At 41.6% G+C, this 57,671-nt stretch carries 48 protein-coding genes (1 of these 48 running past the window's edge); 20 read left to right on the top strand and 28 right to left on the bottom strand.

Going from position 1 to position 57,671, the window contains the following annotated elements; translation table 11 throughout:
• Positions 1 to 381: the start of a YegS/Rv2252/BmrU family lipid kinase gene (locus V7K76_RS14950; RefSeq protein WP_334780051.1), read on the bottom strand. 591 nt of this gene lie to the left of the window's left edge; 381 of the gene's 972 nt are visible here — the first part of the coding sequence; it begins with the start codon at positions 379 to 381; the stop codon falls past the left edge of the window.
• An 823-nt stretch (positions 382 to 1,204) separates the two neighbouring features.
• Here V7K76_RS14950 and V7K76_RS14945 point away from each other — a divergent pair.
• Positions 1,205 to 1,813, top strand: a complete 609-nt coding sequence (locus tag V7K76_RS14945; RefSeq protein ID WP_334780050.1) for a sterol desaturase family protein — start codon at positions 1,205 to 1,207, stop codon at positions 1,811 to 1,813.
• Positions 1,814 to 1,906: 93 nt separating this feature from the next.
• Here V7K76_RS14945 and crtR read toward each other — a convergent pair whose 3' ends face one another.
• Entirely contained in the window at positions 1,907 to 2,953 is a 1,047-nt protein-coding gene (crtR, locus tag V7K76_RS14940; RefSeq protein WP_334780049.1) for a beta-carotene hydroxylase, read from the bottom strand.
• Positions 2,954 to 3,673: 720 nt separating this feature from the next.
• Here crtR and V7K76_RS14935 point away from each other — a divergent pair.
• Positions 3,674 to 4,096, top strand: a complete 423-nt coding sequence (locus V7K76_RS14935; protein WP_334780048.1) for a lysozyme inhibitor LprI family protein — start codon at positions 3,674 to 3,676, stop codon at positions 4,094 to 4,096.
• A gap of 525 nt (positions 4,097 to 4,621) precedes the next feature.
• Here V7K76_RS14935 and V7K76_RS14930 read toward each other — a convergent pair.
• From V7K76_RS14930 to V7K76_RS14900, 7 genes are all read right to left on the bottom strand, one after another.
• The gene (locus tag V7K76_RS14930) at positions 4,622 to 5,224 is read right to left on the bottom strand and encodes a cytochrome c oxidase subunit 3 (RefSeq protein ID WP_334780047.1); all 603 of its coding nucleotides are present in this window, start codon (positions 5,222 to 5,224) and stop codon (positions 4,622 to 4,624) included.
• A 115-nt stretch (positions 5,225 to 5,339) separates the two neighbouring features.
• Positions 5,340 to 7,001 (bottom strand): cytochrome c oxidase subunit I, encoded by a 1,662-nt coding sequence (ctaD, locus tag V7K76_RS14925; RefSeq protein WP_334780046.1) that lies wholly within the window; start codon positions 6,999 to 7,001, stop codon positions 5,340 to 5,342.
• A 13-nt stretch (positions 7,002 to 7,014) separates the two neighbouring features.
• Positions 7,015 to 7,929, bottom strand: a complete 915-nt coding sequence (locus tag V7K76_RS14920) for a cytochrome c oxidase subunit II (RefSeq protein ID WP_334780209.1) — start codon at positions 7,927 to 7,929, stop codon at positions 7,015 to 7,017.
• A gap of 129 nt (positions 7,930 to 8,058) precedes the next feature.
• Complete coding sequence (locus tag V7K76_RS14915; protein WP_334780045.1) at positions 8,059 to 8,676, bottom strand: DUF2231 domain-containing protein; 618 nt, start codon at positions 8,674 to 8,676, stop codon at positions 8,059 to 8,061.
• Positions 8,673 to 9,173 (bottom strand): DUF2231 domain-containing protein, encoded by a 501-nt coding sequence (locus V7K76_RS14910; RefSeq protein ID WP_334780044.1) that lies wholly within the window; start codon positions 9,171 to 9,173, stop codon positions 8,673 to 8,675. The genes V7K76_RS14915 and V7K76_RS14910 overlap by 4 nt, the downstream gene beginning before the upstream one ends.
• Positions 9,174 to 9,688: 515 nt before the next feature.
• The gene (locus tag V7K76_RS14905) at positions 9,689 to 10,729 is read right to left on the bottom strand and encodes a glycerate kinase (protein ID WP_334780043.1); all 1,041 of its coding nucleotides are present in this window, start codon (positions 10,727 to 10,729) and stop codon (positions 9,689 to 9,691) included.
• 15 nt (positions 10,730 to 10,744) lie between these two features.
• Positions 10,745 to 11,077, bottom strand: coding sequence for a DUF565 domain-containing protein (locus V7K76_RS14900; RefSeq protein ID WP_334780042.1), 333 nt, complete (start codon positions 11,075 to 11,077; stop codon positions 10,745 to 10,747).
• A gap of 809 nt (positions 11,078 to 11,886) precedes the next feature.
• Here V7K76_RS14900 and V7K76_RS14895 point away from each other — a divergent pair.
• From V7K76_RS14895 to V7K76_RS14885, 3 genes are all read left to right on the top strand, one after another.
• Positions 11,887 to 12,513: a hypothetical protein gene (locus V7K76_RS14895; protein WP_334780041.1), complete on the top strand. Its 627-nt coding sequence runs from the start codon at positions 11,887 to 11,889 to the stop codon at positions 12,511 to 12,513.
• 124 nt (positions 12,514 to 12,637) lie between these two features.
• Positions 12,638 to 12,937, top strand: coding sequence for a hypothetical protein (locus tag V7K76_RS14890; RefSeq protein WP_334780040.1), 300 nt, complete (start codon positions 12,638 to 12,640; stop codon positions 12,935 to 12,937).
• Positions 12,938 to 13,507: 570 nt separating this feature from the next.
• Entirely contained in the window at positions 13,508 to 15,493 is a 1,986-nt protein-coding gene (locus tag V7K76_RS14885) for an ArnT family glycosyltransferase (protein ID WP_334780039.1), read from the top strand.
• A 129-nt stretch (positions 15,494 to 15,622) separates the two neighbouring features.
• Here the strand turns inward: V7K76_RS14885 and V7K76_RS14880 are convergent, their stop codons facing one another.
• On the bottom strand, positions 15,623 to 18,889 hold the full coding sequence (locus V7K76_RS14880) for an ATP-binding protein (RefSeq protein ID WP_334780038.1): 3,267 nt from the start codon (positions 18,887 to 18,889) through the stop codon (positions 15,623 to 15,625).
• A gap of 1,022 nt (positions 18,890 to 19,911) precedes the next feature.
• Between V7K76_RS14880 and V7K76_RS14875 the strand changes: the two genes are divergently transcribed.
• From V7K76_RS14875 to V7K76_RS14855, 5 genes are all read left to right on the top strand, one after another.
• On the top strand, positions 19,912 to 20,493 hold the full coding sequence (locus tag V7K76_RS14875; RefSeq protein ID WP_334780037.1) for a KaiA family protein: 582 nt from the start codon (positions 19,912 to 19,914) through the stop codon (positions 20,491 to 20,493).
• A gap of 79 nt (positions 20,494 to 20,572) precedes the next feature.
• Positions 20,573 to 20,887 (top strand): circadian clock protein KaiB, encoded by a 315-nt coding sequence (kaiB, locus tag V7K76_RS14870; RefSeq protein ID WP_179066879.1) that lies wholly within the window; start codon positions 20,573 to 20,575, stop codon positions 20,885 to 20,887.
• Positions 20,888 to 20,962: 75 nt separating this feature from the next.
• Complete coding sequence (kaiC, locus tag V7K76_RS14865) at positions 20,963 to 22,525, top strand: circadian clock protein KaiC (RefSeq protein WP_334780035.1); 1,563 nt, start codon at positions 20,963 to 20,965, stop codon at positions 22,523 to 22,525.
• A 105-nt stretch (positions 22,526 to 22,630) separates the two neighbouring features.
• A complete protein-coding gene (locus V7K76_RS14860; RefSeq protein ID WP_334780034.1) occupies positions 22,631 to 24,814 on the top strand; it encodes a TolC family protein in 2,184 nt (727 codons plus the stop codon).
• 162 nt (positions 24,815 to 24,976) lie between these two features.
• Positions 24,977 to 25,354 (top strand): hypothetical protein, encoded by a 378-nt coding sequence (locus V7K76_RS14855; RefSeq protein WP_179066882.1) that lies wholly within the window; start codon positions 24,977 to 24,979, stop codon positions 25,352 to 25,354.
• A 265-nt stretch (positions 25,355 to 25,619) separates the two neighbouring features.
• On the opposite strand, the gene V7K76_RS14850 is transcribed toward V7K76_RS14855, so the two are convergent.
• The gene (locus V7K76_RS14850) at positions 25,620 to 25,742 is read right to left on the bottom strand and encodes a hypothetical protein (RefSeq protein WP_334780033.1); all 123 of its coding nucleotides are present in this window, start codon (positions 25,740 to 25,742) and stop codon (positions 25,620 to 25,622) included.
• A 117-nt stretch (positions 25,743 to 25,859) separates the two neighbouring features.
• On the opposite strand from V7K76_RS14850, the gene V7K76_RS14845 reads away from it, so the two are divergent.
• Entirely contained in the window at positions 25,860 to 26,369 is a 510-nt protein-coding gene (locus V7K76_RS14845; protein WP_334780032.1) for a hypothetical protein, read from the top strand.
• Between the two features lie 160 nt (positions 26,370 to 26,529).
• On the opposite strand, the gene V7K76_RS14840 is transcribed toward V7K76_RS14845, so the two are convergent.
• Complete coding sequence (locus V7K76_RS14840; RefSeq protein ID WP_334780031.1) at positions 26,530 to 26,994, bottom strand: hypothetical protein; 465 nt, start codon at positions 26,992 to 26,994, stop codon at positions 26,530 to 26,532.
• Between the two features lie 239 nt (positions 26,995 to 27,233).
• On the opposite strand from V7K76_RS14840, the gene V7K76_RS14835 reads away from it, so the two are divergent.
• A complete protein-coding gene (locus V7K76_RS14835) occupies positions 27,234 to 28,013 on the top strand; it encodes a photosystem II S4 domain protein (RefSeq protein WP_334780030.1) in 780 nt (259 codons plus the stop codon).
• Positions 28,014 to 28,128: 115 nt separating this feature from the next.
• Here V7K76_RS14835 and V7K76_RS14830 read toward each other — a convergent pair whose 3' ends face one another.
• From V7K76_RS14830 to V7K76_RS14795, 8 genes are all read right to left on the bottom strand, one after another.
• Complete coding sequence (locus V7K76_RS14830; protein ID WP_334780029.1) at positions 28,129 to 28,905, bottom strand: SDR family NAD(P)-dependent oxidoreductase; 777 nt, start codon at positions 28,903 to 28,905, stop codon at positions 28,129 to 28,131.
• 336 nt (positions 28,906 to 29,241) lie between these two features.
• On the bottom strand, positions 29,242 to 30,171 hold the full coding sequence (locus V7K76_RS14825) for a hypothetical protein (protein WP_334780028.1): 930 nt from the start codon (positions 30,169 to 30,171) through the stop codon (positions 29,242 to 29,244).
• A gap of 369 nt (positions 30,172 to 30,540) precedes the next feature.
• On the bottom strand, positions 30,541 to 31,098 hold the full coding sequence (locus tag V7K76_RS14820) for a hypothetical protein (RefSeq protein ID WP_334780027.1): 558 nt from the start codon (positions 31,096 to 31,098) through the stop codon (positions 30,541 to 30,543).
• A gap of 633 nt (positions 31,099 to 31,731) precedes the next feature.
• The gene (locus tag V7K76_RS14815; RefSeq protein ID WP_334780025.1) at positions 31,732 to 32,337 is read right to left on the bottom strand and encodes an exopolysaccharide biosynthesis protein; all 606 of its coding nucleotides are present in this window, start codon (positions 32,335 to 32,337) and stop codon (positions 31,732 to 31,734) included.
• Positions 32,338 to 32,470: 133 nt separating this feature from the next.
• The gene (locus V7K76_RS14810; RefSeq protein WP_334780024.1) at positions 32,471 to 33,355 is read right to left on the bottom strand and encodes a lipid kinase; all 885 of its coding nucleotides are present in this window, start codon (positions 33,353 to 33,355) and stop codon (positions 32,471 to 32,473) included.
• A gap of 745 nt (positions 33,356 to 34,100) precedes the next feature.
• Positions 34,101 to 34,295, bottom strand: a complete 195-nt coding sequence (locus tag V7K76_RS14805; RefSeq protein WP_335029855.1) for a hypothetical protein — start codon at positions 34,293 to 34,295, stop codon at positions 34,101 to 34,103.
• A 23-nt stretch (positions 34,296 to 34,318) separates the two neighbouring features.
• Positions 34,319 to 34,735, bottom strand: coding sequence for an alternative ribosome rescue aminoacyl-tRNA hydrolase ArfB (gene arfB, locus V7K76_RS14800; protein ID WP_335029854.1), 417 nt, complete (start codon positions 34,733 to 34,735; stop codon positions 34,319 to 34,321).
• Between the two features lie 47 nt (positions 34,736 to 34,782).
• A complete protein-coding gene (locus V7K76_RS14795) occupies positions 34,783 to 35,037 on the bottom strand; it encodes an RNA-binding S4 domain-containing protein (RefSeq protein ID WP_334780020.1) in 255 nt (84 codons plus the stop codon).
• Positions 35,038 to 35,512: 475 nt separating this feature from the next.
• Between V7K76_RS14795 and dpdE the strand changes: the two genes are divergently transcribed.
• The gene (dpdE, locus tag V7K76_RS14790; protein WP_335029853.1) at positions 35,513 to 38,824 is read left to right on the top strand and encodes a protein DpdE; all 3,312 of its coding nucleotides are present in this window, start codon (positions 35,513 to 35,515) and stop codon (positions 38,822 to 38,824) included.
• A gap of 133 nt (positions 38,825 to 38,957) precedes the next feature.
• Here the strand turns inward: dpdE and V7K76_RS14785 are convergent, their stop codons facing one another.
• The 5 genes from V7K76_RS14785 to V7K76_RS14765 form a co-directional block, all read right to left on the bottom strand.
• The gene (locus tag V7K76_RS14785; protein ID WP_334780018.1) at positions 38,958 to 40,355 is read right to left on the bottom strand and encodes an ABC transporter ATP-binding protein; all 1,398 of its coding nucleotides are present in this window, start codon (positions 40,353 to 40,355) and stop codon (positions 38,958 to 38,960) included.
• Positions 40,356 to 40,380: 25 nt separating this feature from the next.
• A complete protein-coding gene (locus tag V7K76_RS14780; protein ID WP_334780017.1) occupies positions 40,381 to 42,114 on the bottom strand; it encodes an ABC transporter permease in 1,734 nt (577 codons plus the stop codon).
• A 374-nt stretch (positions 42,115 to 42,488) separates the two neighbouring features.
• Entirely contained in the window at positions 42,489 to 43,136 is a 648-nt protein-coding gene (locus tag V7K76_RS14775; RefSeq protein WP_334780016.1) for an HAD-IA family hydrolase, read from the bottom strand.
• A gap of 283 nt (positions 43,137 to 43,419) precedes the next feature.
• A complete protein-coding gene (locus V7K76_RS14770) occupies positions 43,420 to 44,613 on the bottom strand; it encodes an NAD(P)/FAD-dependent oxidoreductase (protein ID WP_334780015.1) in 1,194 nt (397 codons plus the stop codon).
• Positions 44,614 to 44,717: 104 nt separating this feature from the next.
• The gene (locus tag V7K76_RS14765) at positions 44,718 to 45,539 is read right to left on the bottom strand and encodes an SDR family oxidoreductase (RefSeq protein ID WP_334780013.1); all 822 of its coding nucleotides are present in this window, start codon (positions 45,537 to 45,539) and stop codon (positions 44,718 to 44,720) included.
• 738 nt (positions 45,540 to 46,277) lie between these two features.
• Between V7K76_RS14765 and V7K76_RS14760 the strand changes: the two genes are divergently transcribed.
• The 6 genes from V7K76_RS14760 to V7K76_RS14735 all read left to right on the top strand — a co-directional run bounded on the left by V7K76_RS14760 (position 46,278) and on the right by V7K76_RS14735 (position 53,979).
• A complete protein-coding gene (locus V7K76_RS14760; RefSeq protein WP_334697054.1) occupies positions 46,278 to 46,556 on the top strand; it encodes a GlsB/YeaQ/YmgE family stress response membrane protein in 279 nt (92 codons plus the stop codon).
• Positions 46,557 to 46,614: 58 nt separating this feature from the next.
• Entirely contained in the window at positions 46,615 to 47,529 is a 915-nt protein-coding gene (locus V7K76_RS14755; protein WP_334780012.1) for a general stress protein, read from the top strand.
• Between the two features lie 649 nt (positions 47,530 to 48,178).
• Complete coding sequence (locus tag V7K76_RS14750) at positions 48,179 to 51,808, top strand: response regulator (RefSeq protein WP_334780011.1); 3,630 nt, start codon at positions 48,179 to 48,181, stop codon at positions 51,806 to 51,808.
• A 281-nt stretch (positions 51,809 to 52,089) separates the two neighbouring features.
• Positions 52,090 to 52,695 carry a vWA domain-containing protein gene (locus V7K76_RS14745; RefSeq protein WP_334780010.1) on the top strand — a complete coding sequence of 202 codons (606 nt, stop codon included), beginning with the start codon at positions 52,090 to 52,092 and terminating at the stop codon, positions 52,693 to 52,695.
• Between the two features lie 55 nt (positions 52,696 to 52,750).
• On the top strand, positions 52,751 to 53,356 hold the full coding sequence (locus tag V7K76_RS14740; RefSeq protein WP_334780008.1) for a vWA domain-containing protein: 606 nt from the start codon (positions 52,751 to 52,753) through the stop codon (positions 53,354 to 53,356).
• 227 nt (positions 53,357 to 53,583) lie between these two features.
• Positions 53,584 to 53,979, top strand: a complete 396-nt coding sequence (locus V7K76_RS14735) for a salt stress protein, Slr1339 family (protein WP_334780007.1) — start codon at positions 53,584 to 53,586, stop codon at positions 53,977 to 53,979.
• A gap of 90 nt (positions 53,980 to 54,069) precedes the next feature.
• Here the strand turns inward: V7K76_RS14735 and V7K76_RS14730 are convergent, their stop codons facing one another.
• Positions 54,070 to 54,411: a winged helix-turn-helix transcriptional regulator gene (locus V7K76_RS14730; protein WP_334780006.1), complete on the bottom strand. Its 342-nt coding sequence runs from the start codon at positions 54,409 to 54,411 to the stop codon at positions 54,070 to 54,072.
• A 553-nt stretch (positions 54,412 to 54,964) separates the two neighbouring features.
• On the opposite strand from V7K76_RS14730, the gene V7K76_RS14725 reads away from it, so the two are divergent.
• Entirely contained in the window at positions 54,965 to 55,531 is a 567-nt protein-coding gene (locus V7K76_RS14725; protein WP_334780005.1) for a thermonuclease family protein, read from the top strand.
• A 7-nt stretch (positions 55,532 to 55,538) separates the two neighbouring features.
• On the opposite strand, the gene V7K76_RS14720 is transcribed toward V7K76_RS14725, so the two are convergent.
• Positions 55,539 to 56,420, bottom strand: a complete 882-nt coding sequence (locus V7K76_RS14720; protein ID WP_334780004.1) for a carbohydrate ABC transporter permease — start codon at positions 56,418 to 56,420, stop codon at positions 55,539 to 55,541.
• 211 nt (positions 56,421 to 56,631) lie between these two features.
• Positions 56,632 to 57,671 (bottom strand): formylglycine-generating enzyme family protein (locus V7K76_RS14715; RefSeq protein ID WP_335029852.1); only part of this gene is annotated, 1,040 nt, incomplete at its 5' end.

Raw genomic sequence — 57,671 nt, 5'->3', positions numbered from 1 at the left:
ATCGTTACAATAGGCTACATCTACATGGCGGGTTCCTCCCTCCAAAATTGTCTCACACGCACCTGCGATCGTGTCAGGGATACCTAAAGCTGTGGCAAAAGCGTTTGCTGTGCCGCGAGAAATGATCCCAAATGGAATATCAGTACCCACTACAGCCGCCGCCGCCGCCGAGAGAGTACCATCTCCCCCCGAAGCAATGATTGCATCTACCCCTCGCTCTACCGCTTGATATGCCAGTTGGTCAGCGTCGATTTCTTCAGTTGTGAAATAAATATCTAGGTCAATATCTGGCTCTAATATTGCACGGATTTCTGCCAGTTCTATATCTGGGTCGCCCTGACCCGCAACAGGATTGAAGATGAGACAGGCGGAACGATTCATAAGGTATTACAACTAAGCTTGGATCATTAATGAAGATACCAAATTATTCTTAGCATTCCTGTAAATTTTCAGCTTCCCTTTTGAGGCGGAGTTTTCTGGATATATTGGCTTTCAGGGTGATGTGCGATCGCATCATGCACCAAGAAAAATGAGAACCTTTAACTTGCCACTGCACGCCTTTGGCATTTCCCGCAATGCAACCGACACACCTTATGGTATCTTGCTCTGCTGGGGTTAACTGAACGATATTGTAATATAAACGGACTACTTAAATAATTCGTAATTCGTAATTCGTAATTCGTAATTCGTAATTCGTAATTAAGTTTTGTGACGGGGATTTAGACCCCGACCCAAAACTTGCCGGTTATTGAACCGGGGGATTTAAACCCACGGTACTCGGTTAAAATAAATTGTAACTTTGTTACAAAATAAGCTATTTACTAGAATCGGAGTTAACCAAGAATCTTAATATCTATGCAACAAAATCAGGTTGAATTTAATTAACAAACTTTAACATATATTAGCTGAACTACTTGATGTTGTAAAATAAGCAGTGGATTTTGTCGATTAACAAATTCAATCATAAATTGCCCATATTTGGTAGCGAAGACCAAAACAATTGGACACGATCAGCATTTTCATTGCCCTAAATTAATATTACGGATGGGTCTAATTGACAAACCACTCATTTTGGTATTATTGCTTTTTCTTCTTCGGTATCACTCTTGCACGATACTTTTTGATTGCTGGGGGAGCATACTTGCTCTTTTATTTAGTTCTAGGAAAGTCGCTTGCCAGCAGGAGTTTGCATTTGAAACCGTTGATGAGTTGTTCTATTAAAAAAGATATCGAATTATCAGTACTCTCCGCAGTAGTTTTTGCTATTTGTGGAGCGTTTATGATCTCAGAGTATAGTTTGGGAGCAACGCTGTTATATAGTGACTTATACAAGTACGGACTATGGTATTTAGTAGTTAGCTTTATTGCAGTACTCGTTCTTCAGGATACTTACTTTTATTTCATCCATCGGGTATTTCACCAGCCTCTAATTTTCAAATGGATGCATTCTGGACACCACCGTTCAGGAGAACCAACACCTTGGAGTTCTTCTGCATTTGACTTCCCAGAGGCGATTGTACAAGGACTTTTTTTTGTAGGTGTAAGTTTCATAGTTCCACTGCATTTCATCACCTTAGTTGCTGCACTGATAGCTATGACAGCATGGGCAGTCTTTACCCATCTTGGATTTGAGGTATTTCCCTCTTCATCTAAGAGTTACTGGATTGGAAAATGGCTGATTGGTTCTAGGCATCATTCAATACATCATCGTAAATATAAAGTGCATTACGGTTTGTATTTTACGTTCTGGGACAAACTGCTAGGTACTGAAGACCCTAATTATGAAAATGAAACCCACACAATGGAGTTTTAATTTCTTAATAAATCGAAGTTTTCGAGACGCGATAAATCGCCGTCTCTACAAGTGTTTTGGGCTAATTTGATTTGTAGCTGCAACTTTTAATCGCTATTCATCTTGATTTTTAGTTTTTTGATGAGTCAACCTGATTCCTACAAAAATATCGTAAATAAACTCTAAAAAGTCTTTTTTTTGTAGCAAACCTGAAGTTTGATAACAGCCTTTTTCATCTAACAGAGGTTTCATCAAATAGTATGTAGACTGATATTTGTACCAGGGAATACAAGTCCATAAATGATGGATCAAATGATAGTTTTGTCCTAAAATCAGGATATTAAGAATTGGGTTAGGGTAGACGCGGGCATTTTTCCAGCGATCGCGTTCAACAAAAGGACGATGGGGCAAATAATCAAAAAATAAACCTAGTATTAATCCCACTATCCCAGAAGGCACAACCCAAAAATTGAGAACGTACATTAAAAAATGATATTGAACTGAGATATAAACAATTGCAACAACAATTAAGCGGCTAATAAACCATTCCCATAGCTCATATTTGCGCCACAGTCGCCGTTGAAAGAAAAACACCTCATGGGACAAAAATCGAAATGCAATTAGCCACAGAGGTCCACCTGTAGAAACAAAATGATCTGGGTCATCTTTCGGATGGTTGACATGAGCGTGATGCTGCAAATGTACTCGCGTAAACACGGGGAAAACAAACCCAAGCATCAGGGCGCTACCATGCCCTAGAATGGCATTAATTACTCGATTGCGGTGAGCAGATTGGTGACAAGCATCATGAATTACTGTCCCAGAACAATGCAAGGCAATCGTGTTAAAACTAAAGCACAACCAGTCTGGCCATTGCCAAAGCCAGTAACCACAATTAGATAACACCAACACTGTCACAGATGCCAAAAACAGTAGTAGCGTCGGATTAAAATCACCAGGAGGTGCTAAAAATTCCTTCGGTGGAGCTTTCAGCAACTTATGTGCTTCTGAAGTTACCGTTCTGACTTCTGTATCTACTACGTCTTTAAAAATGACTTCCAAGTTATTGCCATTTAGCTTTTTATAGTCATCAACGGCTGGGTCGATGATGATTAGGCTTTTGTCCGGGATGTCAAAAAAATTAGGATCTAAAGAGGTCATAATTTTCCTGGTCGTGATTCTTTGATAAAATGGGCTTTAAATCCCAAACTCAGCCAGCACAGAATATATTTCTTGCCCCGATTAGAGAGATAAAAAGATTGAAAATTTAGCCAATACTCTTCTATATTTAGATTAGATGTGGCTTGTAGGGAATAGCAGATAGAGAAAATTTTAAATTCCTTTCTACTTACTTGTGATGCTAGCAACAACGGTATACATATTTTGCTTTGATCTCGACATTTATCGATTTGCCAAGGCAATGCTTTTCCGATGTGCTGAGATTATGCTGTATTATTGCTTTTGTGAAAAACAATTTTCAACAATATAAAGAATACAGTTATTTGAATGATAAACGCAAGAGTTTTGTCGTAATCTGAGGTATGTGAAAGTATTTTAAACATAGATATCATACTTCTAACAAAATGTATATTTTATTTGCTTAAAGAAACATTCATCCCTTTTTCTAGGAAATTTTATAAGTATATATACTAGCGATCGCTTTCCCCGCCTTGAGATTCCCTAAAACTCACAGGCTTTATACTCTTGGGGATATTTTTACCTCTAGCTGCGACTTCTAGTCATTCGAGATGTATATTTGCAAAATTTGGATGCTCCCAAATTAAGATTCTTGACTTATTAACTAATTCATGTATTTTGGTGGGATAAAGTCAAGTGAAGACTTACGCGGTATACAAATCAACATTAAGTACGAAATAATCTATGCGTTATCTATCACTCTTGCTAGTAAATATACTAGCTTTTAGCAGCTTACATACTCCTAGTGTTACAACAGCAAACACAACATCGAATCTACCAAAAATGCAGTTAGCTCAAAAGCTAAACTGCAATAATGCTCAAACTCAAGCAGTAATTAATGAATGCGCGAAGTTATCTTCTCAGAATGCAGATAAAAAACTGAATCAAGTTTATCAGCAATTGGTATCTACATTAGAAAGGTCTAGAAAACAAAAATTGATTACTGCACAGCAAGCATGGATTAAGTTTCGAGATAATAATTGTGAGTTTGAGACAAGTAAATATGAGGGCGGAAGTATTTCCCCCACAATTTATTTTGGTTGTCTAGAAAATATCACAAAACTGCGTACCCAACAATTACGAGAATATCTCAAACCCGACGCTTAAGCGTGAAGTTAGGGTGCATAGCTATGCATCACTAGTACAAGAAGGCAAAAGTAAAAAGGCAAAAGTAAAAAGAAAGAATGCTTATTTTGTAAGCTTTCTGGCTATTTTAAATGGGTGGTTTATTTACGCCGTGTTGTACTAGGGACTGATAAGCTAAAACACATCTAATTTGCATATTAAAATTTTCTCAATATCTTGTGGGGTGGGCATCTTGCCCGCCCTGATTATGCAACTTGAATGCTGATTAGTAGTTTTGTAGGTTGGGTGCAGCGATAGCGTAACCCAACATAAAATTTGGTGGTAATGTTGAGTTGCGTTTCACTCCACCCAACCTTGTATCCAAAAACCCCTTTTTAACTTCTAACCTCTGTTTTATCTGTGTCTCTGTAGTTAGATAAATTACTTTTAAACCGCAGAGGCACAGAGGTCACAGAGAGAATAAACGGTGCATGGGGCATAAAAGTAATTAATAATGCCTCATACACCAACCCAGATAAATTATCTGGGTTTTCCTTACATCAATCCTTACTGCCAAACATAGATCAGGATAAACAAAATAATCCAAATAACATCGACGAAGTGCCAGAATATTGAAGTTGCATTGACACCAAAGTGACCTGTATCGTAGTTGCCAGGTAGGAAAGAACGTACCAAAATTATCAACTGCAACAGGATACCAGTGAACACGTGCAAACCGTGGAAGCCTGTAAGCAGATAGAACGTTCCACCAAATACCCCGGAAGTGAAACCAAAGGCGAGGCCGTTCCATTCAATCGCTTGGCCAACTAAAAAGTAAGTTCCCATCGCCATTGTCGCCAAGAGAAACAGGCGAAATTTTACTAAGTCGTGGCGTTGAAGGGCGCGTTCTGCTAAGTAAATTACAAAGCTACTCGCAACAAGAATTACTGTATTGATTGCCGGTTCTTTTACTTCTAGTCCAGAAATACCTGCTGGTAGCCAGTTAGGTGTTGTTGTTTTGTAGATGGCATATCCGGCGAAAAAACTTAAGAAAATGACGCTTTCTGAGAGGAGGAAGACGATGAAGCCAAACATTTTGTTGCCTTCTTCGTCGTGGGTATGTTCTGCGGCTGTGTGGGGCAATTCGTGGGAATTGATATAGCTGTCCATTTTGGTTTTTGAGGGGGAGTTTGAAACGCATAGGCTTTGCCTTCCCGCAGGGTAGGTGCGCGGAGGGAAGCGCAGAGGGACGCGGAGGGTTTTTGCGTCTTCCCGATGGTTGGCGTTATTCTGGGAGGTTGGCTGTTAAGGGTTCTGATTTGCCGTAGCCGTAGGGTTCGGAGATGATGATGGGAGTTTCTTCAAAGTTTTCTACTGGGGGTGGTGAAGAAACTAACCACTCTAGTCCAATTGCCCGCCAAGGGTTAGCGGGTGCTTTCTCGCCCTGCATCCAAGAAATCACCATGTTGAATATGAAGGGCAAGGTGGATATTCCTAAGAGGAATCCGCCGAGGCTAGCGATAATATTCCAGAATTGATACTCCGGGGCGTAGGAGGCAACTCGGCGTAACATCCCTTGCAATCCCAAGGGATGCATGGGCAAAAAGTTGAGGTTGGTGCCGATGAAGGCTAACCAGAAGTGGATTTTACCCCAGCTTTCTGAGTACATCCGCCCAGTCATTTTGGGGAACCAGTGATAGATGGCTGCAAATAAGCCCATCGTCACTGTGCCGTAGAGGACGTAGTGGAAGTGTCCGACTACAAAATAGGTATTGTTGACGTGGACATCAACGGGCACGGAGGAAAGCATAATGCCTGTGATTCCTGCAAACACAAACATGATTAATCCGCCCAAGGCAAACAGCATGGCAGTATTTAGCCGCAGTTTACCGCCCCAAATAGTTGCTACCCAAGCAAACACTTTAATTCCTGTGGGGACAGATACACACATTGTTGTCAGCATGAAGATCAACCGCATCCAGCCAGGAGTACCACTGACGTACATGTGGTGTACCCAAACAATGCCGCTAACTACGGCAATCAAGATGGATGAAATGGCAACTACTTTGTAACCAAATAGGGGTTTACGTGAATAAACTGGGAAGATTTCTGAAAAAATGCCGAAGACAGGCAAAATAATCACGTAAACGGCGGGGTGGGAGTAGAACCAGAAGTAATGTTGGAACATTACTGGATTTCCACCTTTAGCGGGGTCGAAAAAGGCGGTGCCAGCAGTGAGGTCAAGTAGCAGCATCACCGCACCAGCTGTCAGTGCTGGAAGTCCAAATAGTTGGATGATTTGGGCGCTAAATACTGCCCAGACAAACAAGGGCATTTTGAAGAAGCCCATGCCTGGGGTCCGCATCTTGACGATGGTGGTGACAAAGTTGACTGCCCCCATAATCGAGGATACGCCGGATATTGCTACAGCTAGCAACCAGATAACTTGACCATTAATTAAGTTACCTGTGGGATTCTGGAGACTGACTGGTGGGTAAGACCACCAACCGGCTTGGGCAGGGCCTCCAGGGACAAAGAAGCTACCCATCATCAAAATCCCAACTACTGGTACCATCCAAAAGGCGACGGCATTCAGGCGGGGAAATGCCATATCTCGCGCCCCAATCATCAGGGGTACTAGATAGTTAGCAAAACCAACCAGTGAGGGAAATGTCCACAAAAACAGCATCACAGTGCCGTGCATGGTGAACATCCCGTTATAGACGGTGCGATCGACTAAATCTGATTCGGGTGTCATCAGTTCTCCCCGCATCACCATCGCAAAGATACCGCCGACGAGAAAGAAGAAAAATGAAGTAACGAGATACTGGATACCAATAACTTTATGGTCGGTACTAAAGCTGAAGTATTCTTTCCAGTTACCCGGAGATTGGTGGTTAGGCTTCTCATTTGGGAGAAGGATACCTTCAATAGGAACATTAGTCATGGTTACTTTCCTTTCAACCAGGAGAATTGACTAGAGGAGGTGCAGCAGGTGGAACTGTAACCCAACCTGTTTGGACTGATTGATGGGATGTTTGAGCATACTCAGCAGCCGCTTGATTCTTTGCTGGGGTTGGCTCTTGGGTTGCAGCTTGGGCTAGCCACTGCTGATAATCTTCAGGAGATTCGACGATGACATTCGCTTGCATCGTGGCAAAGTATGTACCGCTATATTGAGAATCGGTCAATCGGTATTTGCCGGGGCGGATGGGAGTAAATTCAAAGTCGATCGCGTGGTTAGGAATAATATCCTGCTTGAGGCGGAATGCAGGAATATAGAAGCCGTGCAAAACGTCTTGTGATTTTAGTGCTAAACGTATCCGGCGATCGCTTGGTAAATGCAATTCAGTACTGGTAATATCTCTTTCTGGGTAGTGAAAAACCCACGCCCACTGTTTAGCTAGTACGTCAATTTTCTCAACTGGTTCTGCTAAGGCGTTAGCTGGTTCTGCATAAGCCGATTGCATTCCCAGCGGATTATGCAGGTGAACCATTTCCGATGGGCCTTGAATCCCCATTTGTTCATAAACTTGGTAGCTGTAGCTTGCAATCCAAAATACCAAGAGAATTGGGATTGCTGTCCAGACAACTTCTAAGGTGACATTACCTTCAATCGGAGGGCCGTCAGTGAAGTCATCTTTGACTGCCCGATGGAAGATCACAGAATACATCAGAGTACTTGTTACTCCCAAGAAGATGAAAGCACCGAGGGTTACTAAGAAGCTAATCAAATCATCGATTAGTTTGGATTCGGCTGCTGCTTGGGGAGGAAGCCAGGAGTAAGCCTGCTTGCCGATCCAGAGACTAATAACAGTGATTGCGATCGCGCCTGTAAGCAGCGTCAAAATATTTAAAATCTTCTGGATTTTCATGGTCATTGGTCATTAGTCATTAGTCATTGGTCATTGGTCATTGGTCATTAGTCATTGGTCATTGGTCATTAGTCATTGGTCATTGGTCATTGGTTCTTGACAAAGGACAAAGGACAAATAACAAATGACTTACTTGAGTGTTGTATTGAGGTCTTGGTGCGATCGCAGCAAATTATCTGCTGTATTGTGTACCCCAAATTCGGCGGCTAGTTGCGCTCCTAGTGTGCCGTGGATGTACAGAATGAACATGATTGCGATGCCTGCGAACAGATAGATCCATTGCACTTCTCTATCTGTCTGTTTATATTCTTGTTTGCCCCAAACGAAGCGCTGCCAAGCTCTCCAGATGGTCATGCTAACAATCAGCGCTAATAGGAACACACCACCTACACCATGCCAAAGCATACTTTCCATTGCCTGCAATCCCCAGGCACTCTTCATATCAGCTGGTGGTGTTGCTAACAGCATTTCGTAAAAGCCTGCTGCTACTGTGAAAAATGTGATGATGCTGGCAGCTAACATGTTGTACCAGCCAACAGCAAATAAGTTGTCACGTTCCACAGTAATTGCCAAAAATTTGAAGACCCATTTTTCAAAGGGGAACAGAACACCAACAATATCAAAGGTCATCCCAATGATGAACAAACCTATTGTCAGATGGACTAAGTTGGGATGAATAGGAATTGTGTAAGGTAATCCGTTTGCGCCTAGAGAGTCGGTTAATTGGTTAATTAATTCTGAGTTCATCGCAACACACCATCCTTTACTGCTTCCACAACTGGCAAGGTATGCAATCCATATACCCAAACAAGTTCATCGCCGAGGTATACTTGTAAGCCAACTATTAGGGTTAAAACTAGTCCGGCTCCCAAATAATAAATCGGTACTTTTTGCGGATTGCGCGCACGAATTACATAGCGCCAAGCTGTCAGCGCTGTGATAATTCCTGAAAGCGACCAACCAATTAGCGTATGTAAATTCAGCACCGATTTTGCTAGGCTGTAAGGCTGTGCTAACCCTGCTTCAAACTGACCAAAAATGATCGCGACGAAGATGGCGATCGTGGCAACTAACATATTCCACCAACTCACCTCAAAAAGACCAGATTTACCAGTAAAATAGCCAATTACATCACAGACAAAGGAAAACAACACCATCGCAATTACGAAGTGGACAACGATGGGATGTACCGTATCTGGATAAGGTAAATTGTGGTCGTTCAAAGATGTAAAATACTCAAGCATAGTCTTCTCCTGGACATATCTATCGCACTTTGGTCTATTAATTTTGGATTTTGGATTGCCAATTTGGGATTTGAGATTTATTCCGTCCCAGACGAGAGATAAACCCGAAGACCCTAATCCAAAATCCCAAATCTAAAATCGCTAGTCAAACTTCAATAATTGATGGACACTCACTAACACCACCACAAGTATCCATCCATAATTGATCTGATTCTGTTCAATATCTGCGCGGTGCAATATTTAATCATGTCTTAGCTTTTTGTAGCCAAATCTGGTTGAATTGCCTACATGGAATAATTTTAGTTTTGATTCATTTCCTTATGCTAATAGCCTGCGACAGCAATTCTTGATGGAGCTAAATCAAATCGCTGTCGTTTGTTGATTTGCTTAACCTATCTTTTAGCTTAAGTAAATTTTTATGAATTGTCAAAATAATAAATATTAAACTTTTAAAAGTTAGTTATTTAACAAAAAAGTATTTTCATAATGTATTTATCTTTGCATTAATTAAAATACTAATTGCCATACACTTCACCAAAACTATGATCGGCATGAATCTCGATCGCTAGATCAACTGCTGCTGTATCTTTTAGCAACGGCTTGATGAATAATTCCGGGTGAAGCGATCGCCAAAAATAATTGACAAATTCTTCTATTTCTGCATCGCTCATCCCTGACTTACCTCTAGCAATCATCTGCTGTTCCGCCTGTTTGCGCCACTCTAAAGAACAGCGATAATCGGTGGGATAAAGCAAAATTAAGCTGTCTAATCGCTCCCACAGTGGTAAATAATCGTGGAGGCGACGATTCATATCACGGGCGAATACTCTATCTTTCTCAGTTAGGATTGGCGGCGGTGCTGTATCAAATACATTTGGATCGATTGGTCGTACACCCACAAACCAACCTTCAAATAGTACAATATCTACACCTGTAACGATTTCTGGAGTAGTGCGATCGCCAGCGCCTCTAAAAGCCGATTTATCAAAGCGGGGAACCATCACTGAACTTTGCGACTGGCGGATTTGATCTAGTACCTTTAAGCCTAAGTCTACATCGTGGGTTCCTGGCGGGCCGCGCCAAATTAAGCGGGGATCTTGCTGTGTTAAAAGCAAGCGATCGCTGTAAGTTTTATATAAGTCATCCAAAGATAAACTCACAGTCCGGTATCCCAACTGATCGAGAATCAAACTGAGAATTTTGCAGGTTGTGGTTTTACCCGTGCCTTGTCCTCCCAATATTCCCTGAATCAGGGGGCGTCCCAATTGTTGGCGGTGCAATGCTAGTTTGATTCCCAAAGGAAGCCACAAGTCCCACAAAACTGGTAACATTTCCTGGGGTTCGATTTGGAGGGTAGTTTGGCAGAATTGTTTAAAAGCTGGCAAGACAGATTTTAGTAAATGCGATCGCTCTTTGATCGCTGCATCGACATTTTCCGGCGCGATCCCAAAAGCTTTAGCCCTTAACCGATCTGCCAGCGCTGCAACTCTTGCTTGCTGTTGCCAAGTTTCCGCCACCGCATCGGTTGCCAAAATTTCATCCAGCCACAAATTCATAAATTCCCCATCTCACTACGATCCCAGCTTGAAGGCTTCGAGAAACAGGCTGTAGGTAAAACCAACTTTTAGGAGATTCAATGAGTCTATCAAGAGCGATCGCCTCGACAAAAAGCTGCGACTATAAAATATCCTACTGGTAATTTCCGTCAACAGTACTAAAAAGCCAGCTGCCACAATATCTAATTCTGCCCGTTGTCCAGATGTCGTGGAAACTGCGTTTCCCAGAAAAAAACCGAACAAAAAACTAATTATCAGCAACGATAGCCGCCGCCAAGGATTTAAAAACCATTGCCCCAAGCGTGTAGCAATGGCATCGAACAAGTTATTGAGACGAGTGTTTTGCATTGAGGGGACTTCTGGGGAAAAGTCAAGATATCTTGAAATATATCTATATTAAATTCAGGAGGATATTGGTTTTAGTATCAGCTTGTTTGTTAATATTGTAGATATCTATTACGATTCCAGTGTTTCTTGAAATTTGCTCATTCTATCATCTTTAGAGAAGTACATTTTCTTAGAGGATGTTTGGAAAGTATAAATATTTTAGTTTGATCTCGATAAGTAAGCTTGAAATAAAGGGGAAAATAACTCAAATTCCCTCTTATTGGAGGAAACTAGTCCATTACGCGAGTTTCCTCACTTTTAGACATATAGGTAAGCTACCTGTAGTGTCTTCCAATAGGAGAAAGGACTAGCGTAGATTTAGGGGGATCTGCGATCGCTTGATATATCAATAGGCACTTTCCAAACATCCTTTTAATCAGGTGGCTTTTCATAGCAGAAGATAAAATATACCACTTAGTATTTATCTGAGGTTTGGCAAAGCACGCCTTGTTAGAGCCGCTAGCGGTTTCAGGAAACTTTTATTTTTTTATATAAATGAATTAGCTAGCTCTGTATCAAATGTTATTTTTTTATTCAATACTACGGTCAGAATTCCAAGGTATGGGTGTCTGTAACCCTTATTTTTCAAACATCAAAGAAATTATTTACTCCAAATGTTTTCTCATCAAAATGATATTTATAATACATCCGTGTCCCTAATTTTAACAAAGTCTATATTAGGCTAATTCGTGTGATTATCTTTTGGGATAATAGGCTACCATTTGGTCAAGCCTAGACAAAATATTTATTTCTAATAACTATCTATCAATATGAAATATTCAGTGTATCGTAACGTCGGTGTTACAGCATCTTGCTTGGGACTGCTTTTTGCTCTGGTGGGATGCTTTGGAATTAGCGTATCCTTTGAGTCCACAAACCCAGATACATCTTCACAACTGCCAACAGAAACTTTTCAGAAGCAGACAACTTCTGTTTTACCTAAAAAAGATACTGCTGCTAGTGTATCTACTCCAGTAACTAACTCAACTAATCAAATAGAACATAGCAGCAAAGAGAATACTTATCCTGTCTTGGCAGATCGTGATAAATCAGCTAGCAAAGTCAACAATCAAGGGACTTTGCGAATGAGCAATCAAACAAATCAGCCTGTGCGGCTGGCTCTACTGGCGCGACAGTCGGTAGCAAAAGGCTCTGGTACTAAACAGACTAACTATGATGTACCAGCACATTGGGATTTTGCCCCCCAGGAAGGTAGTGAGAAGGGACTGATTTTATCCCTACCTCAGAATAATTTAAAGCTGGAGAAAGGAGATATTTTAGTTGCTTTTGCACAAGATGGTTCCCGTCGTTACTGGGGCCCTTATGTTGTCGGTGAAACTCAATTACCTAAGTGGAATTCGCAAAACAAAGAATGGCAACTAGTGCTGAGTCCTTGAAAGAGGCAGGGGGCAGGGGGCAGGGGCAAAATAATAGTTCCTCTTTTGTGTTAGCGATAGCGCGGCGTTTAACCAAAAAAGCAATTGATGACTATACACAGCAGAATCATCAGGAGAAATCAGCATGACAGAAGCACAAATCCAAGATATTTACACCCGCTTAGATAGCCTCACGACTGAGGTAAATTCTCTCAAAACCCAAATCGGTGTAGTGGGTACAACACAATACGCAGTCGTACAAATTCTTGATCGACTAGAGCGACTTGAAGCAACCGCTAACAATAATTTCAATCAAATTACCAATCGATTTGACCGCCAAGACGAGCGATTTAACAGCGTTGACAATCGTCTTGACTCACTCTCTTCTGATGTAGCTCAAATTCTCAGAATTTTACGCGATCGCAATGAGGGGAGTCGCTTATGAAAAATTTTTCATGAGGTCAAGCAAGTGAAGGCGATCGCAAAAATTAACCCATTCCCAGTCCTGGTACAAGAAATGAGATTCCAGACTCAGCACTCATTACTCAGCACTCATTCTGAGATATGTTGGCTTTAGCAAAGCCTCCAACACCACTTGCTACAACGCTCTTAACCCGCGCAACGCAGTGCATTGGGTCAATTTAAGCTGAAAATAGCTTAACTGTTGGCTTCCATGCCCGCCCGGAAATAAATTTCTTTGGCTTTTAGACTAAAGTCTACTGAAGTAGACTAGAGATTTTTGGCGATATTTAGTCATCTTCAGATGACTTTAGATATGAGACGGGAATTTCAATTCCCGGCGGACAATCGGTTTCACGTTAAGTTGACACCAATGAACGCAGTGGCTCCCCAACAAAGCAATTTTTTTGCAAAATTTTAGCCTTGCCACGCCACTACCCTATAGTTGGTAAAGTGTTGAGTAATGAGTAGAGGAAAATTATTGAATTAAAAACTCCGAAGAACAAAAGATAGATAACCAACGACTATTGATTAGTGATTGTTGACTATTGACTAAATGAGAATGAAATTGAGTGTTAAGCGCACTGTTGATCGGTGGTTCAACAAAATAGCAAAAAATCCAGCCCTTAGTGTAACTGTGTCGATTTTGTGGTTGATGTTGATTGGCTGGGTGGCTTTTGGCTGGAATTTGGGCAATATTGGCTTGATTGATGAGACAGAGCCGCTCTTTGCCGAAGCTTCCCGCCAGATGTTCGTTACAGGTGATTGGATTACTCCATTTTTCAATGGTGACACTCGTTTCGATAAACCTGCTTTAATTTACTGGTGTCAAGCGATCGCGTATCACATAATTGGGGTGAATGAATGGGCAGTACGTCTTCCTTCTGCGATCGCAGCATTAGGCTTAGTCTGTTTAGCTTTTTACACCATACAGTGGTATTTGACTAAACAAGACGAATTAGAGCAAGTTTCACGTCCCACTCGCCGCTATTTAATATCTTTTATCGCAGCAGCGCTGATGGCACTGAATCCCGAAACTATTATTTGGGCGAGAACGGGTGTCTCTGATATGCTGCTCACTGCTTGCATGGCATCAGCCTTGTTATGTTTCTTTCTAGGATATGCAGGGAAAGAAGGGAGCAGGGGAGCAGGGGAGCAGGGGAGCAGGGGAGCAGGAGAAGAGTTTTCCCCTCTGCCCCCCGCACCCCGCCCCTCTGCCTCTTTTCAATCCACAATGCCCCATGCCCTATTCCCCAATAAGTGGTACTTAGCTTTTTATGTGCTGATTGCTGGCGCAATTTTGACTAAAGGGCCAGTGGGAATTGTCTTGCCAGGGATAATTGTTGGTGCTTTTTTGCTTTACGTGGGTAAAGTGCGGGAGGTGCTGCGGGAAATGCGCCTCTTTGTAGGTATACTGATAATTATCGGTTTGTCAGTGCCCTGGTATGCTTTAGTAATTTGGCGTAATGGCTGGAATTATATTAACTCCTTCTTTGGTTATCACAACCTGGAACGCTTTACAGAAGTAGTTAATGGTCACTCAGCACCCTGGTATTTTTACTTTATAGTGGTGCTACTAGGTTTTGCACCTTACTCAGTATTTTTACCAGCCTCCATAATCAGACTAAAGTTTTGGCAGCGATCGCATTGGCGATCTCTTGAACGTTTTCAGCAATTTGGTTTATTTACCTGGTTCTGGTTTGCTAGCATCTTTGTCTTTTTCTGCATTGCTGTTACCAAACTCCCTAGCTATGTATTGCCTTTAATGCCAGCAGCAGCAATTCTGGTAGCCTTGTTGTGGAGTGACCTTTTCCCCAACACTGAACATGACGAGGAGACACAAATACATGGGGAAAAGGAAAAAGTATTTGATAATTCCTCTTCATCCCCACGTGTCTCCATCCCCACATCACTCATTTGGAGTGGTTGGGTGAATGTAGTGTTTTTATCATTTTTGTCAACAGCATTATTTAACCTAACCCACATATTAGGTACTGATCCAGCTATCAGCAACTTCCACGAACTAATTCAACAATCCGGTATACCAGTAATCGCGGGTGTAATTTGGCTGGTATGTGCTGTTTTGGTTGCTGGTTTTTTACTGATTCGTCGCTGGAACTACGTTATCAGTATTAATCTAATCGGGTTTGTGGCGTTTTTAATTTTTGTCTTAACGCCTGCTTTGTTCTTTATCGATCGAGAACGTCAATTACCCTTAAGGGAATTGTCTGCGGTCGTCCTAGAAGCAAAACAACCAAATGAAGAATTAATCATGCTTGGCTTCAAAAAACCTAGTGTGGTATTTTACAGCCACATTCATGTAAATTATTTAGGATTTCCCCAAGAGGCTTTACAGCATATTAAAAACCAGGCTGCTAAAGGGTTAAAACCTGCCTCAGTGCTACTGTTGGCTGAACAGAAAAAGTTTTTACAAATGGACTTACAGCCAGATGATTACAAGAGTTTATCGACCAAGGGTGCTTATAACTTGGTTCGAGTTCCTTTTAAGAAAAAGAAAAATGAAAAAATAGATATATCGTAACGGGGATTGGGGATTGGGGATTGGGGATTGGGGATTAGGAAAGATAAGTTTGTAGATTTATATCCTAAGTAATCTTAAAAGAATTTCTTCCCCAGTACCCAGTACCCAGTACCCAGTACCCAATCCCTATTAACACTTACCATTGTAACCGTTGACAGCTAAAGCTTGATTGATCTGATTTAAGAGGTCTTCCATTGATATCGATCGCGGTAATATTTGAGTAGCGATCGCACCAATAACAGTTTCTATCGATTCCAAACCATTCTTCTTCTGCTCCTGATCAGCTACCCCAGACTGGAAACTGGTTTCTGGATGATTTAATCGCTGATTCAGTACCAAAATTGGTGGTAACTTTAACGGCGAATCTCCTAATGTTTTCAGTGCTTTGAGTACATCTTTGTGGATAGCAGATTCTCCTAAACAAATTAGCAGTAAGTCAACGCTTTGGTGGCGAATTTGTTGTAACACTTCTGCCCAACATGGACTCATCGCCGCTTTAAAGCCTGCTGTTTGTAAATACTGAATTAAAGCTTGGAACCACTCAGAACCTCGTTCTGCAGTTTCACTACTAATTGAGCAATTTTTTTCAGTCCGATAACCCTTAGCTGGCTTGCGTCTTACCTGGGGAAAATCACGCAGCATTGTCAAATCCACTACCAAGATGTTAGGAGGGCAGCAAATCCCAGAAGCAATTTGCAGTACTGATAGTAAAGCATCTGTTTTCTCGGTGCGATCGCTGTTGTCTTTGGCAAATGGTGTTAAGTAAGGAAATACAGATAGCCCTGGTATTTTAGAAGCTATTAAGGTGGTTGCGACATCGCAAGTAACCAGTGGTATGGCCGCTAAACGTGGATGTCCAATTAGTTGTTGCAGATAAATTTGCGCGGTGGTACTTTCAACATCTAACAAAATGACATCAAACTGCCATACCCGCGCCAAAAGTTCAGCCTGATCTAGGTCATCTACTTCAATCACCCGATGTTCTCGAAGTGAAGGATGGGGATTAACTGATTCCAACTGGGGATTCACCAACCTGAGAATTCGCAGTGGGGTTTTTGTTGGGGTAATTGCATCGTTGTTTAACCCTTGCTGCCCAACTGCTTGTACAGTACATAATTTTTCGAGAACTGGTGCTAATACCTGATGCTCAACTGGCAAACTTAAGAAACCATCGGCTCGATGAGCAAATGCTTGCTCCTTTTCGGCTCCCGTCGCTGTCACAATTACAGATATATGACGGGTTGCGGTGTCAGATTTGAGTAAAGTCAGCACATCCCAACCTGATAGCAGGGGTAGCAATGGATTCAAAAATATCGCTATTGGTTGCAAGCGCCGAGCTTTTTCGACTGCTTCTGTCCCCGATCGCGCAATCACTACCCGATACCCTAAACCTTTGAGTTGTTCGGTCAAGTCTTCAATATATCTGGCTACTGCCTCGACTACCAAAACCAGCCGTTGCGAACTAGCATGATGATGCTGTGTGGGCGTACTAACATACTGAAGAGCGGCTGCGGGGTTTTGCCGTGTCTGTTGGTGTCGTGTTTCCTCATCTTCTCTGATTCCCATATCTGGTTCAGAAAAGCCTGTATTTGGGGGACTGGGGGGCAGCAGTAGCGTAAACTGGCTACCTTTTCCTTCACGCGATAAGAAGCTGACATCTCCTCCGTGGAGACGAGCTAAGGCGCGAGTTAAGACCAGCCCTAAACCAGTGCCTTCAAATTGGCGGGTGAGGGGATTTTCTAGTTGTTGGAATTTTTGAAAGATTAAGTGTTGCTGGTGTTCAGGAATGCCAATGCCTGTATCCCAAATTGTAAAGGCAATCCATCCTTCCCAACGACTCACCCGCAGTCCAATTTCGCCAGATATTTCGGTGAATTTAAAGGCGTTGGAAAGTAGGTGTACTAGCATCTGGCGTAAGCGCAATTCATCTGCCACCATCTGATCTAAGCCTAGTTCAATGGAAAGGCAGAATTGGGGAGCGGATGAACGCGCATTTGGAGGTGGTGAGGCGGATGTCGCTTTGGTGGTTTGAGTGTGGATAGCTTTAGCTTCCGATAGGGCGCGATCGCACACAGCCCGAATTTTTACCGGAGTCAGCGTCAAATCCATTTGTCCCGTCTCCATACGGGTTAAATCCAAAATATCATTAACCACACTCATCAGGTGGCGTCCACTTTGATGAATCAGTCCTGCATAACGGGCTTGACGCTCGTTAAGTTCTCCCAACTGCTGATCCACCAGCAAGCGCGATAATCCTAAAACGGCAGTTAGGGGAGTTTTGAGTTCATGACTAATACAAGCTAAAAACTCGTCTTTCAACCGATTTAGTTGAATTAAATCGGCATTTTTTGCCGCCAATTCTTTGCAAAGCTGCTGCTGTTCAGTGACATCAGTAGCTAAAACTAACCACAAATCAGTGCTGAGTGCTGTTAGCGGTAGCGGGGCGTTGAGCCAGTCCTGAGTGCTGTTAGCGGTAGCGGGGCGTTGAGCCAGTGTTGAAAACTCAGGACTATCTAAGGGAATTTTGGCAAACTGCCAGATTCGCTCTTGACCATTTTGCACTTCGACAACGCAGGTACAAGTACCTACTTGACTATCTAAATAGCACCGACTGTATCCAGTATCTAATAATGCTTCTGGCTGAATCAGTTCCTCTTCACCATGCTCATTCTCCCTGCCATTGGGATGAACCTTGATTGCTTGTTGATTAACATATTCTGGTGTTTCCAAGAGGTTAGGCACAAGTATTGCCTCCACCTGTTGCCTAACTCCTTCTGGGTCTTTTAAGGTTCCTAATTGCTGCCACCAAGCTGGATTTCGCGCTACTACCTCGCCATTACCCGTTTGCAACATCAAAGGCCAAGGCAGTCTTTCTAGCAAGTGAACCAGTGGTTGGTGTCCTAATGACTTGGATTCATTTGTCCCAGCATCATGCTCATGGTGATGCTCATCTGAGCTTTGTAAGCCAGCCATGCGTTCTTTAGCCAGCGATCGCACCAGGCGCGAACTATCCAGCAGCCCCAAATATCGACCATCAGAGTCAATCAGCGCCCAATCTAAGTTCTGCTGTTTTTCGGCTGCATCGCCCAAGTGCAAGCTCAATTGCTCTACACGCTCAGAAGCGAATATTGTCTGTATTGGCTCAATTAGACCTTGACCCCAGGTAGAGAGCGATTGGTGTAAATTTAGATTTTTATCGTCACTATATGCTAATAATTTTGGGATTAAACGGGCAGAATACAGCAATCCGATGGGGCATTGCTGTTGATTCACTACTACCAAGCGATCGCACTGCTCTTGCTCAAAAATCTCCAACACCACTGCCAGAGAACTTGTTTGAGGGCAGCTAGGTACGGTTGCCTGAAAGTCATAAAGCGGGTAATCTAGCATTAACATAGGGCTTTGGGGGTCATTCTTCCTGTGGAACCCTCCAGCATTTCCATCTGCCAGTTGATGGTCTCTTCGCCTGAAGTCATATCCTCTAAGAAGACTCATATAAGCAACTCTGGTTATTTCAACGCCATTAAAAAAATAATGGGATTTCCCTTCACGAACACTTGCTTGCGGACAAGTGAATTTTGTCTAGAGGCCATATTTCTCATTTTTGGCAACTAGCCTCCCCAGTGTCTTACTGGTATTTAAACTCCTCATCGATAGCGACAGCTAAAACAATTATGGCCCCAAAGATTCGCTTTAGAACCTTGAGGAATTATAATGATTTAGAACGCGACAATCCTTTAAGTTCGTTTAAGTATCTTATCAAGGAGCAAAATCCAAAAATCTATCTATTTATATACATAAATATGCAAATAATAAATTAGCTACTGTGTCTTCCTATGCTGACAGATAGCTCATCATCAAAGACCTACTTAGTACAGCCCACCACAAAAATAGTATGGAAGTTAATCATTCGTAGGTTGGTTGGTAGCAAGATCCCCGTAGGGGTACGTAGTGAAACCCAACATCAACCCTTGATATTTCTAAACTTCTTTTACGGTGACGAGTACTAAGTCTTAGTACTCAGTTGCGGCACTAGTAGCCTGTCCCAAAAGTTTTGAGAGGTTAGTGGTGTTCAGATACCCGACTTCGCAGAAGTTGTCGGGGATCTAGTAGCCGAACAAAATTAATGGAACAGACTACTAGGTTGTCGATTGGCTAGCATTATCTGCTAACACAGAGCGTTATTTGGGGTGGAATCACCACTTTACCGAATTCGGTGGGTTGAAGTCCCCCGGTTCAATAAATAAGTCAGTTTTGTGGTGGGGTCTAAATCCCCATTACAAAACTGTACTTCCGACTTCCGACTTCCGACTTCCGACTTCTTTACTGTACAGCCAGTAGTACCCTAGAAGCGTTAGCCAAACTTATCAGCCCACGTTTCTTGGTCAGGGCGATCAATGAAATATATTTAAGAATAGATGTTATTACCGATATTGATTCTGCAACCTGATGTTAACAAATGTTTAGATAATTTAGCTGACTTAACCAACCCCAAAAAATTGATCGCGTGGGTGTGGAACTTGCTCAATGCGATTATTGCCCAGTTTTCCTACCTACCCGTTGGTGCAACTGCCACTGTAAACATCAACTATTTCCCAAATTGGCTGCAACAAGATCCAAGTAAGGCATACACTGGCAAGTACATATATGTGTTTGCCAGTCAGATGCAAAAAAGCCAACAGCATTTCCAGGAGATGACTCTAGCAGAAAGGCAAGGATTATTAAGACAGCTTAAATTAGATTATAGCCTGATTCTTATAGATTATTTTAGCACAGATAAAACACTTAAAGATAAAATTGATAAATTTATCAATACTATATTTTATGCTAATATTCCTGTGCCGCAAATAATCGAAATTCACATGGAGGTAATTGAAGACTTTTCTAACCAGCTAAAGTTAGAAGGAAGGAGCAATGAAACGCTACTTGATTACCGCCTAACCTTGATAGATATCCTAGCTCACCTGTGTGAAGTATATCGCAGTTCGATTTCTAAATAAATTAAATTCATCAATGTTAAACTTGTCTCAATATGCGAAAGATATTGTATTTTTATGTTCATGACTAGCGATTAAGTATATGAAGAAACTCAGAAAAACCTACGTTCTTAAGCTTTACGTAGCAGGGAACACTCCTAATTCAGTCAGAGCTTTAAAAACACTCAAAGATATTTTAGAGCAGGAGTTTGAAGGTGTTTATGCTTTGAAAGTGATCGATGTACTAAAAAGCCCACAACTGGCGGAAGAAGATAAAATATTAGCAACGCCAACATTATCTAAAATTTTGCCTCCACCTGTTCGCAAAATTATCGGGGATCTTTCAGATAGAGAAAGAGTATTGATTGGATTAGATTTACTCTATGAAGAACTGAGTGAAGAAGATATTGAAGAGTAAAATTTTAATCATAAAAAATTACTACAAACTTTATTCATAAAAAAACAGGTTTTCATCCAAATTTATTATCAAGCAATGAGTGAAAACGAGCAATTAGAACCAAAGCAACCACCGAAAATTGGGGGTTTAGAAAAAATTAGGACGATGATCGAAGGATTTGACGATATTAGTCATGGTGGTTTACCAATTGGTAGAACTACCTTGATTAGCGGCACCTCCGGCACAGGCAAAACTTTATTCTCTCTTCAGTTTCTCTATAACGGTATCACCTACTTTGATGAAGCCGGAGTATTTGTTACCTTTGAGGAATCGCCTAGTGATATTATTAAAAATGCCAATATTTTTGGCTGGAACTTGCCACGTCTAATTGAAGAAGGCAAGTTATTTATTCTTGATGCTTCTCCTGATCCAGAAGGTCAAGATATAGTTGGAAATTTTGACCTTTCTGCACTTATTGAGCGCTTGCAATATGCGATTCGTAAATACAAAGCTAAACGAGTTTCCATCGACTCAATCACAGCAGTATTTCAGCAGTATGAAGCGATGGGAGTGGTGCGACGCGAAATTTTTCGCCTTGTAGCGCGTCTCAAACTGCTGAGTGTTACCACTGTAATTACTACTGAACGTGGTGAAGAATATGGCCCCGTTGCCTCTTTCGGAGTAGAAGAATTTGTTTCTGATAATGTAGTAATTGTTCGCAACGTTTTAGAAGGAGAACGCCGCCGTCGCACAATTGAAATTCTCAAGTTGCGTGGCACAACTCACATGAAAGGTGAATATCCCTTCACAATTACTAATGAAGGAGTTAACATCTTCCCACTGGGAGCAATGCGCTTAACTCAAAGATCTTCTAATGTCAGGGTATCTTCTGGTGTCAAAACCTTAGATGAAATGTGTGGTGGTGGTTTCTTTAAAGATTCCATCATTTTGGCAACAGGGGCCACAGGTACGGGCAAAACCTTGTTAGTCAGTAAGTTTATTCAAGATGGCTGCCTCAATGGAGAACAGGCGATATTATTTGCCTATGAAGAATCACGGGCCCAACTATCTCGTAATGCTTCCTCTTGGGGAATTGATTTTGAAAAATTAGAAGATCAAGGTTTACTCAAAATCATCTGTACCTATCCCGAATCAACTGGCTTAGAAGACCATTTACAAATTATTAAATCAGAAATTGCGATCTTCAAACCTGCTCGCATCGCTATCGATTCCCTTTCAGCCCTAGCTAGAGGAGTGAGCAATAATGCATTTAGGCAGTTTGTAATTGGGGTGACGGGTTATGCTAAACAAGAAGAAATTACTGGTTTCTTTACTAACACAACCGACCAATTTCTGGGAGCGCATTCCATTACCGACTCTCATATTTCCACGATTACCGATACAATTATAATGTTACAGTACGTAGAAATTCGCGGGGAAATGTCGCGGGCAATTAACGTATTTAAAATGAGAGGCTCTTGGCACGATAAGGGCATTCGTGAGTATAATATTACTGCTGACGGGCCCGATATCAAAGATTCTTTCCGAAACTACGAACGGATTATCAGCGGTGCTCCTACTCGCGTTAGTATCGATGAAAAGGCGGAACTTTCTCGCATTGTTAGACGTTTTGAAGACAAACAGAGTTCCGAACCCTAAATTTAGTATCGTAGTATATTCTTTCCTAAGTTTAGTATCGTGCTATATTCTCTGGTGAAGAAAGGTTTTCTGCCGCTAGTATTGATTTTTGTGTGAGGGGATGCGGTGAAAGGACAGCAATTATTTTATAGCTTCTTACCTGGTGTAACAGCAGCAGTCTTAACAACTCAGGCTGCTTGGGCTGGTACTGTGAAAGTAACAGGGATACAGATAGCGTCTTCTCCTAGTGTTTTGACTTCTATTTATGGTCAACACTTGATAGCAGACACCATGAATACGCAACTGCCTAACAGTGCAAATGTTAGTGATCGAACCCTAGTACCTGCTTTTGGTTTTACTAAACTTAGTGTGAAGCCTTTAAGTAATAACAGTATTCCAGTATTCACGGCTGAAAATACTGTTGTGCCAATGAAGAAAGATGAAGGTAGATTTTTAAGTTTGATACCTACCTCTAATCCTTCTCAACAGCCAGATGTCAGCCAGTTTGCTCAAAGCGACCAAAAGCAGAGTAATTTAGACCCGAATGGGCAGAAATTAAAGAAGATAGTAGTTCCTAACTACACTTCAAAATCCCCTTCTGTCCAAAAAGAAATTTTGTCTCTGTCTTCTGCACAGCAGCCAGTGGCTAAAAAGATAAATACTGTTACTCAGTTACAAACATTTTTACAAGCTTCAACTACGGGTGCAGGAACAGCAAAACTGTTGTCAGCGCAGAAGTGTCCACAGGAGTTGGGGAAAAACAAAAGTGATTCTTCGGCTTCTTTGTTACTAGTCTCAAGCACTTGCTTACAACAAAATCCGGCTAGGGAACTTTTAGCTCAGAGTAATACTCAGACTCCAGCAGGTTCGGTGCAACCTCAGATTTTACCAGGAAACGTAACTCCTGCGCCGGCAGGTTCGGTGCAACCTCAGACTGTCCCAGGAAACGTAACTCCTGCGCCGGTAGGTTCTGTGCAAGTTCCAGAGAACCTCAGTCCCAATGCCAATCCCCTGCAATTTCCCACCAAGCCAGAGGAAGTGAAACTTGAGGGAAATCAGGCGATTACTTTGGCACAGGCTCTAGAGCTAGCACGGCGTAACAATCACGATCTACAGGTATCGATATTACAGCTAGAGCGCAGCCGCGCTGCTGTGCGCGAGGCACAAGCTGCTTTGCTTCCCACTCTAGGTATTAGTGGTGATATCACTCGCAGTCAGTCTGCTTCTGGTCAGCTTGAGGACGAATTATACCAACAGGAAGGTTTACTCTCTCCTAACGCAGGCATACCTGCGACAGCTTTCAACGGATCTGCACAACTGACATATAACCTTTATACTTCTGGGAGTCGGGAAGCTACCATCAGACAGGCTGAAGAACAGGAGCGCTCCGATCAACTGGCTGTAGAAACCCAGTTTGAAACAATCCGTTTAAATGTCGCCACTGACTACTACAATCTGCAACAAGCAGATGAACAAGTACGTATTTCCCAGTCAGCTGTGCAAAACTCCGAAGCTAGTTTGCGTGATGCACAAGCTTTAGAGCGGGCTGGGGTTGGTACGCGTTTTGATGTGTTGCGATCGCAGGTAAACTTAGCAAATTCCCAACAAAACCTGATTAATGCGATCTCCCAGCAGCAAATTGCCCGTCGTCAGCTAGCTACTCGCATAAGTTTGTCGCAGTCAGTGAATATCAGTGCAGCTGACCCTGTACAATTAGCTGGTCTTTGGAACCAGTCGCTAGAGCAAACTATTGTGCTGGCTTTTCAAAACCGTTCGGAACTGCAACAGCAATTGGCGCAACGTAACATTAGCGAACAACAGCGACGGCAAGCACTTTCAGCACTAGGCCCTCAAATTAGTTTGGTAGCTAGCTACAGCCTACTAGATCAGTTCAATGATAATATCAACGTGACTGATGGCTATTCACTAGGAGTAAGGGCAAGCCTAAGTTTGTATGATGGGGGAGCCGCAAAAGCAAAGGCAGCTCAGGCAAGGTCTAATATTGCGATCGCCGAAACTCAATTTGCTGAACAGCGCAACCAAATTCGCTTTCAGGTAGAACAAGCCTATTCTACCCTGCAATCTAGTTTGACCAACGTTCAAACGTCTAATACTGGTTTAGAAGAGGCTAGAGAAGCTCTACGTTTAGCGCGTTTGCGATTCCAAGCTGGTGTAGGCACTCAAACTGATGTCATTAACTCTGAAAACGACCTCACAACAGCTGAAGGTAATCGAGTCTCGGCAATTTTGAATTACAATAAGGCTCTAGCTCAGTTACAACGGTCTGTTACCCTCAGAGCATTACGCTAGTACTGCTGACTGATCTCCCAATTCCAAATTCAAAAAGCCTCATTTTCCAATAATTACATTGAAGAATGAGGCTTTTTGGTCAAAAAAACCTATTTGTAACAAGAATTTTGTGAAATGATCTAGCATAACTGAGTGGTAGATCGCTCGCCTTGTCAAAGACTCATGACTAAAGTAACATCTCAAGAGATTGCACAGTTTCGCTCTCAATTGGCAGATGATCCCAGCGATATGGAAGCGCTGGATTTGATTGAAGACTGTGAGGGAGATTTAGAAGATGCAGCGATGACGCTAGCTATCCGCGCTGGACAACAGCCAGAAAGAGCAAATTCCGAGTGGTTAGATGCTTTAGCTAGAAAATGGCGTGTCGTCATTTGCGAACAAGAATATCGAGAAGATTTACTTAATACTTCTCTTCAAAAGATGATGGAACATTTAAAAACAACGCCAACCTTTCCGAAGATTTTGGCAGCACCAGTTTTAATATATGTCCTCAAGCAAGGCGTGAACAATTTTTGTGAACCACTAGATTTGCTCAAGTGATTGGATAATGTACATTTAACTTGTGCTAACTTGTGCGATGCCTGCGGCGGGCTATTCGGCGTCGCGGTTTGCAGTTGAGTTCAATACAGACCTAACCCCCAGCCCCTTCCCTGCAAGGGAAGGGGAGTAACGAATAAAAGCCTCTCCAAACTCCTAACTCCAAACTCCAAACTCCTAACTCCTAATTCCTAACTCCAAACTCCAAACTCCAAACTCCAAACTCCAAACTCCAAACTCCTAACTCCAAACTCCTAACTCCTAACTCCTAACTCCTAACTCCCAATACTGTTCGGTTAAGGCAAGAGACGCGATAAATCGCCGTCTCTACAATAATCAGTTCTTTGTCTTGACGGCGATTTATCGCGTCTTTGTGATCTATAATTTTCATCAAAAAACCTTAACCGAACCGTATTGTCTAAACTCCTACCTAATGCAAGATTGATTCGACCAGGACTGATACGCTGTTAATTAAGGCAAAACTTCTATTAGACAAATTGTAAAATCAATGAATTACCTTGTTGCCGTATTACCTGACCGGATTCAAGCCGAAGCTGCTTACTTAGCCTTAGAAAAAGAAGGCATAAACAGTACTATCCTGGGGAGGGGGTATAAAACGGCTGATGAGTTCGGCTTAATTGACCCCAAAGACCAAGCTAAAAAGCAAGCAAAATTGATGGCAACCTGGCTGATACCATTTGGCTTTTTTGCAGGTTTTACATTCAGCCTCATCACAGGTTTACATACTTTTGCCTGGGCGGGTGAAGTTGGCAATCATATTGTCGGCGGACTGCTGGGTGCTGTCAGTGGTGCTATGGGTGGTGTGTTTGTCGGTGGTGGAGTCGGTTTACTAGTAGGTGGTGGTGATGCTTTACCTTATCGCAATCGCTTAGATGCAGGTAAATATTTAGTTGCTGTTCAAGGTTCTGAAACTCTTACTCGGCAAGCAACACGAATATTACGTCAGTTTGATCCAGAAAATATCCAAGGTTATGCTGATACAAATACTGTGTATTGAATAAATCATAGTTTACACATTTATTTGTAGCCTACTGGCGTGGCAAGCAAAAAAATTGTGCATTAGACGTAGGTTGGGTGGAGCAGAGCGTAACCCAGCATATATCAGGATGTTGGGTTACGCAAAGCCTCCACCCAACCTACATTTTTTTTGCAACATTTTATGCTACTTCATTAGTTTCGGCACTAAAAGCGGCTGTCAGTTCAGGACTAGCGATCGCAACGGCGCTTTCATACCATTCATGAATGATTGCATCAATTATCTCCCATCTTGTAGTTGAAGAATCTATCAACCGAAAAGCCTCACTCAGTTCCTTGATAAAGTCTTGCAGATCATCTTCTGCAAACAAACTCAGCCATCCATAAGGATGTTCAAAACCGATTTCCTTTCCCAGTAATAAGGAGAAGGCGACAGTTAACGCCTCGACAACAGCTTGACTCTGTGTTGCTGCCTTGATGAGAAAAGTCACTTCCTCCCGGCGCAACAAGGCAAAAGCCTGATCGTTGCGAGTAATTGTCACTGGATGTTCTAAAGCTTTGTCCAGAACTCGCCCAGGCTGACGATTCAACTCAGTGGCTGTAATTAACTCATCTGAGTAGATATTGCCGAAGGTAGCGATAGACATAGATTATGCGTTTTTAGTCAACGCCGATTTAACACAATTATTAGTCCCTACGTATAATTGTACGTATTATTCATCAATGGTCAATAGGGATTAAAACTCTGGGTGCTGGAACTATCAAAAGAAAAGCATGAGAGATTTTTAGACTAGATAAAATGCCGCGTCAATAATTGCTTGAGAAAGTTAGAATCAAGATAGTTATAGCAGATTAATTCTCAATTCATAACTCATAATTTTTCAGAATGTTGCCACGAGAAGAACTTTTAAAAGGTGTTGAAAATCGAGATAGTGTAGCTCGTGTAATCGACCAAGCTGAACAAGCAATCAAAACTTGGGAAGTGGTTTTGACAGATTTTCTATCTCCTCCAGAATTGGTGGAAATTCAACGGGTGTTTAACCGATTAACAGAAGTGCAATTGGTGGCGTGGGGTGGATATCCGCAAGCTGAACGCCAAAGAATAGCGATCGCTCGTTCGGAACTTCCCTTAGATCAATCTCAAGTCAGTCTTGTGGCTGTGGAAATTGCTGGTAATTTCCTGTTTGATACCGCCTCTCACCGCGACTTTTTAGGCGCAATGTTGGGGACAGGAATTGTTCGTGAAAAGACGGGAGATGTAATTGTTTTAGGAGAACGAGGGGCGCAGGCGATTGTCGCCCCAGAGTTGGTGGAATTTTTGGAAATGAGTCTGAAACAGGTGCGATCGGTTCCTGTGAAAACTCAGCAGATTGAGATAACTGAATTAAGGGTTCGGGAACCCAAGAAAAAAGAATTAACTACTGTGGAGGCTTCTTTGCGATTAGATGCGATCGCATCTGCTGGTTTTGGCATGTCCCGCAGCAAAATGGTTGATTTCATTGATGCTGGTGATGTCCGCGTCAATTGGAAGGAAGTTACCCAAGCTAGTTCTCAAGTCAAATCAGGCGACTTAATCGCCATTCGCTCTAAAGGGCGTTTAGAAGTTGGGGAGATCGCAGTGACAAAAAAAGATCGTTACCGAGTTCAATTAACAAGATACATCTAATAAAAGAGGAGTGAGGAGTTAAAAGTGAGGAGTTAAAAGTTAAAAGTTAAGAGTGAAAAGTTAGTAATTTTAAATTTATCACTTTCTTTAACTCCTAACTCCTAACTCCTTATCCTTAAACTTTAAAGTGTTTTGCTAACATATTCAGCAGCAGTTTACGCGGCAAAAGCCGAGATAATTTGCTTCTAATTTGAGTGTTAGTATCAGAACTAATAATAGTCGGATAGCCTTTTTCTAAAGCCTCTAAAGATTCCCAGACGACTTTTTCAGAAGAATATACTTTATCTGTACTACTTGCCAGTGCTGGAGGAAAATTAGCTTCTGCAAAAAAGTTTGTTTCTATTGGCCCAGGACAAGTGACTAAAATACGGACACCATATTGATAATTTTCTGCCCATAATGCTTCACTAAAGCTGAGAATAAAAGCTTTACTGGCAGCATAAACAGAAAGGTATGGTATCGGTTGAAATGCCGTAATAGAAGATACATTAATAATACTTCCAGAACGACGTTGCCGCATCAAGGGTAGAAATTTATGGGTTAAATCTACCAGTGCCAAAATATTTAATTGTACGATTTTGACTTGTTTTTCTCCATCCGCTTCGGCAAAGTCGCCATAGGAACCAAAACCAGCATTGTTGACTAACAAATCAATAGTTAATTCCTTTGCTTTGGTGGCATCAAATACACTAGCAGCGGCATTAGGTTCTGTGAGGTCTTTGACTATAACCTCTACTTGAATTTTGTGTTGTTCTTGTAATTGTTTAGCTAATTGGCTTAATTTCTCTTCAGAACGAGCAACAAGTACAAGATTTGTCTTGCGTGCAGCTAGTTCTTTAGCAAAGGCTTTACCAATACCACTAGAAGCACCGGTAATTAAAGCAGTTGGCATTCTACATATTCAGATAATTTTTAATCACTTATAAATCTTAACTATGCTGACTATAAGTTTTAACTACCCAAAGTAATATACTCAAAAGTGTAAAAGCAATACTCATACCAATTCTGTATGAAGATGCACTAAACCATATTTAAGTACAAAAAAACGTAGACTTGGAGCGATTTGCCGCAGGCTAATACTACTAGGTCGAAGCAAGCTACGCGCAGCCTCTCGTCAAAAAGAACACAAAAAAAGAAAGAAGTTAAAAGGGTTTAGCGCAACTTCACAAAAAAATGGTATCAGATAGAAAGTGAGGGATTGCTTACTCTATTCAAAACTTATCCTTACCTAAGATTTGACTTTCGGAAGTGATGTGAATTCTCCAAATACACCAATATGGGATATTCTTAAATCTTCTTCATCTATATATTGAATAGACGAGTCTATTTTTTCAGGTAATTCTCCGTCCTTGCACGACCACTCAAATACAAATTTAGAGTCCAAATGCTTGAGGTTAGAAAATATCTGCTTCCATTGGCTGCGTCGAATTCGATTTCCCCACCTTGATTGTAAGTCTCTCGAATAGGCTTCATGTTGGTAAACAAAGAAATCAAATGGTCTTTCATCCATATTTCTGTGATCCAGTAAATGAATAAGATGAAACATAAAGCCATCTTCGGAGAGGCTACTTACAAGATTTTTTAAAAGTGGCACAACATCATCAACTGGTACATGCTCCAACACAGATTTGGAAAATACAAAATCTATTTTTTCTTTACCAGGTAGTTGTTGAGATAAATCAATGGGAGCAATGTATTCTATGCCCAAATCTTTTAAGGCTTCTACAGATAAATTTCTTAATGAAAGTAGTTTATTTAAACGTAAGCGGATAATCTCGCGATCTTCAAATGTAGATAGACTATCTAAGATACTCCAATCTACAGACTTACACACAGCTTTGAAAATGTTGTCGGGTTGTAATAAGGGGTAAACATCGGTTGCATAAACCTTTTTGGCTCCGAGAAGGTAAAATACTAACGAATGAGTCAGTAACCACCCACTTCCAATTTCAAGACAAATTTTGTCACGCAATGCATATTTTCCTTTACCAGACTGAAGTAGATAAATAGCAACTTCATTAGCACAAATATCAAGCCTTTTACCTGCAACAGCTAGCTTACTTGAATGCATTTTGTTATGTAAAGATTGATATAGATCGGATGATCTAATAATTGATTTTGTGCGTTCATCAAGGAGATTCTTTACTAAATTTTTCATTTTGCACACCTCTCTCGCTTAACTTATTGGGAATTTAACAGAACACTGTTAACTGTACCAGTAACATGAGTTCCTGTATAACAGAATCATCTCACCTTTTTTGCTTCTTATACAATTACGCTCAAGAGCATCTTTGCTGATGGATAACAGAAACCTTGGAATTGAGAACTGGGGATTAAGAATTAAGTATTTTTTAAGATTTAAATTGGGATTTAGCGAAAAGTCGAGCTAGTCGCTTGGTATTAGTATCAGTGGTAACAAAAATCGAGCGTTGCGGATTTCCCTACTTGGGTAAACTGAATTTTTTCTCAAGTCGGATGTTCTCAATAGTGATTTTCATGACGACTCAAAGTCATCTTGAATTGCTAGTTACCATTTCTCAGACCAATAAATTATTTCTGAGGCAGAACTATTAATGGCCACACCGTAGCTATCTCCATGATTCCACTTGAAACCAGGTCTACCTTTGTCATCTGTATTTAATACCAATATTTCATAAGTAGGTGGAAAAGATTCTGTAGGCGAGTCACTGGTGTAGAAAAAAGTTGTCGGCACACCATTAGGCTGGTTGATGTGGTCATTTGTGTTACCACCCCTATATTTGTGCTTGGCACTACTTCTGTATTGTGAAAGTAATTTTTCAATTTTGTTTGGTGGCTCTTTTAGCCTAATTTGAAAAAAACTACTTCCCTGCAAAATTTCGGGAGAGTAAGCAATGCGAACGTTTTTGGCATCAGTGGGAATCTCATTAGGAAAGTGTTTTACTTGGTCATTATCAGACCATAGTTGATTACGAATTTCTCTATAGCGTGAGGCATCAGTAATGACTTTAGGCTCACTAGTACTGCTAAAAGTTGTTCTCATAAAAAAGCTTCCGCCGACAATACTAAGACTAGCAAGGGCTAATAGAAATTGCGATCGCTTCATCAAGTTGGGTGTGTCTAACTTTTATAGTCATATACCCAACTAATAAACTATATTCGTACTATTGCGGATATCCTATTAGAGATATTAACAGAAACTTTGTGTATCCAGAGGTAATTTGCGATATTTGTAAAATTACTGTGAAGCTAGTCAATGATTATCTAGTCAAATACCGTAGATGCTCTTCATTGAGCTTAGTACTACTGCTGTAGCTAGCGAAATCAATTCCACAGCCATTTATTTTTTCAATTCTTCCTGATACAGCAATAACTAAAGCGGATATATAAATAGTAGATGCACCTTAATTAAATCACAGCCCTCAGCTTTTAGTTGGGGGCTTTTTTTTATTACTCAATATATTTTTAATTCGGGAAATAATTTTGTCATGAGTCTAATTTTCCCGGATATGGCAATAATTAAAGCGGATTAATAAATGGTAGATGCACCTTAATTAAATCAAAGCCCTCAGCTTTTAGTTGAAGGCTTTTTTATTGCTGATATTTTTTCAGACTGGAAGAAAAAATAATTTTTTCATGAGTCTAATTTTCCCGGATATGGCAATAATTAAAGCGGATTAATAAATGGTAGATGCACCCTAATAAATTACAGCCCTCAGTCAAAAGCTGGGGGCTTTTATTATTTAAATATAGAAGGTAGTAAACTAGGAGCTAACCAGACTGCATAACCAATAAATCCAAACAGCAAGCTAATCAAGGCAGTAATGCCATAGCTGATGCAAATTAATAAACCGTCAGATTCAATGGTGGCAACAGTCAAAAGTAAAATACCTATAGTGGGGATGGGATTTGTAAACGGAATTGGTAATATTAGTAATACTGTTAATAAAGAGATACAAAACCCATTAATTCGCCAAATCAAAGGATTATGGGCTATTTTTGCTAATCGAGGACGGGCAATTTTCTGTAAAACTTTGGTAAGACGCCCCAAATTTTGCAAAAGCAACTGGGCGAAGGGACGAGGAAATTTGTAGTTAGCGATTCTTTTTGGTAGCCAAGGCGATCGCCTCCCTAAAACCATTTGCCCTGATAATAGTAAACAAGCACCACCAAAAGGGCCAGTTAATCCCGGTGGCATAGGTAATAAAAATGGCAAAACTAATAACGTAATTACCAGGCTGAAGCCTCGTTCTGAGGTTTCTGCCAAAATATCACCTAGAGTTAGCGGTTGTTCAGCTAGGCGTTGCAATAGGGACTTTATATCTTGAGAAAATCTCAGATGCATTTGGCGTGAATTGATGCGAGTTCCCACTTTCTAGCAGGGAGAATAACTCTTAACTCTGCCAATTTTAGATTGTTAATTTTGGATTGAAGGAAAATCTAAAATCTAAAATCTAAAATCTAAAATTGAATGACTCCTAACTCATGATTTTTGGGGGTACTAAAACAGCTATAGCTTTAGGTATAACCCGAAAATGAGCAGGTGTGTAAGTAGTGATTTCACCATCTGTATTGATAGGGCGCGGTTTACGAGTATGTACCTCTATTTCTTGACCTTGAAGAGAGCGTACATTCTGCCAATGTATATGTTGCCCTTGTCGCATTGCAGGTAGTAATAATATCATCTGCCACCAGTGTTCAATTTCCAAGCTATAAAGGTCTAGTCTTTGATCGTCTATTGCGGCATCGTCGGCGACGGACATACCACCACCGTAATAGCGACCGTTACCCACAGCAATTTGCACTGTTTTGACGTGAACTGATTCACCGTTAATCGAAATCTCGGCTGTAAAAGGTCTAAATTCCCAAATTACTTGCAATGCAGTGGCAGCATAAGCAAATATTCCCCAACGGCGCTTGACTTCTTTGGTAAGTCGTTGAGTAATTTTTACACTCAATCCCAGGCTGGCAACGTTAAAAAAATGCTTGCCATTCACACAACCCAAGTCGATGCGGTGTAAGTTTTTATATGCAATAATTTTGCAAGCTTCGTTGAGGGAATTCGGGATTCCCAAAGTTCTCGCTAAATCGTTAGCAGTTCCCAGAGGCAAAATTCCCAAAGGCAACTGAGTATCAACTAAAGCATCTACGGCAGCATTTAGAGTACCATCTCCTCCGCCAATAATTACCAAGTCAACTTGATACTGATAGCGATGTATAAGTTCAGCAAGATGTTTGGGATCTTCTGTAGACTCTTCAATTAAATCAAAGTCGAGTGTCTTCAGATATTCAATCGCTTCCGACAGACCCTTTTGCCCTTGGCGGGCATGACGATTTACTAACAGCAGTGCGCGGGAACTCATGGTTAGTACCTTTTGTAGTTGATATGTCCAATTTCTAATTTTTATCGTTATCTAGCTCTATTAGTTGTGAGTATGCTTACGCTCATCAAATATAATTATTAATCTCTGTATGAATTTATTTTAGGTGTTTTTATAAAATAGGGAATTATTCAAATAATATTATGCCAAAAAAAAGAGATATTTTTCATTAACATAGATACATATTTGGAGATTAAATTTGTATAAATACTATGAATAATTATATTAATTCTTTGTGAAACTGCACAAAATCAGGCTTTGTAAGATAAGTTGCTTAAGAGACTTCCAAGAAATAAATAGACATCTCCAGAAATTAAATATGCGTTATCCAGAATCCTTGTAGAGACGTAGCAGTGCTACGTCTCTACATTCATTTTCGGAGATGTCTAATGATCCAAAACACGTCATTGCGTTCGCCCTTGGCGTTCCCGAAGGGTACGAAGCGAAGCAATCGCAAAGACTAGGATTGCTTCGCTTCACTCTCTACGAGACGCTACGCGAACACAATGACAATTGGGTATTTTTTTACGTAGAGTACTCTAACCAACTTATTCTATACAACCTCATAGGTAATCGATATTGTAATTATTTAATTTTTGTTTGACCGAGAAGAAATTATATATGTCAACTTTTGCTGTGACAGATTTTAAATTGTCTACAATCTAGCGATCGCACCTTGAAAACAACTCTTTCGTGTAAATCCCTATCTTCATTTTGAATTTTACTTTTATGACTTTTTCGGGTTTGTATCGCCACCAATAATTGCTTGAAATACTTCCCCTAGTAAAGATAAAAATGCTGCAAATAATATTACAAGCATTAAACTCGCAAGGGCTGCAAAGGGAGAAATTATAAACAAGATTAAAAGTGCAAATATCAAAATTTTTAGTAATGTCTTATTCATCTTTTTTTTATCCATCATGTTTTCTACGAATAATCGATAAATCAACCATCTGTCACCCGCCCTCTGTTAGATTTAACCTGTCCGCGTTTAATTTTATGATCGAGGCGCTTTCTTTGAGAACTGCGGGTTGGTTTGGTGGGTTTGCGTTTTATCGTGACTACAACTGCACTTTGAATGAGTTCTTGAAGTCGTCTCAACGCTGAATCGCGATTGTTCTCTTGACTTCGATGTTCTTGGGCTTTAATAACGATGACTCCTTCTTGGGTGATGCGTCGATCGTTGAGCTTTAAAAGCTGTTGTTTATAATAATCGGGTAATGATGAAGCCACAATATCAAAGCGCAAGTGAATCGCAGTGGAAACTTTGTTAACGTTTTGGCCTCCTGCTCCTTGCGAGCGAATCGCAGTAATTTCAATATCAGTCTGTGGGATAATAACTTTGTTGGAAATTTGTAGCATTACTCACAAGGCAAAAGAGGAACTTTGAAATCTGGGATAAAAATCTTTTACTGGGTTTGTTCGGGAAAATCGATTACTACGTCTTGGTCTTCATTATTGTTCAAATTTACCTCTAAAGTCTGTCCTTGGATTGTCACTTTATCACCTGGTACTAGTCGCCGTCCTCGTCGGGTTTCTAGCATACCGTTTACTTGGACATCGCCACCTTGAATCATCAGCTTGGCTTGTCCTCCAGTTGGCACTATACCCATCAACTTTAAAAATTGATTTAACTTAATTGTGTTGTCTCTGATTTTCTTCATCGTGAATAAAACTACATTACCTTAATTGTATCGTGGCGTTATCAAGGTAAAGTGTGAATCTGTTATGCTACACATCAGCCGATATTAAATAAAATACAACCTCAAGTATTTTGTCTAGTTTAAATGCCTTTTTTCAACGCAGAGGAACACAGAGGTACGCAGAGTTTTGCTAAAGTGGATTCGCGATGAATTAATGAAATGTTGTACTTAGTCACGAACTGATATGCCGATCTTGAAGGTTGCTGAGTCGAACAATGGGAAGATGAATTTATACTTAAAATTGAGTAATTTTAGGTAAAAATACAAATTGGCTGAGTTCGAGTCAATATTTGTATCTTCATAAAAGCATCGCGATCGCTCTCATAAAAACTGTAATGCCAGTTTATTATCTATAATGTTGATCGACAAAACTACCAGATATAGGCTCAAAAACTAGTCTGGAAGGTTCTTTTAGTGTGTTCAGGGGACTGGATCTATGATTAAGCTTGGTTTATTAGTACAGTCCCAGAATAACTCTTTGGGTATCGGAAAAGTTACGGAAATATCTGATGCCAATGCGATCGTTGAGTATTTCTGCTCACTAGGGCAGCGTCTTGAAAAAACTTTACCTTTAAGTTCGCTCTCTGAAGTCAAGCTTGAACCCCAAGCGAGATGCTACATCAAGTTCCCAACCCAGGAAAAATGGATAGTTGGCAGAGTTTTTATCTGGGATGAAGATACAGAAATGTATCAAATAGATTTACCAGATAAGAAGACGGCGATCGCATCTGTGGAAGACATTTACGTTCGCTGCAATTTACCCAACACAAATCCCATCGAAACTCTGGCGATGAAGGGTCACGAAACCCCCTACTTCCATGACAAAAGATTGGCTTTCGTGAAATCCTTGATTCAGCAACGCGCTGTGAGTCGGGGGATGACAGGACTAATTTCGGCAAATATCAATCTTTATCCTCACCAAGTTGAAGTAGTTAGGCGGGTACTGGAAGACCCAATTCAACGCTATTTGTTAGCAGACGAGGTGGGACTGGGAAAAACCATCGAAGCGGGTGCGATTCTCCGTCAGTTCCTTCTTGATGAGCCGAAAAGAGGTGCGGTGGTGATAGTTCCGCAATATTTGCTCAAACAATGGCGGACTGAGTTAGAAAACAAGTTTTACATCTCCCATTTTGGCAAACGGGTAGCGGTGCTGGCGGTTGAAGATATTCATAAAATCAACCTGAAAGCGAAGATAGGCTGTTTAATTTTAGATGAAGCTCATCATATTGCAGCAATGGCGACCTCTAAGGATGCAGGAGTTCGCCAGCGTTTTCAGACTTGCAAAGAACTTGCTCATAAAAGCGATCGCTTACTTTTATTATCTGCCACTCCGGTTCTGAATCATGAGCAAGATTTTTTAGCCATGTTGCACTTGCTCGACCCAACAACCTATAAACTGGGTGATTTAGCAGGTTTCCGTACCAAAGTTGAAAGCCGTCAGCAAATTGGTAAAGTTCTGCTTTCTTTTAAAGAAGGTGCAGAACCTCTGGTTCTCAAAAGCAACTTGCAGCAACTACGAAACCTCTTTGCTGAAGATAAGTATTTACTGAAGCTGGCGGATGATTTAGAAAATTGTTTACAAACAAATTCTACTGAGCAAGAGCAAATCGTCCAAGGGATTCGTGTCCATGTCAGCGATACCTATCGACTGCATCGGCGAATGCTTCGCAACCGTCGCGCGGCGGTGGAAGATGTGATATTTGACCGCAACTTCACGCCCAAAGAAGAGTATGATTTAGACGAGCGATCGCTTGATATCCACGAACTCCTCAATCAATGGCGGAGTGTTGCCCCTCAAGAAAAGCAATATCAGCGAATTTTTCTGCTGTTATTTCTCGCTGCTGGCACTTGGTTAGGCATTTTAGAGCAAGTAATTAACGCTCGGTTAACAGCTAAACCTCATCCTAAACTCATCCAAGAGTTTAAAGAAGATGATATTCGCATCTTAACTACAACCCCCAAATTCTCAGGGGAAGAAGAAATTCTGCAATCCTTACTAAAAATTATTCGTCAACCTCAAGAAGACGGACAACGGACGGAAAATTTAAAAACAGTGCTGCTGAATCAGCTAGGTACTTACTTCAAAATTCCCGCAAACGTTCGCAAGAATCAAAACGAATTCATCACCAGAATCCAGCAGAGAATCAAGAGACCAATTACTGGCGATATTCTACCCAAATTTATTGTATTCACTAGTTTTGTGCAAACTTGTGGCGAAATTGTCCGGTATTTGTCTGATACCTTTGGTGCAGAGACAGTAGCCAGCCATCAATTTGGAGAATCACCAGATAAAGTTGAGGAAGGCTTAAATAGGTTCAAGAATAACCCAAACTGCTTTATTCTAGTATGCGATCGCTCTGGAGAAGAAGGGCGTAACCTCCAATTTGCCGATTGGTTAATTCATTTTGACCTGCCTTGGTCGCCTAATCAATTAGAGCAGAGAATTGGCAGACTTGACCGCATTGGCAGCAAAATTGGCATTCAATCTACTGCCTTGATTGGCCCTTATTTGGAAGATAGTCCTCACAATGCTTGGTATAAAGTCTTAAAAGATGGGTTTGGTATTTTCCAGCAATCAATTGCCAGTCTTCAATTTTATGTCGATGAGAAACTTGTAGAATTAGAAACACTTTTATTTCAATCAGGTGCGGCTGGATTGTTAGAGATGGTTTCCCCAATTCAAGCGCAAATTGAAGCGGAAATAGTCAAAATTAGCGAACAAAATACTCTCGATGAAATTGACGCTAATGATGAAATTGCAACCCAGTATTTTCAAGATTTAGATAATTACGATGCTTGCCATTTAGAAATTAAGCGAGCAATTGAAGGCTGGATTTGTGACGCGCTGGGATTCAGGGGAATGAATAACCCAGATTCATCAGATATGCGACGTTATCAACCAACAACGCGTACCTTAGTTCCCATAAATGAGTTAAAAAACCGTTTTGCTGAGAGTTATCTAGACCAATTTGGTACTTATAATCGTAGAGTAGCAAACCAGAATCCTGGGATTAAGCTCTTTCGAGTTGGCGAAGGATTTGTCGAAGCACTCTTGAACTATATAAACTGGGATGACCGAGGTGAAGCCTTTGCAATGTGGCGCACTGATACATCTTGGGATGCTAAAGAAGGAAAAGAGTGGTTCGGTTTCCAATGCAATTATGTAGTCGAGACAAATTTAAAAAATGTCAAACAAGTTTTAATCGATTACAAACTAGATAATTCTCAATTCAAAAACTTGCAGAGACGTGTTGATGCTTTATTTCCGCCAATTATAGAAACTATCTATGTTGATGGTCGCAAAGAGCCAATACGCGTTGTTGAAGATAAAGCACTCTTAAGTATCCTGCAACGTCCATATAAAGATAAAAACAATAATCAAGGACGAGATTACAATCTAGCAAAAGAGCGCTTAGGAATTATTGACGATTTTGTTGACCCTAGTAAATGGCAAAATTTCTGCTATCAAGTGCGTAACACTTCTTCAGAATTACTTTCCAATCGTCCCGATTTTATTGAATTATGCCAAAATTGTGCTAGCGTTGCCGAAAAGAAATTAAGCAATCGAGTAGAACAATTACGCCTGCGTCTGAACCAGCAAAATTGGGATCAGGCATTAGCTGAAGAAGTCAAGATAGAAACTGCTTTAAATGCAGCCATTCTAGAGGGAATTCGTCAGCCGCTACTCAGGCTTGATTCCGTGGGTTTCATCATTGTATCAGGGCGATCGCTTGTACAATTTGAGTGAGGTACACCCGTAGGGGCATGGCATGCCGTGCCCCTACACCTTGTGATATAACGTTGTACCCCATCTGAGTGGGAAACGCTATATGTGGGATTAAATAGCCTGAGTAACTATGCCGGAGACAATCTGCCTCTGGTCATTCCATCGACTCAGATTCACTACTTGGCGTTGCTGCTAGTTCTGGCAGGTACAATCTATCTTCACTAGCGTCATACTCAAACAATTCGGCATAACGCCCCCAATCTACGGCTGTGGCAAATTGCCGTTCGGCTTCTTCATGGGGATAGTATTCATCAAGTAAATCGATAAAGAAATCCGCTCGCATTGAGCGATTCCGTTTTTCCCGCAATGTCTGCACCATGCTAACGACGACTGGCACATTTGATAGCACTTGCTGCCGGAATAGGTCTTTACTGCGAAGAATAGTTGTAGTTGCGAAATCTTGTCCAATATCGGTGAGAAAGACATCCCCTTGTGCAACCTCAGCAAAGCCCAACATCACGGTTGCATCAAGCATTGGTAGGAGATCGTCAACGGCTAGCCGGATTCGTTCTGCCAAACGGGGAATATCATCTTTGCCCTCTGGTTGATCGACAATTAACTCCAACAGGCCGCTAATACCGCCGACTCTGACGTGAGGCAGGGGTTTTGCATAGGGCGATTCTTGGATTGCACCAGGCGATCGCGATATTTCTATAGTAGTTGATGTGGTTGATGTGGTTGCTGCAACTGCCCCAGTTACTTCCACGTCTGGGTTAGTCATTACTGTGTAGATATAATCTATCAGTGATTTGAAGCGGATACTGGTGCGATCGTGAGGCCGCGGCAGATCAATCACCACCTCACCGCGAATATGCCCCGGATTTGATCCCAAAATAATTACCCGATCTGCCAGAAACAGGGCTTCTTCAATGTTGTGGGTGACAATCAAAATACTTTTGGATGGAAATGTGCCAGCATTCCATAAATCATCAATTTCCCCCCGCAGGTTCTCAGCCGTCAATACATCGAGGGCGCTGAATGGCTCATCCATAAATAGTACTTGTGGCTCCAGCACAAATGCCCTGGCAAAGCCCACCCGTTGCCTCATTCCCCCCGACAACTCTTTAGGATAGGCACTTTCAAAACCATCCAAACCCACCAAGTCAATAGCTTTAAGCGCTCGTTGTCGTCTCTCATCTCGACCAATACCTTGGGCATCTAGCCCTAACTCGACGTTTTCTTGTACTGTCAGCCAGGGCAGCAGTGCAAAGCTTTGAAATACCATTGCGACACCAGGGTTAGCACCTTGCAGGCGTTTACCATTGCTGATTACCCTACCTTCACTTGCTGGAATCAAGCCGGCCATAATCCGTAGTAAGGTACTTTTGCCACTGCCACTGCGCCCCAGTAATGCTACTACTTCACCCGCAGCTACCGTCAGATTAATGTTGCGGAGAACCTTAAATTCCCCTTTGCCCTCTGGTAGTGGAAAACTCTTATTGACTTGTTCGACAGAGATTAATACGTTATTAGTAACTTGGGTAGAAGTCATGCTTGCTCCTCTAGCGAACGATGGTTTAGAGATGGTATTTGGTTTCTGCTAACTCATACAGTCGTCGCCAAAAAACTCTGTTCAGTCCAACAACGAATAGGCTCATCATTCCAATCCCCAGGGTAATCCGAGGCCAGTCGCCTGCTGCGGTTGCGTGAGCAATATATGCTCCCAATCCGTTAGCAGTCAGGGTAGTTGACCCCCAAGCCACAACCTCAGAGACAATACTGGCGTTCCATGCGCCACCGTTGGCAGTGACACCACCTGTTACCCAGGCGGAGAAGATGCCGGGAATGATTAACTTGCGCCACAGCAGCCAACCACGCAAACCGAGGCTAGTTGCCATCTCGCGCAAATCTGTTGGGACGCTCATCGCTCCAGCAATGGAGTTGAAGAGGATGTACCACTGTGCGCCCAGGGACATTAACAGAATACTACCCCAATCAATGCTGATATGGGAACGGATAAAAAATAGGGTAGCGAAGGGAAAGATAAAGTTTGCGGGAAATGAAGCCAGGAATTGCACCACAGGCTGCAACAAAGTTGCTAGTCGGGGATTAAACCCAATGGCTACTCCAACTGGTGTCCAAACGAGAGTTGAAAATACCAACAATACCAGCACACGTAACAGAGTGAGTAATCCTAGCCCAAAGGTTTTGATGACTTCACTTAGTCCTACTGTTGTGAAAATGAAGTGTAATCCGACAACCAACAGCCCACCAATTACTACCAGGAGGATCAAGTTGTAGAGGCGATCGCCTATTTCTTGCCCACCAGTTTCCACAACACGAGGAATTCGGGGTGGCGTTAGCAATGAGAGAATACGGTTGATACCTTCACCCCAAGGATCTAACACCCGCCCCAGCAGACGCGGAATTCGGGCTGCTTTTAGCAGATCGTAGACCCAGGATTCGGGGGCTTGGGCTGCGGCACTCTGTTCCAGGCGAAACTTATCTGCCCAAGCGACTAAGGGTCGCCAAAATAGTTGATTTACTAGGATAATTACGATCGCGATCGTCAATACCGCCCAACCCAAGGCAGGTAAATTCTCGGCGGTAACTGCCGCTGCTACGTAAGAGCCAATTCCCGGTAGCGTATATTGCTGGTTGAGTACACTGATCGCTTCACTCGCCGCGACAAAAAACCAGCCACCTCCAAAACTCATCATTGCATTCCACAGCAGCCCAATCATGGCTGTAGGAAGTTCTAGTTTGGTGAACCGCTGCCATCCCGATAACCGATAGAGCCTGACGGCCTCATCTAGTTCTGGTGGCAGTGTTCTTAGTGATTGGTAGAATGAAAAGGTCATGTTCCAGACTTGGCTAGTGAAAATCGCAAAAATCGATGCTGCCTCTAGTCCTAATAGGCTTCCGGGAAACAGGGCAATAAAACCTGTAACCGTGATGGATAAAAAGCCTAGTACTGGAACCGACTGCAAGATATCGAGTAGCGGAATCAGAACTCTTTCAGCCCGGCGGCTTTTGGCAGCAATATAACCATAAATTAAAGTGAACAGCGTTGAGTAAAACAGGGCAATAAACATTCGCAGGGTTGAGCGCCCAGCGTAATAGGGTAAATTACGTGGGTCAAGACTGATACCTGGTACTACATTTGGTGGTACAAAGCTCACTAATGTTCCAGCACCGACACGCGCAATTAGCGCCAGCAGTACTAATGTGCCAAGAATGAGGGCAATATCAGCTAGACCAAAAGGAAACCGTCGGAGTGCATCAGGGGAAGGAAAAGTTTGCTTCAGCATTTAACGATAATTAGAGGGCTGGCATACCTTTTTTGAACTAATAATACATTACTGCCCCCCGTGTACAACGGCAATTAACAATTCAAAATTCAAAATTCAAAATTCAAAATTCAAAATTCAAAATTCAAAATTAAAGAAATTTCAGACGGGGATTTAGCGAGAAACGCGGTCTTGGGATGCATCCCAAGTGGAGCGATTTCTCAAGACAAACCCCGACTGAAATGGGTGCTACATGTAGATTGCAGGTTCTTAAACTCTTTAATTTACGATAATCTCGTATCTGGTGAATTAACTCTGCTGCGATCGCTAACTAAGTAGTTTATGTTTTAGCGTATTACAGTTGAGATGGTACAGTTTTCACTGTTGCTCAACCCTCATTTTCCCCGGTTGATCCAAACGCCTCTCAATCCAGCTGCTTTAGCTGCATGATAGTCTTCGACAATGCTATCGCCAATATGCCATGCGGCCTCTGGGGAACATTTATGTTTATCTAAAGCGATCGCAAAAATTTGAGGATCGGGTTTAGCTGCACGTACCTGGGTAGAAATGGTGACGGAAGTAAAAAACTCTCTCAATCCTAAACTTTGCAATACTGAATAAATCCGAGAATCAAAATTGGATAGCACCCCCAAACTAACTCCCAAGCGCCGCCAGTTAGTTAAAGCTGGTAAGACATCGGGATAGACAAACCACGGTTCGCCAGTGCCAAAGTGAATGTAAAGTTCGCTAAAAAAAGCTGAAAAGTCAGAAAATTCCTTGAGAACACCTGCATTTTCAAAAGTGTTCAGGGCAATTATCCGCCACCAATCAAACTCGCGCTGGGGAATATCTTGCAGTTCCGCATCTGGAAATATCGGTGGCGGCGCTGATTTAAAGCTTTGGATGAAGGCTTTATTTAATGTTTCGGTTGAAACTATAACGCCAAATTCTTGGGCTATCTGACTATAGACTTCACCCACACTACCTTTGACATCAAAGAGTGTACCCACAGCATCTAAAAAAATAACTTTCGGTTGTTCCATCAGTGTTGAATTTTAGATTTTGGCTTGTTAGAAAGTTTCTGTGGGTAGAGTCTAGCATCTACTAAATAAGTTGACGGAAATAAAACAAATCATCAAACTTCGGCGGGTTTAACTCCCCGGCTTCTAACAAGCCGCAAGTATGTGTTTGCGGGGTCTAAATCCCCGTGACAAAACGGTACTTCCGACTTCCGACTTCCGACTTCCGACTTCTTTAATATAGATGTCTTGGTTCTTCACCAATCCCCAATGCCCAATCCCCAATGCCCAATGCCCAATCTGAAAGTTACCGAGAAAGTGTTTCTATGATCGGACGGACTAGCCAATTAAAACCAACTTTAAGCTGATGGTCTAAAGTTGGTAGCCTGTATAAATAAGCAGCACGACGGGCGACGTATGCCAATGGCCCATCTAGTTTAATTCCTAAACCAGTGAGAGTAGCATTGTCTATTCCTAGTGCCATCATTTCTCCTAACTGTTGGTAATGGAAGGGAAGAAGAGGGCGATTAGTCAGACTTGCCCAGATATTCCAAGCAGTATAATCAGCTTGTTGGAAAGCCGCTTGTGCGGTAGCGGGGACTTGCTGTCCTTCAGTATCATGACAGTCTGCTAAATCTCCCAAGGCAAAGATTTCTGGATGAGCGATAACTTGCAGATTAGATGTAGTGCTGATTTGACCACGCTGGTTTTGCTTGAGGGAAAGAGATTTGACTACGGGCGCAACCCTAGTTCCTACAGTCCAAATTACCAAATCTACGGGAATCTTATCTAACTGGTTTTTGTACTCTAGGGAAATGGAATTTTGCTCTATAGATTCGACTTTGGTTTCTAAATCAAGAAATACGCCACGGGCTTCTATTGCTTTTTTTGCTGCTTCCCGATTAAACTCTGGGGAAGTTCGCAAGATTTGATCAGCGATTTCAACGATCCGAAAGCGTCCTCTTTCGCCTAGTCTGTCGGCTAACTTACAGGCTAACTCTACACCACTGTAGCCAGCCCCAACGATCGCTACTCGAATTTTATCAGCATCGGATTCTTCTAAAAATCGCAGGCGTTCTTCTAAACGATAGGCATCAGAGATTGTACGGAATGTATAGGCGTAAGCTGCTGCACCAGGTACTAAATCTAACGGTGTCTCACCTCCTAGCGCCAGCACTAATCGGTCGTAAGGGATTTCTGGCCCTTCTTGGATATTTACCCGTTGCTGGTCGATGTCAATTCCAGACACAACCCCTTGATAGAAACGCACCCCAGTGCCTTGTAAAAGTTCTTCAAAGGGTGGGGCAATTTCCCAAGTTTGCAGTTCGCCAGTGAGTAATTCGTAAAGTAAAGGAGAGAATAAGAAGCGATCGCTTTGATCTACCAAAACAATTTCGGGCTTTTGCGTAGATTCCCAAGGTAATTGACTTAAGCGCAGGGCTGTGTATAGACCACCAAAGCCCCCGCCAAGGATACAAATTCTAGAAGTTTGTTGAGTCATCTATTCTATACTATGGGACAGTCAATACTAGTTGGATAGCTAACTTCAGGGTAACTGAAACGGAAAGACCTGGGTGAGATGGTCAACCCAGAATTAGACATTACTCACCCCAACTTAGAGAAAAGAGTTTCCCAGTCAATTACAGACGGTCTTTGTCCTTGGTTGATTATTTCAAAAATTTTCCTAGAACTACTTGGCTGAAAAAGGCATTCCACAGAAGCGCTGGCTACATCAATCCGGCTGGTATCACCTGAAAGTGTATCGCCAGTGCCTACGACCACACCATATTTACCCCCTGTTTTTGCCTTCAGGAGGGTATTGAGGTCGTATGAGGTATAGGGCCCGTCTATCAGCCGTCCTGGGCGGATAATGGTGTAGGGCAATCCTGAATTAATAATGGACTCCTCACCTTTTTGTTTGGCATCCAACACGCCAAAAGCATTAAGAATACTAAAAGGAAACTGATTTTTACGGAGAATTCCACAAGAAGAAACGAAAACGAATCGCTTCAAATTCCGGGGTGCTGCTGCCACTAGATTGCTGACACCTTGGGCATCAACCTTTGCCGGACTATTCTTTGCTTTTGCTTCACTAGATTTAGGGTTAAGGAAAGTGATTCCCCATTCAATCAAGTTTGGGGGTTGGTCAAACTCCCAGCGCGCAGAGGGAAAAGCGGTAGTCCCGGTACAATTTATGATGTGGGTAACATTTTGGGTTGCGGCTGGCAGTGTTGCTGGTTGGCGAATGTCACCAACGGCAATTTCTACTCTCTGGTTAAACATCTCTTCAGCTTTTACGGTATTGCGTGTCAAGACACGAACTTTTAAGCCTTTCTCTAGCAACTTGCCTACCACCAGTTGCCCCACTCCACCAGTTGCACCAGCAACTAGTACCAAATCTTCAACTGAAGTTTCAAAAGAAGTCACGTCGCTTCGCTCCGAATTCAAGATGACGCTCTCTACGAGACGCTGCGCGTAGCTTGCTTCTCTGTAAGAGTACGCGGACTCGCTAACGCTACGCTAACAAAATTCAAAATTAATGATCCCCATAAATAAATTTAGTTGCTCTGTATCATGAGTCATTTTCGGTCATAAAGTGCCCTTGAGATAGTAGACATCTCCGAAAAAGAATTGTTTTGACGTAGCACTGCTACGTCTCTACAAGGGTTCTGGGTAACGCATCTTTAATTTCTGGAGATGTCTAGTCTATTGTTAATCTACTGAAAAAAGGGAGCATCCCAAATGTGCAAGTTATATCAAATTCAGGTTAAAAATTGTCATTGCGAGTGAAACGTAGTGGAGTGAAGCAATCGCAAGATATGGGATTGCAACTCTTGGAGACGCTACGCTGTCGCTTCGTACCCTTCGGGTTCTCCGAAGGAGTACGCAATGACAAATGTGTTCTTGCGAAATTGGGATGTTCCCCTGAAAAAATGCGTCGGGCAGTATTCCTAAGTGCTGGGTAATGAGTGCTGTTAGCAGTAGCGGGGCGTTTAGCCCGTGCTGAGTAAAAATACCAGTCACCAGTCCCCAGTCATTCCTATCAGTAATATCTAAAGATTTTTGATATTAGTTCTCTAGATAGATCAGAAATTTTGCAGGCAAACTTTAATATAAAGTCAGTAAAAAACAAACAAAGCAGATCCTCAAGGAAGGAGAAATTCTATGACTAACATTATTGCTTGGCTGGTTTTGGGTTTAATTGCAGGTGCATTAGCTAAGTTATTTTATCCCGGAACCCAAGGTGGTGGTATTCTCTCCACCATTGTATTAGGAATCCTTGGAGCCGTATTTGGGGGTTATTTGGGTCAAGTCTTGCTCGGAAGTAGTTCAGCCGCCGCCGCATCTGTAGGAGCTTTATCTCTGGGAAGCATTTTATTTTCTGTGATTGGGGCGATGATACTGATTTTCCTTTGGGGTTTACTAACTCGTCGGGCTGTGTAATTACCCCGAATTAGCTAACAGTTTTGGGAATCACTTCGAGCTGCAATAAACCGATAAAATGACACTAGAAAAAGAGCGAAGAACTGTAGGAGTTTTCGCTAGGTATTCCGATGCACAATTGGTACTTCAGGAGTTAAAAGCTGCTAATTTTCCAATGCAGAAAGTTTCTGTTGTTGCACGGAATACAGAAGAACAAAGTGATATTGCTGGTGTTGAAATTAGAGAACACACTAGCAATACATCCTCAGAAGATGCTGCTGGAGCCGTTACTGGTAGTGCTTTAGATGGTCTTACTGGCTTATTGGTCGGTTTAGTACTCTTGGTAATTCCTGGTATAGGCCCAGTCATCTTAGCCGGAGCAGAAGTAACTGCGATCGCTACCACTTTAACAGGTGGTTTACCCACTTTGTTCCTAAGTTTAGGAATTGCGGAAAAGCCAGCACAGGGTTACAGCGATCTTGTCTGTAAAGGTTACTATTTGGTGATAGTAACTGGCATAGACATAGAAATTCGCATTGCTAAGAGGATTTTTAATCGTCGTGATATTCAACAGTGGGGGGCTTATGAGCCATACTCTACCCCAAATAGTCGCTATAAACACGCGCTTGGTGTTTTCTATGCGTGCCAAGATGCCGAAAAAGCGCTTACTGAACTGAAAACTGCTGGCTTTCCAATGAGTCAAATATCGATAGTTACTAAAAATACAAGCAGTCTAAATGATATTTCGGAGGTAAATATCAGCAGTTACCAAGATAACTACACTAATAATTTAGGAATTTCTGACGATCTAGCTAGATATTATGAGCATCATTTGACCCTTGATCGTTACCTATTAGTCTTAAAAAGCACTGATATATACGTAGCCGGTGCAAGAGCTATTTTAGAGAGTAACAAGATTCAACACTTTACTATCTATAGCCCATCTCAACTTGATGCGACTAGAAGCGATCGCCAGGTTATGACAAATTTATAATTCAACTTGATTTTACTATCCAGCTTTTTTAAAGACACAAAATTGTTGAATAATCATAATTAGTGGGGTGGCAAGACTAAAATGTTACAAAAAAAATTGTAGGTTGGGAAGCCACTGCGTTGCGCGGGTTCCCCGCGTTGTAGCAAGTGGCGTTGGAGGCTTTGCGTAACCGAACATCCTGATATCTGTTGGGTTGCGCTCCGCTCCACCCAACCTACGTCTAATGCCTTATTTTAAGCTTGCCATGCCACTAAGATATTAAAATTAGCGTTGGATTATTTTTAATATAATCATAAAAAAACCATTTTTTAATAAAGTATGATGCTCAATTTATAATTTAAGAATAAGTTTTTAATTATCCACTACAAAATTAAATTACAAAATAATGTGGCTGCTTCTTTTGAAAGAAGTTATGCTGTCTAAAGGTTTAGTTTTTTAAATGAGCAGAATGCTAGATAAAGAGATTATTGATATACTTATTTAAGATAGCTTTACATTTCTAAATAAACGAGGATAGAAATAGTAATATTTGCAATCTAAAAAACTAGATAGATTCCATAACAACCTATCCTAATATTGATTTTGGATAGTTAAAACATCATCAGAATAGTCTCAACAACAGAAATAATTTAAATACCTGCCTGGAATAATGTTGAACCGTTTGAGGATTGGAACCAAGATTGGGATAAGTTTTGCCTTGAGTTTGGCAACTCTGACCACCATTGGTCTAATCTCCTACCAAAGCACCAATGAGCTAATTGAAACTTCGCGCAAAGAAAGCCATACTTACCAGGTGTTAAGTCAGCTGGAAGACCTGAACTTACAACTTACAAATGCTGAGACTGGACAACGCGGTTACATTATCACTGGCGAACAACGCTATTTAGAACCTTATAATGCTGCTATTCAAGTAATAAATCAAAAAGTTAAGGAAATTCAAAGGTTAACGGTAGATAACCCCAAGCAGCAACAGCAGCTGGATATTTTACAGCCATTAATCACTCAGAAGCTGGACGAACTTAAAGAAACTATTGATTTACGCCAGAACCAAGGTTTTGAAGCTTCTCAGAAGGTCGTTCTGACAGACCTGGGCAAGCAGTTAATGAGTGAAATCCGTAAAGTTATCCAGACGATGGAACATGAGGAGAATACACTGCTGAAAATACGCTCAGAGAAAGCACGAGCAGCCGCCCAGCAAACGCTTGCCAGTATTGTCTATAGTATTCCCTTATTTTCTTTGCTCTTAGCTTTAATCGGATTCACCCTGACCAGACATATTTCAGCACCACTGAAGCAAGTTTCTGATTTAGCAGAAAAAATGGCAGATGGGGATCTATCGGTAAGTTTACCAGATAGCGATCGCCAGGATGAAATTGGTGTGTTGACACGCACCTTCAACCAAATGATTGTTAATCTGCGAAACACCACTCAAAGAAATGAGGAGCAAAACTGGCTAAAATCTAACTTAGCTGAATTTACGCAGATGCTTCAAGGGCAGCGAAATCTGGAAAGCGTGGCTCGGATGCTCTTGTCAAATTTAGCACCACTGGTTGGGGCCTCGCAGGGCGTTTTTTATGCGATGGACTCTGTAGATGACCAGCCTGTGCTGAAGTTGTTGAGTAGTTATGCTTACAAAGAGCGGAAAAACCTGGCAAATCAGTTTCGCTTAGGTGAAGGATTAGTGGGACAATGCGCCCTAGAAAAACAAAGAATCCTTTTAACAGAAGTTCCTCATGACTATATCCGCATCAATTCTGGCTTGGGAGAAGCACCACCGCTAAATATTATTGTCTTACCTATACTATTTGAAGCAGAGGTAAGTGCTGTAATTGAACTTGCCTCTTTTGGGCCTTTTAACCAGTTGCACCTAACATTTCTAGAGCAATTGAGTGAAATTCTTGGTGTATTTTTAAATAACATCGCCTCACAAGCGCAAACCCAGCAACTACTTGAAGAGTCTGTTGCTTTAACAGAAGAACTCCAAACCCAGCAAGAAGAACTACAGCAAAGCAATCAACGCCTAGAAGAACAGGCGCATGAGTTAGAGGAATCACAATTTCTGGTCAAGCAGTCTAACGAAGAATTACAACAATTAAATGAGGAGCTAGAAGAAAAGGCAGAATTATTAGAAGCCCAAAATCAGGAAGTTGCCCGCAAAAATCAGGAAGTTGAAGGGGCAAGGCAGTCTTTGGAAGAAAAAGCTGAACAATTGGCATTGTCTTCCAAATATAAGTCAGAATTTCTTGCGAATATGTCCCACGAGTTACGGACACCGCTAAATAGCCTGTTAATTTTGGCAAGGCTGCTAGCAGATAACTCTCTCAACAATTTAACTGACAAACAAGTAGAATACAGCCGGACTATTTACTCAGCTGGAAATGATTTGCTGGAGTTGATTAATGACATTCTAGATTTAGCAAAAATTGAGTCGGGCACTATGTCCCTTGATATTGAGCAAATTGCTTTAGTAGATTTGGAAACATCTCTAGAGCAGACTTTCCGGCAAGTTGCCCACAATAAAGAACTCAGTTTTACTATTGAACTGGATGAGAAATTACCCACAACAATTTATAACGACTCCAAACGCCTGCAACAAGTGCTGAAAAATCTCCTAGCTAACGCTTTTAAGTTTACAGAACAGGGAAGCGTGAAGTTACAAATCGCCCAAGTTGATAATTCCATGATTGCTTTTGCCGTCAGCGATACAGGTATAGGCATTCCAGCCGAGAAGCAGAAGATTATTTTCGAGGCATTTCAGCAGGCAGATGGCACCACCAGCCGCAAGTATGGCGGGACTGGCTTAGGCTTATCAATCAGCCGTGAATTGGCTCAACTGTTGGGAGGGAGAATTGAAATAGTTAGCGAACCAGGGCAAGGAAGCACCTTCACCCTTTTCTTACCCAGGCGACAAGAAAAAAATAATAGTCAAAATACTCTCACCACCCCACCCCCTGAGCCAACTACTTCTATCCACACAGCATCGACTATCAAAGATGTGCCAATGGTGGAAAAAACGCCTGCGTTGATAGATACATCTTCATCCGCGAAAGTACTTACTATTTCCCCTAGCGAAATTCCAGATGATCGGGAAATAATTCAACCAGGCGATCGCACCTTGTTAATTATTGAGGATGACGATAAATTCGCCCGCATCTTACTAGATATGGCGCGTCAGCAGGGCTTTAAAACTATTGTTGCTTTACACAGTAAACAAGGTCTAGCACTAGCAGAACAGTTTAAACCCAATGCAATTATGCTAGATATCCACATGCCAGAGATGGATGGCTGGACGGTGCTGGATCGTCTGAAGCATAAACCAGATACCAGACATATACCAGTACACATCCTTTCTGTTGATGAAAGACAGCAACGGGGATTAAATCTAGGAGCGATTACCTATCTACAAAAACCTGTGTCTCCAGAAGCCCTAACTCAGGTATTGACTGAGATTAAAGGCTTTATTGAGCGTCAGGTAAAAAATCTCCTGATCGTCGAAGATGACCCGGTACAAGCTCAAAGTATTATCGAACTGATTGGTAATGGCGATGTCCAGAGTACAGCAGTAGGTACGGGAGCAGAAGCCCTCTCGATTTTGCGATCGCATCACTTTGATTGTATGGTACTGGATCTCGGTCTGCCCGATATGAGCGGGTTTGCCCTCATTGAACAGATCAAGCTTGAATCCAGGCTGTTGAAACTGCCAATCATTGTGTATACAGGCAAAGAACTCAGCCGACAAGAAGAAACCCAATTGCGGGGACTAGCAGAGACAATTATCATTAAAAATGTACGATCGCCAGAACGATTGTTAGATGAAACTGCCCTATTCTTGCATCGAGTGCAGGCAAATTTGCCCCCACCAAAGCGGCAAATACTAGAGCAACTACATCAAAACGATCCGGTGCTGGCTAATCGGAAAATTTTGATTGTAGATGATGACCTGCGAAATATTTTTGCCCTCACCAGCTTTTTAGAAAGCTATCAAATGCAAGTGCTATTTGCCGAAAATGGTAGAGATGGCATAGAGAAGCTGCAAACAAATCCTGACATTAATATAGTTTTGATGGATATCATGATGCCGGAAATGGATGGTTACGAAACCACCCGCGCCATCCGCCAGCAACAACAGTTTCGCTCATTACCAATCATTGCTTTAACTGCCAAAGCCATGCCAGGCGACAAGGAAAAATGCATCGAAGCTGGAGCTTCTGACTACATCACCAAACCTGTAGATACTGAGCAACTGCTTTCACTGCTGCGAGTTTGGCTGTATCGGTGAACAAGTGAATCAATTAGACATCTGGTGAAAATGAATGTAGAGACGTAGCAGTGCTACGTCTCTACAAGGATTTTGGATAACGCATATTTAATTTCTGGAGATGTCTATTGAAGAAGCGGTCTGAGTTTGAACAGACGCGGAGGATGTTTGGCGCGAGTATATTGCCAGCAGGATAGGTACATGATTGAGTAGCATAATTGATACGAAAGCTTAAAATACTTACGGTATCGTCAAATCCGTAGACTAGACTAGAACCACAGGGTAAGAATCAAAAGAAGATTATGATGAGCGATCGCGACTATACCTTAATCATTGACAAAAGCGGTAGTATGTCCACACCCGACCAAGTGGGTGGTAGAAGTAGATGGGAAATCGCCCAAGAGTCTACTCTCGCTTTAGCCAGAAAGGCCGAACAGTTTGACCCTGATGGCATCACTGTCTATGTGTTTTCTGGTAGATTTAAACGCTACGATGATGTCACCTCAGCCAAAGTCGCGCAGATATTTCTCGAAAATGACCCTTCTGGCACAACAAACCTAGCAGGTGTACTCCAGGATGCACTCAATAACTACTTTCAACGCAAAACAGTCGGTAAAAGTAAGCCAAACGGAGAGACAATTTTAGTTATTACCGATGGTGAACCAGACGATCGCAAAGCTGTATTTGAAGTAATTATTCATGCTACTCGCCAGATGGAACGTGATGAAGAATTAGGAATTTCAATCATTCAAGTCGGTTCAGATGCCCAAGCAACTAAGTTCCTCAAAGCTTTAGACGATCAGTTGCTAAGTGTCGGCGCTAAATTTGATATTTGTGATACCGTCACTTTAGACGACTTAGAAGAAATGAGCCTTGTAGATGTATTGACAAACGCAATAACTGACTAATGTGTTGATCGCTCATAGTCTAGTAACTCTTTACTATTAACTGGAGAATTTAATAATGCTGGAAAATCGTGACTATACCTTAATTATCGACAAAAGCGGCAGCATGGCAACCCAAGATCAAAAGGGTGGTAGAACTAGATGGGTTGCAGCACAAGAATCTACTTTAGCTTTAGCTAGTAAGTGTGAGCAATTTGACCCAGATGGCATCACTATTTATGTATTTTCTGGTAGATTTAAGCGATATGAAAATGTGACATCTAGCATAGTAACGCAAATTTTCCGAGAGAATGACCCCTCTGGTACAACTGATTTGGCAGGTGTGTTAAAGCACGCAACTGATGATTATCTACAACGCAAAGCAGCCGGTCAAACCAAGCCAAATGGTGAAACAATTTTAGTGATTACTGATGGTGAACCGGACGATCGCAAAGCAGTCATGAGAGTAATTATTGAAGCTTCTCGCCGCATCGATCGAGATGAAGAATTAGCCATTTCCTTCATTCAAGTCGGCACAGATCCACAAGCTACCCGCTTTCTCAAAGTCTTAGATGATGAACTCCAAAGTGCTGGTGCTAAGTTTGATATCTGTGACACCATTACTATGGAAGATATGGAAGATTTGAGTCTATCAGAAGTGCTACTCAATGCCATTAATGACTAGTACAGCACGGCGTAAATAAACCACCCATTTAAAATAGCCAGAAAGCTTACAAAATAAGCATTCTTTCTTTTTACTTTTGCCTTCTTGTACTAGTACACCACGGCGTAAATAGACATACCATTCAAAATTTCTGAAAACTTTATGCTCTATTCATTTTGAATTTTGAATTTTGAATTTTGAATTCCGCCTTGCGGTACTAGCTATACCATTTATTAGGAATTGCCAAAATGGATTCCATTGATAAGCTATTAGCTGAACTCCAAACTGAATACAAAGAAGTACAACCACAACAGCAGCAGTCAAAATCAGCCACAGCCAAATCGTTCATTCCATCATCGCCAAAGTCGGCATCTTTCATAGATAACCTTTTGGCAGAAGTTAAAGCTGATTTTGCCCAAGAGGATGCTGCTATTGAATTAAAAAAACAGCAAGAACTAGAACAGGAAAGAATTCGACAAGAACAACTCAAAGCCAAACAATTAGAGGCTTTGAAAGTTCAAGCAAAACAATGGTTAGCTAAAGTAGATCCACTTTCGTCTGAAGGACTTTGGTTTGAAAAGTTTGCTGAAAGTTACCCCTCAAAATTAGAGGCAGCAATTGAATATTTACGAAACAACGAATAAAATAATTCGTAATTCGTAATTCGTAATTTGAAGAAATTTGCTAACTCAAATTGAAAGTTAGCAATTATTACTTATTACTTATGCTCAATATTAATGGTGATTTGGTCTAGCTAAATGTTGCACAGCCCATTCATGCATGGCATAGAGAATTGGTTGCAAAGTTTCTCCTAAAGGCGTTAGAGAATATTCTATTTTGGGTGGAATTTGGGGATAAACTTCTCGATGAATAATGCCATCTTCCTCCATTTCTCTGAGTTGCTGAGTTAGCATCTTTTGCGTAACTCCAGGTAAAGCGCGTTGCAACTCACCAAACCGTTTTACGCCACTCATTAATTCTCTAATAATCAAAACTTTCCAGCGTCCGCCAATCACCTTTATGGTAGTTTCTACTTCACAAGTCAGCCTGAGATGGTTTTCTGCTTCAGCTTTCATAGATTTTTTAGGAATAGCCTAACTCAGGTTTGCTGGGTAGTAACGCTATTTATCTGATTATTACTTGTTTTAGGTTTTCCATAACTAGTGTAGCAGTTCTGGGAATATGAAAAGTTTTTCATCAGGCTAGTGGTCTGTCCCGTTAATTTTGTAGGGCTGCTAGATCCCCGACTTCTTCAAGAAGTCGGGGATCTGAACACCATTAACCTCTCAAAACTTTTGGGACGGGCTACTAGACTGTTGAGTTTTTGCACTTTAATAGCAGAAATCTGTCGCATCGGGAGCATCCCAATTTTGCAAGAACATGTTTGTCATTGCGAATGAAGCGACAGCGTAGTGAAGCAATCGCAAGATATGGGATTGCTTCTCTCCACTACGTTGTGCTCGCAATGACAATTTGTAACCTGAGTTTGATATAACTTGCACATTTGGGATGCTCCCGTCGCATCATCTTTTGAATTTTGAATTACCTGTGGCAGTATGTCAACAGTTAACAAATATATCTTTGTATTTTGCTATTATCATCCCACAGAGGTAATGCAGGTAAGTTTGGATGGAGAGATTAACTAAACCAGTGCGATTTTGGCTTTGTGCAACTATCATAATTTGGGGTTTGATGGGCTGCGATCGCTTTATCGGTAATTCTGGAGAAGCAGTTGAGCGAGTGAGTGATGGTGATACCTTAGTAGTCAAAGATACTAACGGTAAAAATTTCACTGTGCGCTTTGCTTGTGTAGATGCACCAGAAATAGCCCATACAAACAAAGAAAAACAGAGTAAACGCAGTAGCGATCGCAATCAATTTACTTGGGGTGTAAAAGCACAAGAACGGGTGCAACAACTGGTACAACAAGGAGGCGATCGCGTGACTTTGAATATCACCGATAGCGATCGCTATGGACGCAAAATTGCCGAAGTCCGTTTAAAAAATGGCACTTTTGTGCAACAGGTATTATTGCAAGAAGGTTTAGCAAAAGTGTATCGTCCCTATTTAAACAAATGTCCTAGCAAAGATTTAGTTCAACAAGCCGAAGCTGAGGCGAAAGAACAACGGCTTGGCATTTGGAGTGATACTAAATTTGTGAATCCTTGGGAATATCGCAGCCTATATAAAAAATAAAGTCCCCCTACTCTTCTCCCCAAGTTTGCAGTTGCAAATACACTAGTACCAACGTCGCTGCTAGTAAAACCGTCGCGGCGGCTGCTGCATAACCAAAATCAAATTGAGCAAAAGCCTCTTGGTAAATGTAGTAAACTAACAAATTAGTCGAATTCAGTGGGCCACCGCCAGTCATCACATAAACTTGCTCAAAACTCCGCAATGTAAAAATCGCGGTAGTGATGATTGCAAATATCACAGTCGGGCGCAATCCAGGTAGAGTAATATACCAAAATTGTTGCCAAGCATTTGCCCCATCCAAATCTGCTGCTTCGTAACGACTGGGCGGAATTGCTTGCAACCCTGCTAAAAAAACTACCATATTGAAACCGAGTTGTTTCCAAATACTCATTAAAATAATTACCGGCATTGCCCAAAATGTGTCCCCTAGCCAAGGTATAGCTGGAATGCTAAAAAAATCTAAAAGTCCGTTAACTGGCCCTGATGTTTGAAACAGCCAGCGAAATCCCAAACCGGCTGCCACAAGTGAAATAATTGAAGGTAAAAAATAAGCACTCCGCAGGATTCCCCGCAAGGGAATGGAGCGATTTAATAGTACTGCCAATCCCAAAGAGATAACTAAACTGGGAATGATGGTAGCAACAGTAAAATAAAAGGTGTTACCCAGAACTTGCCAGAAATCGGGGTTGAGTAGCAAGCGCCAATAGTTTTTTAAGCCTATCCAATAAATACCTTTTAAGGTGAAACTACCGGCGGTGAAACTGAGGTAGAACAAATAAGCGATCGGCCAAATGATAAAAACGCCTAGTAAAATTAGTGCTGGTGTGAGAAAAATCCAGGCTGCTACTGTATCGTTATCCAACCACGACTTAGGATATATTTTTGGCATCTATAATTTTTTCTTTTAGCTGTTATGACCCTCCGCCCTGATTCTACCCTGAGCTTGGTTTCTTCTAGCATTAGCGATCGCTTGGGTAAGCTCTTGGTTCACAATTTAATCTACTCTGTTTTTTGAAAAAAATTAGATTGTTCCGCTTCGCTACACTCAAAAAGGTTAAAGGAAAGAAGGGCAGAGGGCAAATTAGCTCAAGTATAAAGGGTTAAAAAGTCCTCCCAACCTCGCACACCACACGAATACCAATATCGTGGTTGATGAGGTAGCGCTCCGCCCTATTGTCGAGGTCGCGGGACGCAGAACGGCAGTAGATAGGATAGTCGAACCAGGAACCGCCCCGCAGCATTTTATAATATTCATTATCATCTATCCATGCACTTCCATCACTAGGCGCTCCTTTATAGCTGTCATGCCAAGTATCTTCGCACCACTCCCAGACATTGCCGTGCATATCGTATAACCCAAAGGCGTTGGGTGGAAAACTTCCTACTTCTGTTGTTTCTTGACGATTTTTTCCTTTTGGTGCAGAAGCGTAGGTATAATTCCCATCATAGTTAGCTAAATCAGTTGTAATCGTCTCGCCAAAGTAAAATGGTGTCGTTGTTCCTGCACGACAGGCGTATTCCCACTCTGCTTCACTAGGTAGGCGATATTCGCGCCCAGTCTTTTGACTCAGCTTTTTGCAAAAGTCTACTGCATTATTCGAGGAAACTCGCTCTACAGGGCGTTTTTTTCCCTTGAATTTAGATAGATTATTACCCATTATTTGCTGGTATTGTTCCTGAGTCACTTGAAACTTGCCTATAAAAAAAGTAGGCACATTTACAGGGTGCTGTGGTTCTTCATTTTTGGTTCGACCATTTTCACTGGGTGGCGAACCCATATTAAAAGAGCCTCCAAAAATCTCAACCATATCTAAAGTTATGCCATTGCCTAAGTCCTCCTTAAAAAACTTAGCTTCGTTGTTAGAATCTGGTTTAATTACCTGTCCTTTTTCATCCACCGTTACCGTTTCAAACTTAACGGAAATCTCTTCTTGCTGTCTGATTTTATCTTGCTGTTTCCGGTATTCTGCTTCTGAAGATAGTTGAATAATAATTGCTTCAAGTGCAGATGTTTCCGCATCATTTAGTTCTAAAATTCGTTTTTTATCTTGCTGTTTCCGGGATTCTGCTTCTGAAGATGGTTGAATAATAATTGCTTCAAGTGCAGATGTTTCCGCATCATTTAGTTCTAAAATTCGTT

Source organism: Nostoc sp. (genome assembly GCF_036917975.1).
Taxonomy (GTDB): Bacteria; Cyanobacteriota; Cyanobacteriia; order Cyanobacteriales; family Nostocaceae; genus Nostoc.
The sequence above is the reverse complement of the archived record's forward strand: the minus strand, read 5'-3'. Positions and strand labels throughout refer to the sequence as shown.

Bases quoted from the DNA above. Each gene is read 5' to 3' on its own strand.
- ctaD (WP_334780046.1), bottom strand. From the start codon at position 7,001: ATGACTAATGTTCCTATTGAAGGTATCCTTCTCCCAAATGAGAAGCCT.
- V7K76_RS14875 (WP_334780037.1), top strand. From the start codon at position 19,912: ATGTTATTACCGATATTGATTCTGCAACCTGATGTTAACAAATGTTTA.
- V7K76_RS14750 (WP_334780011.1), top strand. From the start codon at position 48,179: ATGTTGAACCGTTTGAGGATTGGAACCAAGATTGGGATAAGTTTTGCC.
- V7K76_RS14895 (WP_334780041.1), top strand. From the start codon at position 11,887: ATGAAATATTCAGTGTATCGTAACGTCGGTGTTACAGCATCTTGCTTG.
- V7K76_RS14835 (WP_334780030.1), top strand. From the start codon at position 27,234: ATGTTGCCACGAGAAGAACTTTTAAAAGGTGTTGAAAATCGAGATAGT.
- V7K76_RS14725 (WP_334780005.1), top strand. From the start codon at position 54,965: ATGGAGAGATTAACTAAACCAGTGCGATTTTGGCTTTGTGCAACTATC.
- V7K76_RS14775 (WP_334780016.1), bottom strand. From the start codon at position 43,136: ATGGAACAACCGAAAGTTATTTTTTTAGATGCTGTGGGTACACTCTTT.
- V7K76_RS14910 (WP_334780044.1), bottom strand. From the start codon at position 9,173: ATGCTTGAGTATTTTACATCTTTGAACGACCACAATTTACCTTATCCA.
- V7K76_RS14920 (WP_334780209.1), bottom strand. From the start codon at position 7,929: ATGAAAATCCAGAAGATTTTAAATATTTTGACGCTGCTTACAGGCGCG.
- V7K76_RS14820 (WP_334780027.1), bottom strand. From the start codon at position 31,098: ATGAAGCGATCGCAATTTCTATTAGCCCTTGCTAGTCTTAGTATTGTC.
- V7K76_RS14880 (WP_334780038.1), bottom strand. From the start codon at position 18,889: ATGTTAATGCTAGATTACCCGCTTTATGACTTTCAGGCAACCGTACCT.
- V7K76_RS14905 (WP_334780043.1), bottom strand. From the start codon at position 10,729: ATGAATTTGTGGCTGGATGAAATTTTGGCAACCGATGCGGTGGCGGAA.
- V7K76_RS14730 (WP_334780006.1), bottom strand. From the start codon at position 54,411: ATGAAAGCTGAAGCAGAAAACCATCTCAGGCTGACTTGTGAAGTAGAA.
- V7K76_RS14885 (WP_334780039.1), top strand. From the start codon at position 13,508: ATGAGAATGAAATTGAGTGTTAAGCGCACTGTTGATCGGTGGTTCAAC.
- V7K76_RS14830 (WP_334780029.1), bottom strand. From the start codon at position 28,905: ATGCCAACTGCTTTAATTACCGGTGCTTCTAGTGGTATTGGTAAAGCC.
- V7K76_RS14855 (WP_179066882.1), top strand. From the start codon at position 24,977: ATGACTAAAGTAACATCTCAAGAGATTGCACAGTTTCGCTCTCAATTG.
- crtR (WP_334780049.1), bottom strand. From the start codon at position 2,953: ATGACCTCTTTAGATCCTAATTTTTTTGACATCCCGGACAAAAGCCTA.
- V7K76_RS14795 (WP_334780020.1), bottom strand. From the start codon at position 35,037: ATGAAGAAAATCAGAGACAACACAATTAAGTTAAATCAATTTTTAAAG.
- V7K76_RS14930 (WP_334780047.1), bottom strand. From the start codon at position 5,224: ATGGACAGCTATATCAATTCCCACGAATTGCCCCACACAGCCGCAGAA.
- V7K76_RS14785 (WP_334780018.1), bottom strand. From the start codon at position 40,355: ATGACTTCTACCCAAGTTACTAATAACGTATTAATCTCTGTCGAACAA.
- V7K76_RS14890 (WP_334780040.1), top strand. From the start codon at position 12,638: ATGACAGAAGCACAAATCCAAGATATTTACACCCGCTTAGATAGCCTC.
- arfB (WP_335029854.1), bottom strand. From the start codon at position 34,735: ATGCTACAAATTTCCAACAAAGTTATTATCCCACAGACTGATATTGAA.
- dpdE (WP_335029853.1), top strand. From the start codon at position 35,513: ATGATTAAGCTTGGTTTATTAGTACAGTCCCAGAATAACTCTTTGGGT.
- V7K76_RS14810 (WP_334780024.1), bottom strand. From the start codon at position 33,355: ATGAGTTCCCGCGCACTGCTGTTAGTAAATCGTCATGCCCGCCAAGGG.
- kaiC (WP_334780035.1), top strand. From the start codon at position 20,963: ATGAGTGAAAACGAGCAATTAGAACCAAAGCAACCACCGAAAATTGGG.
- V7K76_RS14840 (WP_334780031.1), bottom strand. From the start codon at position 26,994: ATGTCTATCGCTACCTTCGGCAATATCTACTCAGATGAGTTAATTACA.
- V7K76_RS14915 (WP_334780045.1), bottom strand. From the start codon at position 8,676: ATGAACTCAGAATTAATTAACCAATTAACCGACTCTCTAGGCGCAAAC.
- V7K76_RS14805 (WP_335029855.1), bottom strand. From the start codon at position 34,295: ATGATGGATAAAAAAAAGATGAATAAGACATTACTAAAAATTTTGATA.
- V7K76_RS14945 (WP_334780050.1), top strand. From the start codon at position 1,205: ATGAGTTGTTCTATTAAAAAAGATATCGAATTATCAGTACTCTCCGCA.
- V7K76_RS14755 (WP_334780012.1), top strand. From the start codon at position 46,615: ATGACACTAGAAAAAGAGCGAAGAACTGTAGGAGTTTTCGCTAGGTAT.
- V7K76_RS14780 (WP_334780017.1), bottom strand. From the start codon at position 42,114: ATGCTGAAGCAAACTTTTCCTTCCCCTGATGCACTCCGACGGTTTCCT.
- V7K76_RS14845 (WP_334780032.1), top strand. From the start codon at position 25,860: ATGAATTACCTTGTTGCCGTATTACCTGACCGGATTCAAGCCGAAGCT.
- V7K76_RS14740 (WP_334780008.1), top strand. From the start codon at position 52,751: ATGCTGGAAAATCGTGACTATACCTTAATTATCGACAAAAGCGGCAGC.
- V7K76_RS14935 (WP_334780048.1), top strand. From the start codon at position 3,674: ATGCGTTATCTATCACTCTTGCTAGTAAATATACTAGCTTTTAGCAGC.
- V7K76_RS14720 (WP_334780004.1), bottom strand. From the start codon at position 56,420: ATGCCAAAAATATATCCTAAGTCGTGGTTGGATAACGATACAGTAGCA.
- V7K76_RS14850 (WP_334780033.1), bottom strand. From the start codon at position 25,742: ATGAAAATTATAGATCACAAAGACGCGATAAATCGCCGTCAAGACAAA.
- V7K76_RS14900 (WP_334780042.1), bottom strand. From the start codon at position 11,077: ATGCAAAACACTCGTCTCAATAACTTGTTCGATGCCATTGCTACACGC.
- V7K76_RS14815 (WP_334780025.1), bottom strand. From the start codon at position 32,337: ATGCATCTGAGATTTTCTCAAGATATAAAGTCCCTATTGCAACGCCTA.
- V7K76_RS14770 (WP_334780015.1), bottom strand. From the start codon at position 44,613: ATGACTCAACAAACTTCTAGAATTTGTATCCTTGGCGGGGGCTTTGGT.
- V7K76_RS14825 (WP_334780028.1), bottom strand. From the start codon at position 30,171: ATGAAAAATTTAGTAAAGAATCTCCTTGATGAACGCACAAAATCAATT.
- V7K76_RS14735 (WP_334780007.1), top strand. From the start codon at position 53,584: ATGGATTCCATTGATAAGCTATTAGCTGAACTCCAAACTGAATACAAA.
- V7K76_RS14760 (WP_334697054.1), top strand. From the start codon at position 46,278: ATGACTAACATTATTGCTTGGCTGGTTTTGGGTTTAATTGCAGGTGCA.
- kaiB (WP_179066879.1), top strand. From the start codon at position 20,573: ATGAAGAAACTCAGAAAAACCTACGTTCTTAAGCTTTACGTAGCAGGG.
- V7K76_RS14745 (WP_334780010.1), top strand. From the start codon at position 52,090: ATGATGAGCGATCGCGACTATACCTTAATCATTGACAAAAGCGGTAGT.